50 protein-coding genes (1 of these 50 only partly in view) are annotated in these 56,995 nt (G+C 67.3%); 24 read left to right on the top strand and 26 right to left on the bottom strand.

What is annotated here, in order from left to right; all coding sequences use genetic code 11:
- Positions 1–3 precede the first annotated feature (3 nt).
- The gene (locus tag ACED67_RS00505) at positions 4–936 is read left to right on the top strand and encodes a 2-hydroxyacid dehydrogenase (RefSeq protein WP_395539484.1); all 933 of its coding nucleotides are present in this window, start codon (positions 4–6) and stop codon (positions 934–936) included.
- Positions 937–1,029: 93 nt separating this feature from the next.
- The gene (locus ACED67_RS00500; RefSeq protein ID WP_395539483.1) at positions 1,030–2,427 is read left to right on the top strand and encodes an NAD(P)/FAD-dependent oxidoreductase; all 1,398 of its coding nucleotides are present in this window, start codon (positions 1,030–1,032) and stop codon (positions 2,425–2,427) included.
- Between the two features lie 49 nt (positions 2,428–2,476).
- Here the strand turns inward: ACED67_RS00500 and ACED67_RS00495 are convergent, their stop codons facing one another.
- Positions 2,477–3,520, bottom strand: a complete 1,044-nt coding sequence (locus tag ACED67_RS00495) for an AbrB family transcriptional regulator (protein WP_395539482.1) — start codon at positions 3,518–3,520, stop codon at positions 2,477–2,479.
- Between the two features lie 184 nt (positions 3,521–3,704).
- On the opposite strand from ACED67_RS00495, the gene ACED67_RS00490 reads away from it, so the two are divergent.
- Positions 3,705–4,955, top strand: a complete 1,251-nt coding sequence (locus tag ACED67_RS00490) for an alpha-D-ribose 1-methylphosphonate 5-triphosphate diphosphatase (protein ID WP_395539481.1) — start codon at positions 3,705–3,707, stop codon at positions 4,953–4,955.
- On the opposite strand, the gene ACED67_RS00485 is transcribed toward ACED67_RS00490, so the two are convergent.
- The 7 genes from ACED67_RS00485 to ACED67_RS00455 all read right to left on the bottom strand — a co-directional run bounded on the left by ACED67_RS00485 (position 4,931) and on the right by ACED67_RS00455 (position 13,688).
- On the bottom strand, positions 4,931–5,791 hold the full coding sequence (locus ACED67_RS00485) for an alpha/beta fold hydrolase (RefSeq protein ID WP_395539480.1): 861 nt from the start codon (positions 5,789–5,791) through the stop codon (positions 4,931–4,933). The two genes, ACED67_RS00490 and ACED67_RS00485, sit on opposite strands and share 25 nt — an antisense overlap.
- A gap of 109 nt (positions 5,792–5,900) precedes the next feature.
- Positions 5,901–6,554: a 3-oxoacid CoA-transferase subunit B gene (locus ACED67_RS00480; RefSeq protein ID WP_395539479.1), complete on the bottom strand. Its 654-nt coding sequence runs from the start codon at positions 6,552–6,554 to the stop codon at positions 5,901–5,903.
- 4 nt (positions 6,555–6,558) lie between these two features.
- A complete protein-coding gene (locus tag ACED67_RS00475; protein ID WP_395539477.1) occupies positions 6,559–7,212 on the bottom strand; it encodes a CoA transferase subunit A in 654 nt (217 codons plus the stop codon).
- The gene (locus ACED67_RS00470) at positions 7,209–8,417 is read right to left on the bottom strand and encodes an acetate/propionate family kinase (RefSeq protein ID WP_395539476.1); all 1,209 of its coding nucleotides are present in this window, start codon (positions 8,415–8,417) and stop codon (positions 7,209–7,211) included. Before ACED67_RS00470 ends, ACED67_RS00475 begins: the two co-directional genes overlap by 4 nt.
- A 22-nt stretch (positions 8,418–8,439) precedes the next feature.
- Positions 8,440–9,828 (bottom strand): bifunctional enoyl-CoA hydratase/phosphate acetyltransferase, encoded by a 1,389-nt coding sequence (locus tag ACED67_RS00465; RefSeq protein WP_395539475.1) that lies wholly within the window; start codon positions 9,826–9,828, stop codon positions 8,440–8,442.
- Between the two features lie 312 nt (positions 9,829–10,140).
- The gene (locus tag ACED67_RS00460; protein ID WP_395539474.1) at positions 10,141–11,640 is read right to left on the bottom strand and encodes a trimethylamine methyltransferase family protein; all 1,500 of its coding nucleotides are present in this window, start codon (positions 11,638–11,640) and stop codon (positions 10,141–10,143) included.
- The gene (locus ACED67_RS00455) at positions 11,637–13,688 is read right to left on the bottom strand and encodes an oxidoreductase (RefSeq protein ID WP_395539473.1); all 2,052 of its coding nucleotides are present in this window, start codon (positions 13,686–13,688) and stop codon (positions 11,637–11,639) included. Before ACED67_RS00455 ends, ACED67_RS00460 begins: the two co-directional genes overlap by 4 nt.
- Positions 13,689–13,800: 112 nt before the next feature.
- On the opposite strand from ACED67_RS00455, the gene ACED67_RS00450 reads away from it, so the two are divergent.
- Both ACED67_RS00450 and ACED67_RS00445 read left to right on the top strand, forming a co-directional pair.
- The gene (locus ACED67_RS00450) at positions 13,801–15,816 is read left to right on the top strand and encodes a CocE/NonD family hydrolase (protein ID WP_395539472.1); all 2,016 of its coding nucleotides are present in this window, start codon (positions 13,801–13,803) and stop codon (positions 15,814–15,816) included.
- A gap of 12 nt (positions 15,817–15,828) precedes the next feature.
- A complete protein-coding gene (locus ACED67_RS00445; RefSeq protein ID WP_395539471.1) occupies positions 15,829–16,425 on the top strand; it encodes a TetR/AcrR family transcriptional regulator in 597 nt (198 codons plus the stop codon).
- A 3-nt stretch (positions 16,426–16,428) separates the two neighbouring features.
- Here the strand turns inward: ACED67_RS00445 and ACED67_RS00440 are convergent, their stop codons facing one another.
- Genes ACED67_RS00440 through ACED67_RS00425 form a run of 4 tightly spaced genes read right to left on the bottom strand, consistent with a single transcriptional unit; the run spans position 16,429 to position 20,755 of the window.
- Positions 16,429–17,334: an energy transducer TonB family protein gene (locus ACED67_RS00440; protein ID WP_395539470.1), complete on the bottom strand. Its 906-nt coding sequence runs from the start codon at positions 17,332–17,334 to the stop codon at positions 16,429–16,431.
- On the bottom strand, positions 17,331–17,753 hold the full coding sequence (gene exbD, locus ACED67_RS00435; RefSeq protein ID WP_395539468.1) for a TonB system transport protein ExbD: 423 nt from the start codon (positions 17,751–17,753) through the stop codon (positions 17,331–17,333). Before exbD ends, ACED67_RS00440 begins: the two co-directional genes overlap by 4 nt.
- Positions 17,754–17,756: 3 nt before the next feature.
- Complete coding sequence (gene exbB, locus ACED67_RS00430) at positions 17,757–18,683, bottom strand: tonB-system energizer ExbB (RefSeq protein ID WP_395539467.1); 927 nt, start codon at positions 18,681–18,683, stop codon at positions 17,757–17,759.
- The gene (locus ACED67_RS00425; RefSeq protein WP_395539466.1) at positions 18,680–20,755 is read right to left on the bottom strand and encodes a TonB-dependent receptor domain-containing protein; all 2,076 of its coding nucleotides are present in this window, start codon (positions 20,753–20,755) and stop codon (positions 18,680–18,682) included. The genes exbB and ACED67_RS00425 overlap by 4 nt, the downstream gene beginning before the upstream one ends.
- A gap of 254 nt (positions 20,756–21,009) precedes the next feature.
- Between ACED67_RS00425 and ACED67_RS00420 the strand changes: the two genes are divergently transcribed.
- Genes ACED67_RS00420 through ACED67_RS00405 form a run of 4 tightly spaced genes read left to right on the top strand, consistent with a single transcriptional unit; the run spans position 21,010 to position 24,775 of the window.
- On the top strand, positions 21,010–22,062 hold the full coding sequence (locus tag ACED67_RS00420; RefSeq protein ID WP_395539465.1) for a hemin-degrading factor: 1,053 nt from the start codon (positions 21,010–21,012) through the stop codon (positions 22,060–22,062).
- A 3-nt stretch (positions 22,063–22,065) separates the two neighbouring features.
- On the top strand, positions 22,066–22,932 hold the full coding sequence (locus ACED67_RS00415; RefSeq protein ID WP_395539464.1) for a heme/hemin ABC transporter substrate-binding protein: 867 nt from the start codon (positions 22,066–22,068) through the stop codon (positions 22,930–22,932).
- Positions 22,933–22,935: 3 nt separating this feature from the next.
- A complete protein-coding gene (locus ACED67_RS00410) occupies positions 22,936–24,000 on the top strand; it encodes a FecCD family ABC transporter permease (RefSeq protein ID WP_395539463.1) in 1,065 nt (354 codons plus the stop codon).
- A 1-nt stretch (position 24,001) separates the two neighbouring features.
- Entirely contained in the window at positions 24,002–24,775 is a 774-nt protein-coding gene (locus tag ACED67_RS00405; RefSeq protein ID WP_395539462.1) for a heme ABC transporter ATP-binding protein, read from the top strand.
- A gap of 92 nt (positions 24,776–24,867) precedes the next feature.
- Here ACED67_RS00405 and ACED67_RS00400 read toward each other — a convergent pair whose 3' ends face one another.
- Together ACED67_RS00400 and ACED67_RS00395 are read right to left on the bottom strand one after the other, a co-directional pair.
- On the bottom strand, positions 24,868–27,963 hold the full coding sequence (locus tag ACED67_RS00400) for an efflux RND transporter permease subunit (protein WP_395540441.1): 3,096 nt from the start codon (positions 27,961–27,963) through the stop codon (positions 24,868–24,870).
- A 299-nt stretch (positions 27,964–28,262) separates the two neighbouring features.
- Complete coding sequence (locus ACED67_RS00395) at positions 28,263–29,414, bottom strand: efflux RND transporter periplasmic adaptor subunit (RefSeq protein ID WP_395539461.1); 1,152 nt, start codon at positions 29,412–29,414, stop codon at positions 28,263–28,265.
- Between the two features lie 351 nt (positions 29,415–29,765).
- Between ACED67_RS00395 and ACED67_RS00390 the strand changes: the two genes are divergently transcribed.
- The 5 genes from ACED67_RS00390 to ACED67_RS00370 are packed head-to-tail and all read left to right on the top strand — an operon-like array spanning position 29,766 to position 34,818.
- On the top strand, positions 29,766–30,737 hold the full coding sequence (locus tag ACED67_RS00390; protein ID WP_395539460.1) for a 3-oxoacyl-[acyl-carrier-protein] synthase III C-terminal domain-containing protein: 972 nt from the start codon (positions 29,766–29,768) through the stop codon (positions 30,735–30,737).
- Positions 30,727–31,701, top strand: a complete 975-nt coding sequence (locus ACED67_RS00385) for an NAD-dependent epimerase/dehydratase family protein (protein ID WP_395539459.1) — start codon at positions 30,727–30,729, stop codon at positions 31,699–31,701. The genes ACED67_RS00390 and ACED67_RS00385 overlap by 11 nt, the downstream gene beginning before the upstream one ends.
- The gene (locus ACED67_RS00380) at positions 31,698–32,513 is read left to right on the top strand and encodes an MBL fold metallo-hydrolase (RefSeq protein WP_395539458.1); all 816 of its coding nucleotides are present in this window, start codon (positions 31,698–31,700) and stop codon (positions 32,511–32,513) included. Before ACED67_RS00385 ends, ACED67_RS00380 begins: the two co-directional genes overlap by 4 nt.
- On the top strand, positions 32,507–33,730 hold the full coding sequence (locus ACED67_RS00375) for a CoF synthetase (protein ID WP_395539457.1): 1,224 nt from the start codon (positions 32,507–32,509) through the stop codon (positions 33,728–33,730). Before ACED67_RS00380 ends, ACED67_RS00375 begins: the two co-directional genes overlap by 7 nt.
- Positions 33,727–34,818: a GNAT family N-acetyltransferase gene (locus ACED67_RS00370; RefSeq protein ID WP_395539456.1), complete on the top strand. Its 1,092-nt coding sequence runs from the start codon at positions 33,727–33,729 to the stop codon at positions 34,816–34,818. Before ACED67_RS00375 ends, ACED67_RS00370 begins: the two co-directional genes overlap by 4 nt.
- A gap of 87 nt (positions 34,819–34,905) precedes the next feature.
- Here the strand turns inward: ACED67_RS00370 and ACED67_RS00365 are convergent, their stop codons facing one another.
- The 4 genes from ACED67_RS00365 to ACED67_RS00350 all read right to left on the bottom strand — a co-directional run bounded on the left by ACED67_RS00365 (position 34,906) and on the right by ACED67_RS00350 (position 39,350).
- Positions 34,906–36,033: an ATP-grasp domain-containing protein gene (locus tag ACED67_RS00365; protein WP_395539455.1), complete on the bottom strand. Its 1,128-nt coding sequence runs from the start codon at positions 36,031–36,033 to the stop codon at positions 34,906–34,908.
- A gap of 68 nt (positions 36,034–36,101) precedes the next feature.
- A complete protein-coding gene (locus ACED67_RS00360) occupies positions 36,102–36,938 on the bottom strand; it encodes a transglutaminase family protein (RefSeq protein WP_395539454.1) in 837 nt (278 codons plus the stop codon).
- Entirely contained in the window at positions 36,938–37,888 is a 951-nt protein-coding gene (locus ACED67_RS00355) for an alpha-E domain-containing protein (protein ID WP_395539453.1), read from the bottom strand. Before ACED67_RS00355 ends, ACED67_RS00360 begins: the two co-directional genes overlap by 1 nt.
- 67 nt (positions 37,889–37,955) lie before the next feature.
- Entirely contained in the window at positions 37,956–39,350 is a 1,395-nt protein-coding gene (locus tag ACED67_RS00350) for a circularly permuted type 2 ATP-grasp protein (RefSeq protein ID WP_395540440.1), read from the bottom strand.
- A gap of 339 nt (positions 39,351–39,689) precedes the next feature.
- Between ACED67_RS00350 and ACED67_RS00345 the strand changes: the two genes are divergently transcribed.
- Both ACED67_RS00345 and ACED67_RS00340 read left to right on the top strand, forming a co-directional pair.
- Complete coding sequence (locus tag ACED67_RS00345; RefSeq protein ID WP_395539451.1) at positions 39,690–40,745, top strand: ligase-associated DNA damage response exonuclease; 1,056 nt, start codon at positions 39,690–39,692, stop codon at positions 40,743–40,745.
- Positions 40,742–42,337, top strand: a complete 1,596-nt coding sequence (locus tag ACED67_RS00340) for an ATP-dependent DNA ligase (protein WP_395539450.1) — start codon at positions 40,742–40,744, stop codon at positions 42,335–42,337. The genes ACED67_RS00345 and ACED67_RS00340 overlap by 4 nt, the downstream gene beginning before the upstream one ends.
- A gap of 1 nt (position 42,338) precedes the next feature.
- On the opposite strand, the gene ACED67_RS00335 is transcribed toward ACED67_RS00340, so the two are convergent.
- Positions 42,339–42,542, bottom strand: a complete 204-nt coding sequence (locus ACED67_RS00335; protein ID WP_395539449.1) for a hypothetical protein — start codon at positions 42,540–42,542, stop codon at positions 42,339–42,341.
- A gap of 249 nt (positions 42,543–42,791) precedes the next feature.
- On the opposite strand from ACED67_RS00335, the gene ACED67_RS00330 reads away from it, so the two are divergent.
- The 7 genes from ACED67_RS00330 to ACED67_RS00300 all read left to right on the top strand — a co-directional run bounded on the left by ACED67_RS00330 (position 42,792) and on the right by ACED67_RS00300 (position 49,877).
- Positions 42,792–44,618: a M3 family oligoendopeptidase gene (locus ACED67_RS00330; protein ID WP_395540439.1), complete on the top strand. Its 1,827-nt coding sequence runs from the start codon at positions 42,792–42,794 to the stop codon at positions 44,616–44,618.
- Positions 44,619–44,765: 147 nt separating this feature from the next.
- Positions 44,766–46,325, top strand: coding sequence for a Ppx/GppA family phosphatase (locus ACED67_RS00325; RefSeq protein ID WP_395539448.1), 1,560 nt, complete (start codon positions 44,766–44,768; stop codon positions 46,323–46,325).
- Positions 46,322–46,936, top strand: coding sequence for a VOC family protein (locus tag ACED67_RS00320; RefSeq protein ID WP_395539447.1), 615 nt, complete (start codon positions 46,322–46,324; stop codon positions 46,934–46,936). Before ACED67_RS00325 ends, ACED67_RS00320 begins: the two co-directional genes overlap by 4 nt.
- Positions 46,933–47,457, top strand: coding sequence for a GNAT family N-acetyltransferase (locus tag ACED67_RS00315; protein WP_395539446.1), 525 nt, complete (start codon positions 46,933–46,935; stop codon positions 47,455–47,457). Before ACED67_RS00320 ends, ACED67_RS00315 begins: the two co-directional genes overlap by 4 nt.
- Positions 47,458–47,556: 99 nt before the next feature.
- Positions 47,557–48,270, top strand: coding sequence for a TerB family tellurite resistance protein (locus tag ACED67_RS00310; protein WP_395539445.1), 714 nt, complete (start codon positions 47,557–47,559; stop codon positions 48,268–48,270).
- Positions 48,267–49,343, top strand: a complete 1,077-nt coding sequence (locus ACED67_RS00305) for an endonuclease/exonuclease/phosphatase family protein (RefSeq protein WP_395539444.1) — start codon at positions 48,267–48,269, stop codon at positions 49,341–49,343. Before ACED67_RS00310 ends, ACED67_RS00305 begins: the two co-directional genes overlap by 4 nt.
- A 72-nt stretch (positions 49,344–49,415) precedes the next feature.
- Entirely contained in the window at positions 49,416–49,877 is a 462-nt protein-coding gene (locus tag ACED67_RS00300; RefSeq protein ID WP_395539443.1) for an AAA+ family ATPase, read from the top strand.
- 65 nt (positions 49,878–49,942) lie between these two features.
- Here the strand turns inward: ACED67_RS00300 and scpA are convergent, their stop codons facing one another.
- Positions 49,943–52,066, bottom strand: coding sequence for a methylmalonyl-CoA mutase (gene scpA / locus ACED67_RS00295; RefSeq protein WP_395539442.1), 2,124 nt, complete (start codon positions 52,064–52,066; stop codon positions 49,943–49,945).
- Between the two features lie 34 nt (positions 52,067–52,100).
- Here scpA and ACED67_RS00290 point away from each other — a divergent pair, with 34 nt between their 5' ends.
- Positions 52,101–52,604, top strand: coding sequence for a DUF4174 domain-containing protein (locus ACED67_RS00290; RefSeq protein ID WP_395539441.1), 504 nt, complete (start codon positions 52,101–52,103; stop codon positions 52,602–52,604).
- A gap of 85 nt (positions 52,605–52,689) precedes the next feature.
- On the opposite strand, the gene ACED67_RS00285 is transcribed toward ACED67_RS00290, so the two are convergent.
- The 6 genes from ACED67_RS00285 to ACED67_RS00260 form a co-directional block, all read right to left on the bottom strand.
- Complete coding sequence (locus ACED67_RS00285) at positions 52,690–54,693, bottom strand: acetyl-CoA carboxylase biotin carboxylase subunit (protein WP_395539440.1); 2,004 nt, start codon at positions 54,691–54,693, stop codon at positions 52,690–52,692.
- A gap of 138 nt (positions 54,694–54,831) precedes the next feature.
- Complete coding sequence (locus ACED67_RS00280; protein ID WP_395539439.1) at positions 54,832–55,050, bottom strand: YMGG-like glycine zipper-containing protein; 219 nt, start codon at positions 55,048–55,050, stop codon at positions 54,832–54,834.
- A 331-nt stretch (positions 55,051–55,381) separates the two neighbouring features.
- A complete protein-coding gene (locus tag ACED67_RS00275) occupies positions 55,382–55,780 on the bottom strand; it encodes a hypothetical protein (RefSeq protein WP_395539438.1) in 399 nt (132 codons plus the stop codon).
- 126 nt (positions 55,781–55,906) lie between these two features.
- Positions 55,907–56,038: a hypothetical protein gene (locus ACED67_RS00270; protein ID WP_395539437.1), complete on the bottom strand. Its 132-nt coding sequence runs from the start codon at positions 56,036–56,038 to the stop codon at positions 55,907–55,909.
- A gap of 198 nt (positions 56,039–56,236) precedes the next feature.
- A complete protein-coding gene (locus ACED67_RS00265; RefSeq protein ID WP_395539436.1) occupies positions 56,237–56,374 on the bottom strand; it encodes a hypothetical protein in 138 nt (45 codons plus the stop codon).
- Between the two features lie 223 nt (positions 56,375–56,597).
- Positions 56,598–56,995: the 3' portion of a DUF6497 family protein gene (locus ACED67_RS00260; protein ID WP_395539435.1), read on the bottom strand. The gene runs 28 nt beyond the window's last position; 398 of the gene's 426 nt are visible here — the last part of the coding sequence; the start codon falls outside the window, past its right edge; the stop codon is at positions 56,598–56,600.

Here is a 56,995-nt window from a genome sequence, read left to right as displayed (position 1 = left end):
GCGATGACGATTGCCGTCTATCTGGGCGATGACGCGGAAACCGCGGAATGGGTGGCGCTTCTGGCGCGCCTTCTGCCCGAATTCACTGTCGAGGACATGCTGTCCCCTGCCGATCCGGCCAAGGTGGAATATGCGGCAGTCTGGGGACCGCCAGCGGGTGCCATCGCCAAGTTCACGAACCTCAAGGCCGTCGTCTCGATCGGAGCGGGCGTCGACCATGTGCTGCGCGACCCCGACCTGCCCAAGCATCTTCCAATCCTGCGCACCACCGGCCCCGACATGGTCCAGCGTCTGCGCGAATATGTGGCGCTGCATGTGCTGACCCATCACCGCGAGCTGGGCATCACCGACGACAATCAGCGCGCGGGAGTGTGGAAACAGATCGTCACGCCCTTGGCCTCGCGCCGTCGCGTGGGCGTCATGGGCCTGGGCAACATCGCGCGGACCTGCGCGCAGACCCTGGCGGCCCTAGGCTTCGACACCGCGGGATGGTCGCGTTCGGGCGGCGCGGTCGAGGGCGTGACTGTCTTTGCCGGGGCCGAAGGCCTGCCTGCCTTTCTAGCGCGGACCGAGATCCTCGTCTGCCTGCTGCCACTGACCCCCGAGACCCGCGACATCCTGGATGCCGCTCTGATGGCACAACTTCCCAAGGGTGCACGGATCATCAATGCCGGGCGCGGCGGCCATCTGGTCGAGGCCGACCTGCTGGCGGCCCTGGACAGTGGCCAGATCGGCGGCGCGACACTGGATGTGTTCCGCACCGAACCCCTGCCCGCTGGTCATCCGTTCTGGACTCATCCGAGAATCCGCGTGACTCCGCATATCGCCTCGATGATCGATGCTGAAACCGGGGCCTCGGTCATCGCTGCGAATATTCGCAGCTTCGAGGCGACCGGCACCTCGGAAGCGGTCGCCGACGCGTCGCGCGGCTACTGACACTGCGAAAATCGCTTTCCGGCGCTGGCGGGGGGCTGGCGCCTGGGGGGCGGGCCGTGATTACCTGCCCCCGCCCCCCTTTGCGAGAGAGCCATGCCCAGCCCGCAAACTCCCGACCGTATCGGTGATGTGTCCTTCTGGTATGCTGATATCGGCCTGCCCGCCCGCCGCGCCGCGCTGCCGGGCGATGTCGAGGCCGATGTCTGCATCATCGGCGCGGGCTATACCGGCCTCTGGACCGCCTGGTATTTGAAACAGGCCGAGCCTGCGCTGCGCATCGTGGTGGTCGAGAAGGAATTCGCCGGTTTCGGCGCTTCGGGGCGCAATGGCGGCTGGCTCTCGGGCGGCTTCTCCTGGAACCACCGCCGCTATGCCGAAGCCACGTCGGAAGATGCCGTACGCCGCATGGTGCGCGCGATGAACGGAACGGTGGACGAAGTGATCGCCGTGGCCGCGGCGCAGGGAATCGACGCGGACATCCGGCGCACCGACGAGCTTCTGGTCGCGGTGAACCCGGCCCAGGCGCAACGGATGCGGGCCGAGGTCGAGCACCGCCGCCACTGGGGCGAAGAGGCCCGGGTCCATCGCATCGGGGCCGAGGAAATGGCCGCCCGTATCCGCATTCCCGGCGCGCTGGGGGCGCTTGTCGTCACCAATGTCGCCCGCGTCCAGCCTGCGAAACTGGTGCGTGGCCTGGCCGCCGCCTGCGAACGCGCCGGGATCGCCATCTATGAAGGCACGACCGTGACGGGGCTTGAGAAAGGCCGCGCCACGACCGACCGGGGTGTCGTGACCGCGCCCTCCGTCCTGCGCTGCACCGAAGGGTTCACGGCGGGCTTGCCGGGTATGAAACGTGAATGGTTGCCGCTCAATTCGGCCCAGGTCGCGACCGAGCCGCTTCCACCCGAGATCTGGGACGAGATTGGCTGGCAGGGCCATGAGATCGTGGGCGATTTCGCCAATGGATATTGCTATTGCCAGCGCACGCGCGAAGGGCGCATCACCGTGGGCGCACGGGGTGTGCCCTATCTTTTCGGCTCGAACCTCGATTCTAACGGCGCGCCCGATGCCGAGACGATCCGCCGCCTCACCGCGATCCTGCACCGCCATTTCCCTGCCGCGGCCCGGTATCGTATCGCCCATGCCTGGTGCGGTGTGCTGGGTGTGCCACGGGACTGGTGCGCGACGGTGGGCTATGATCCGGCGCAGGGCTGGGGCTGGGCGGGCGGCTATGTCGGCACCGGCGTCTCGACCTCGAACTTGGCGGGCCGCACGCTGGCCGACCTGGCGCTGGGGCGGCAAACCGATCTGACCACCCTGCCCTGGGTCAACCGTCGGGTGCGCAACTGGGAGCCCGAGCCCTTCCGCTGGTTGGGCGTCCACGGCATGTATGCGCTGCTGAATGCCGCCGACCGGGCCGAGGCCAGGCCGGGCACCACCGCGCCCTCGCGGCTGGCCGGTTGGGGCAATAAGCTGACCGGCCGCTATTGAGCGGGACCCGGTCCACCGGCTGATCGCGCCTGGACGACGCGGGGGGCGTTCAGGCGGCGGGCGGGTCGTCCCGCGACAGAAGGCGATGCAAGAGCGGCGCCGCCACGATCACCGCCAGGATGCGGATAACGTGATGCAGCACCACAAAGGCCGCATCGGCCTGGATTGCCAGCGCAACAAGCCCCATTTCCGTCAGCCCGCCCGGAGCCAGCGCCAGCAGCGCCTGTTCCATCCCCACGCCGGTCGCCGCCTGCATGGCAAGACCGCCCGCCAGGGCCAGGGCAAGAGCCAGAATCGTTGCTCCCATGCTGAGCACTCCGGCGCGGCCCAGCGCAGCCGCCCCGATTCCCGCGAAGCGGCAGCCGAGAACGGTGCCGAGGATCACCTGTGCGGTATTGACGACAAGCCCGGGCGGCGCGCTTTCGGTCACGCCGCCCAGATGCAACGCGCCGGACAGGATCAGGGGGCCAAGGAAGGTCGGCGCCGGGAAACGCAACTTCCGTCCCATGAGACTGCCGAAAACGGCCGCTGCCAGCATCAGCGCCAGATCCGCATAATCCGGCCATTCCGCGCCGGCCCGCGCCGCGCCGCTGATCTGCGCGCCCTGCACCATCCGAAACCACACGGCGATCATCGCGATCACGGTCACGATGCGCAGGCTTTGTGCCAGGATCACCTGCTCGACGCGGGCGCCGCGCGCCTCGCCGATCTCGACCATCTCGTTCAGGCCGCCCGGCATTCCGGCGAAATAGGCGGTGGTCCAGTCGAAGCGGCCGAGATGGCGATAGAAGGGCACGACGATCATGCCGACCACCGCCAGATAGACCAGCATGATCGCAAGGGTCATGCCCCATTGTCCGGCGCCGACCAGCACATCAGGCGTGAATCGCGATCCAAGCAGCACGCCGATCACGGCAACCGTGGCCGGGCGCAGCCGCTTTGGGCCCTTGACCGGCAGGCCCCCGACCGCTGCCGCCATGGTGGCGAACAGCGCGCCCAGCATCCAAGGCAGCGGCAGTGCCAGCCAATGGAACAAGGCACCGCCGGCAACCCCGATGATCAGCCCGAAGACAATGCGCAGGAACGGAGACAAATGCGGGACAGTCCTAGCTTGCGGGCCCGACCGGGCACCGGGTTCAGCGGCGCGACCTTCGGCAAAGCGGCGCCGATTGTCGAGACAGCGTGATCGCTCTTGCCATCTGGCTGTGACCTAAGCGCTATAGTCGCGCCGGGTGCGGCCGCAAAATCGACGTCCCGCCACAAGAAAGGCCCTGCCGATGAATGCCTTGCCGCCCACTGCCCCGACCCGGACCGAAGATGCCCTGCTGATCGAGGGTGCCGAGGTCCTGATGCCAGGAGGGCTGGCGCGGGTCTCTGTCCGACTCGAGGGCGGGATGATCACAGGCATCGACGTCGCCGCCGATGGCGCGCGTCGGGTTTCAGCGCCGGGCATGCTGCTGGCCCCCGCCCTGGTCGATATTCACGGCGATGCCTTCGAGCGCCAGTTGATGCCGCGCCCCGGCGTGCTGCTGCCCGTCGAGGCGGCGCTTCTGGAAACCGATCGACAGCTTGCGGCGAACGGCATCGCGACCGCCTATCACGCCCTGACGCTGAGCTGGGAGCCTGGGCTGCGCTCGGTCCAGATGGGCTGGGATGTGCTTGGCACGCTGTCCCGCATCGCGCCGCGCCTGACGGTCGAGAATCGGTTGCAACTGCGCTGGGAGAGCTTCTGCTTCGAGGCCGTTCCGCTGATCGAGGCGGCGCTGGCCGGGCTTCTGACGCCGTCGGTCGCCTTCAACGATCATACATCGATGATCCTGCTAGACCCCAGTGTCGCCCTACAGGACCGCCCCTTTGAGCATGCGCCGGATTTTCCGGTGACGTCTTTCGACAATCCGGTCTTCCTGGCCAAGATGGAGCTGCGCGCCAAGCGGTCGCAGATGGAAACTGCGGCCTGCGTCGATCTGATCCGCGAGATCTGGTCACGCCGCCCGCACGTGCCGCCCATGATCGCCGAGGTCGCGGCGCTGGGTCGAAAGGCCGGAGCCGCGATGCTGAGCCATGACGACACCCGGGCCGAGACCCGTGATTTCTACCGCGCGCTTGGTGCCCGGATCAGCGAGTTTCCGATGAACCTCGCCACGGCGCGGGCCGCGCGCGCGGCCGGGGACAGCATCGTCTTCGGCGCCCCCAACGCGGCGCGGGGCGGCAGCCATCTGGGGTCTCCCGGCGCGGCGGCGATGATCGCCGAAGGGCTCTGCGACATCCTCGCTTCGGATTACTATTACCCGGCGATGCTCTCTGCCGTGGCCCGCCTGACGGCCGACAAGGTCGCCCCGCTCGAGCGGCTTTGGCCGCTGATCGCCGCCAACCCGGCCCGCGCGCTGGGGCTGATGGACCGCGGCGAGATTGCGGTGGGGCAAAGGGCGGACCTTGTGCTGGTCGACTGGCCCGAAGGGCAGGCCCCGGCGGTGCGCCAGACGCTGGTCGCGGGCCGGATGGCCTATGGTGCGGTGGCGGCGGGCTGAGACGCCGCGAAGGCCCGCACGGCATCCAGCCAAGCGGCAATGGTGCGCAGCGACTGTGGCTCGTCGAGGAACGGCACATGGCCGCGATCCGGTACATCGACGCGGATCAGATCCGGGCGACGGCGGGCCATTCCTGTCGCGGCCTCTGCCGACAGCACGTCGGAATTGGCGGCCCGGATCAGCGCCAGCGGCAGACCCGCGCAGGCATCGAACAGCGGCCAGGCATCGGCGGTGGGGGCGGCCAGCGCCGCATCGAAGCTTTGCCGCAGCGCCGGATCATAGGGCAGGCCAAGCCGACCCTCCAGCTGGACATATCGCCGGGCCGCCTCTTCCGCCCAGCGTTCGGTAGGCACCTTCAGGAAGCCGGGGCTGGCGGCGAGACGGTCTGCGGCCTGTTCCAAAGTGGCGACCGGGGGGACGACGCCGACATAATCGCCGATCCTTTGCAGACCGGCGCGCTCCAGCACCGGGCCGCAATCGACCAGACACAACCCGGTCAGGCGCGCCTTGGCAAAGGCCGCCATGACCATGCCCAGAAGCCCGCCGCGCGAAGTGCCGACAACCGCCACACGGTCAAGACCCAGATGGTCAAGGAGCGCGAGCGCATCGCGCGCCTCCTGCGCCACGGTATAGCTGTGCCAATCGGCCCAGGCAGAGGCTCCGCGCCCCCGGCTGTCAAGCCGGATCAGGCGGATGTCAGCGGGCAGGTGACAGGCAAGATACTCGAAGTCCCGCCCGTCGCGCGTCATGCCGGCCAGTGCCAGAACGGGCAGGCCCGCGCCTTCGTCGCGATAGGCCAGACGGGTGCCGTCTTCCGCAAGAAACGCTTTCCTCATCCGCCGGCCTCCCCGCCGCGATTGCGCCCTTGGTGTCGTGTTTCCTCCGGGCATCGCGGCAGAGTACTTTGGCCAGACTGAAGCGGGCAAGGCCGCATCACCAGACGCGTCAGTCAACGCGCATTTCGGGAACCTCGGAGGGCACGATCAGCCGCGCTTCGGTCGCAGCCAGGATCTCGTCCACGCTGACGCCCGGCGCGCGCTCGGCCAGGGACAATCCCTCGGGGCCGGGGCGCAGGACCGCAAGATCGGTCACGACAAGATCGACCCGGCGCAGCGCGGTCAAGGGCAGCACGCAGCGCGGCACGATCTTCGACTGCCCTTTGGCCGCGTGCTGCATGGCGACGATCACACAGGCCGCCCCCGTCACAAGGTCCATCGCGCCGCCCATGCCCGGCACCATCTTGCCCGGCACTTTCCAATTCGCCAGATGCCCTTCTTCATCGACCTGAAGCCCGCCCAGCACGGTCATGTCGAGATGCCCACCCCGGATCAGGCCAAAACTCATGGCGCTGTCGATCGAGACGGCGCCCGGAACGGCGGTGACGAAGCCGCCCCCTGCATCGGTAAGGTGGCGATCCTCCATTCCCTCGGGCGGGCGGGCGCCAAGCCCGATCACGCCATTCTCGGCCTGAAAGAACACGCCGCGTTCGGCGGGCACGAAATTCGCCACCATCGAAGGCAGGCCGATCCCCAGATTGACCAGCATCCCCGGCTTGATCTCGCGCGCGACACGGCGGGCGATCAGTTCCTTGGCATCCATGGCGCTACCCTTTGCGGATCAGAAGATGGTCGACCAGCACGCCCGGCGTCTTGACCGCATCGGGCGCGATCACCCCCACCGGGACGATGCTGTCGGGCTCTGCAATCACCTTGCGCCCGGCCATAGCCATGATCGGATTGAAATTGTGGGCGGTCAGCATGTAGCTCAGATTGCCGATGTAATCGGCGGTATGCGCCGCGATCAGTGCGAAATCGGCAGTGAGCGGGGTTTCCAGCAGAAAGCGCTTTCCCTGAACCTCTACCACCTGCTTGCCCGCTTCGACCTCGGTGCCCAACCCGGTTGGCGTCAGAACCCCGCCCAACCCCACGCCACCCGCGCGGATGCGCTCGACCAGCGTGCCCTGCGGGACCAGCTCGCAACCGATCTCTCCGGCGATCATCTTGGCCTGCATCTCGGGGTTCAGGCCGATATGCGAAGCGATGACATGCGCCACGCACCCCGCCGAGATCAGCTTGCCAATCCCCTTTCCCGGCATGGCCGTGTCATTGGCGATCACCGTCAGCCCGCGCGCGCCCTGCGCGACCAGAGCGTCGATCAGGCGTTCGGGCGTGCCCACGGCCATGAAGCCGCCGATCATCAGGCTGGCACCATCCGGGATCATCGCCGCAGCCGCCTCGGGTTTCAACACGCCCTTCATGCCGCCGTCCTTTCACCGCCGCCGGCCAGCGCGCGCGTGGCCCTTGCAATCACCAGTTCTTCATTCGTCGGCACGACCAGCACATCCGTCGCCGCCCCCGCCGCCGAGACCACCCTGGCATGGGCTTCATTGGCCAGCGTATCGATCTCGATTCCCAGCCAGCCCATGCCGGCGCAGACCTTGGCCCGCACGAGGGCAGAGTTCTCGCCGATGCCGCCCGAGAAGACCAGGGCGTCGATGCCGCCCAAGGCCGCCGCCATCGAGCCGATCTCGAGCCGGATCCGGGCCGTGAAATACTCGATGGCCTGCGCCGCCTCTGGCGCCGGGCTGGCCTCGAGCGTGCGCATGTCGTTCGAGAGGCCGGAAAGGCCCAAAAGTCCCGACTGCTTGTAGAGAAGGTCCGAGATGTCCTGCGGGCTCATGCCCTGCTGGTCCATCAAGAACAGCATCACCCCTGGGTCGAGCTGCCCCGGCCTTGTGCCCATTGGCAGCCCATCCAGCGGCGAGAAGCCCATGGTCGAGGCGATCGAACGCCCGGCCAGCAGGCCGCAAAGCGAGGCGCCATTCCCCAGGTGGGCGATCACGACGCGGCCCTGCGCCAGCGCGGGCGCGCTGCGGGCCAGTTCACCGGCGATATAGTCGTAGGACAGGCCGTGAAACCCATAGCGGCGCACGCCCAGGTCATACAGCTGGCGCGGCAGGCCATAGGTGTCGTTCACCCAGGGATGGCTGCGGTGGAAGGCCGTGTCGAAACAGGCGACCTGCGGCGCTTCGGGGAAGGCTTCGATGGCTGCACGGATGCCCGCCAGATTGTGCGGCTGATGCAGCGGCGCGAAGGGCGACAGGGTTGCCAGATCGTCCAGCAGCGCCGCGTCCACAAGCGCATGAGTCGCGCGCTCCGGGCCGCCATGCACGACACGGTGCCCGACCGCCCCCACGCCAATGCCCGGAAAGGCCGCGTGCAGGCTGTCGAGGACACAGTGCAACGCCTGGGCATGGCTCGTCAGGCTTCCGGGCGCGACCGGCAGGGCCGCGCCTGCGCTGTCCTTGAGCCTCAGACTGCCTTGGAGGCCGATCCGGTCGGCCAGCCCGGTTGCAAGCGGCGCCTCGCCCGCCGGGCCGAACAGCGCAAATTTCAGCGAGGACGAGCCCGCATTCAGCGTCAGGATGCCGCCCATCTTCGCCCCCGCCGTCCGACCTGTCATGCCCGGCCCTCCCCAGCCCATTTCATGCCTTGGTAGCGCCCAGCACATGGAAGTGATGGATGGCAGCGACAGCACAAGAGGCCAGACGCGACATGCTGCTGTCCGAACGCGAGTTCAGGATCACCGGCACTTTCGCCCCCAGAACAAGGCCCGCGCCTTCGGCATGGCTGATGAAGGCAAGTTGCTTGGCCAGCATATTGCCCGCGTCGATTCCAGGCACGACAAGGATATTGGCCTGACCGGCCACCCCGCCCTTCAGCCCCTTGCTGCGGGCGGCCGCCAGATCCACGGCATTGTCCATCGCCAGCGGTCCCTCGACCAGCCCGCCCCTAATCTGCCCCCGATCGGCCATCTTCGACAGAAGCGCCGCGTCGATCGAGGACTGGATCGCCGGGTTCACCGTCTCGACCGCCGAAAGGACGCCAACCTTCGGCTCCATTCCCAGCGACAGGGCAAGGTCGATGGCGTTCTGGCAGATATCCACCTTGGTCGCGAGATCGGGGGCGATGTTGATCGCCGCATCCGTGACCATCACCGGATGCGGCTGGCCCGGCACATCCATCACGAAGACATGGGTGAAGCGGCGCCCGATGCGCAGACCCTTGTCGCGGTCGACCATGGGTTTCAGCAGGTCGTCCGTGTGCAGATGCCCCTTCATCACCGCCTGCGCCCGGCCCTCATGCACCAGCGCACAGGCCAAGGCGGCGGCTTCGGCATGGGTGGCGGCCTCGACAATCTCGATCCCGGTCAGGTCGGCGCCCAGAGCGGCCGCGGCGGCACGGATTGCCGCGGCGTGGCCGACAAGGATCGGCGTGATGATCGATTCCTTCATCGCCAGCAGCGCGCCGTCCAGAGAATTGGCCTCTTCCGGGCAGACCACTGCCGTCACCAGCGCGGGCAAGGGCCGGGCGGTTTCAAGGAAAGCGTCGAAATGGCGGTGGCGCTGGACGATCAGACCAGGCACCTCGATATCGTCGCGGTCGAATTTGAAGGTGGGGGCGATGACGACCGCCTCACCCGACAGGACGAGCGCCGCATCGGCGACACGGCGGATCTCGGTCGCCAATGTCACCTCGCCATTTGGCGCCTTAGACAGCACGGTGACCCTGGTGATCAGCTCATCCCCTTCGCGGACATGCTGATGAAACTCCAGCCCCTGACGGCGATACAATGTGCCGGGTCCGGGCAGGCGCGAGCCAAGGACCGCCGACAAAAGCGAAGCCACAAACATGCCCGGGGCGATGCCGTCGGGATGGCCATCCCCATCACCATCCTCATTCGGCAAATGCATCGGATTGAAATTGCCCGAAACAGACGCGAAACCGTAAAGATCGTCCTGCGTGATCAGGCGGCGCAATTCGGCGGTGTCGCCCGGCTGCAATTCGTCGAAGGTCCGGTTGACCAGCCTCATTTGGCGCACTCCGTGACGGCGGGCTTGCTTGCCGGCCACAGCGGCGGTGCCGGGATCAAAGGCGCGCAAGACACAGATATATCGGGTGAATGCGGCATGATCTTTTCCTTTGCCATGGCTGCTGCCCTGAAGGCCCCGGTGAAAGTGGCAGTCGCATCCCCGGGATGGGGCAGCAGGCCCAGAACCTGATGGAAAGGCCGGATCGGCGCAATGGGGTAAGGCGAGAATTTCGCAAGGACACCCGGCACATATGGACGCCATGCAGAGGTCCTTTGCGCCATTCGGGCGGCGCGTCACCGCGCGCCCGCCCGTTCAGTTCATCGGGGCCCCGCCCTCTTCCTTGCGGCGGGCGACATAGGCATCCAACGCCTCGGCCCGGCCGGGGTCGAGCGCGGGTTCCTCATATTGCGTCAGAAGCTCTTTCCAGATCGCGTTCGCCCGCGCGGGGGCTTCGGTGGCACCCGCCTGCAGCCATTGCGGGTAATTGTCCCAATTCGACAGCATCGGCGCATAGAAGGCGCTTTCATACCGCTCCATCGTATGAGCCGCACCGAAGAAGTGACCGCCGGGGCCGACCTCGGCCATGGCCTCAAGTGCCAGCGCTTCGGGGCGGCAATCGAGCGGCGCAAGAAAGGCCTGCATCATCTGAAGCATCTCGGCATCGAGGATGAGCTTTTCGAAACTGGCGGTCAGGCCGCCATGCATCCATCCCGCCGCATGCTCGATCAGATGCGCCCCGCCCATCACCGCGCCCCAAAGCGCCATCTGGGATTCATAGGCCGCCTGGGCATCGACCGCATTGGCGGCTGTGACGTTCGAGGACCGGAACGGCACGGCGATATGGCGGGCCAATTGCCCCGAGGCAGCGGCGGCCTTGGCATATTCCGGGGTGCCGAAAGCGGGCGCGCCCGAGCGCATGTCGACATTGCTGGTGAACCCGCCATACATCACCGGCACGCCGGGCCGCACGATCTGGGTGAGCACGATCCCCGCCAGCGCCTCGGCATGTTGCTGCACCAGAGCCCCGGCGAGCGTGACCGGCGACATGGCGCCTGCCAGGGTAAAGGGCGTGATGACATTGACCTGGCCATGTTCGGCCATGGCGATCAGCCCCTCGGCCATCGGAATGTCCAGTTGCCGGGGGGAATTGGTGTTGATGATCCCCAGAAGCGTTGGCGGCAGGCGGTCGGGCGTGGTTCCGGCGGCGATGGCCGCCATCTCCAGCCCGTCCATCGTGCGCGCATGACCCAGGGTCTGGGTCTGCCAGTTCTTGTCCAGAAGGCCGATCTGGGCGCGGTAAATGTCCAGGTGGCGGGTGTTTGCCGGAAGATCCATCGGCTCGAACGGACAGCCGCCCTCATGCTGGATCACGTTCAGCACCTGCACCAGCCGCAGGTAATCACACATCTCGGCAAAGCTTCCGTCGCGCCGGCCCCGATCAAGGTCCATCACATAGGCCGGACCGCCGACAGAAGCGAAGACGCAATGCCCGCCACCCAGCCGAAGGGATTTGGCTGGGTCACGGGCCGTCAGGGTGAATTGGGCCGGCACTGTCGCAAGCCTTTCGCCGATCATGGCGGGGTCGAGATGAACCATATCCTCCCGGACCGTGGCGCCTGCCGCCCTGAACCGGGCGCGGGCGCCTTCATGCAGCACCCGCATGCCCAGACGGAGCAGCACCTCAAGCGCGGCGGCATGGATCGCCGCCACCTGATCGTCGGAGATCACCTTCAGCGGATCATACAGCCGGGGCACCTGACCAAAGGGAAGCTGCCGGATGCCGCCCGGCGCGCGACGCGGCCGCCGGGTCATTGCGCCACCTGCGGCAAGGCGGCCGGGCCGGGATCGCGCCGGATCATGACATTGGAAAGACCTAGACCCTCGGCGGTGCGATGGCCCTGCCAGACGGCATGGGCTATGGCCCCCGGGGCATTGGCGTCTCCGGTCAGATGGACGCTAAGACCGCGCTGCACAAGCTCTTGATACAGCGCGCTGCGCCCCAGCCGCAGCCCAACGATCACCAGCGAGCCTGCGGTCAGGCTGGACGGCTCGCCGCTCATCATCTGCGCCAGATCCACCTTGTTCCCGTCAAAGCCAGTGACGCGCTGAAGGGTACGGTAACCGATGCCCCGGAGGGCAAGTGCCGCGTGGATATGGCCCTGTTCATTGGTCAGAAAGCTCCAGGCCGAAGCCGCGCCGGCGCTGGTGACATAGGTCACGGGCAGACCCTTCGCCGCAAGGTCTTCGGCAATCGCGCTGCCAAGATAATAGTTGTCGAAATCGAAAACGGTGACCGGACCTTCTGGCTGCGCGCCCGCCGCCAGATCGTCGGGCGTATAGACGCGCGGCCCGTCCGCCGCGCCTTCGGGCAATTCGCTGGCGCCCAACAGGGCCTTTGTCCACTGAGCCCCGGTCGCGACCACCACATGATCCGCGCCAAACTCGACCACATCATCCACCGACAGATCCGATCCGGCATAGAGCGAGACATTCGCCATTTTCCGAAGCTGGCCAAGGCGATAGTCCGCCACCCTGCCCCATTGCCTCAACCCTGGCAGCGCCGTTTCAAATCGTAGCCGCCCGCCGAACGTATCGGCTTTCTCGGCAAGCGCCACGCGAAAGCCGCGCCGTGCCGCCGTCAGTGCCGCCTCAAGGCCGGCAGGCCCGCCGCCCACCACAAGAACCTGCCCTTCGCCGGATGCGCGCGGGCGTTCCGGGTGCCAGCCGCGCCGCCATTCCTCGCCGGCCGTCGGGTTCTGCGTGCAGCGCACCCAGACCCCGTCATGCCAGGAGGAAATGCAGATGTTGCAGCCAATGCACTCACGGATGTCCTCTTCGCGCCCTTCGTCGATCTTCTGCGGCAGGAAAGGGTCGGCGATGGAAGGCCGCGCACCCCCGATGAGGTCCAGAACGCCGTCGCGCAGCATCTGCACCATCGTGTCGGGACTGGTGAAACGACCGACACCGACGACCGGCTTGTCGGTGATCTGTTTCATGAAATCGACCACAGGCCGGTGGCTGCCCTCGGGCACAAAGCGGCTCGGGCCGCAATCCGTGCCGGAATAGTCCATCTTTACATCAAAAAGATCGGGGGCATCCTTCAGAAGCCCGATCACCTCATGCGCTTCGCTTTCGGCCGAATCGGACCGGCGCGCGCGCAATTCCTGCATCGACACGCGCAGCGCTACGGCACAGCGGCCATGGGTCGCCTCGCGCACGGCGTCGATCAGCTCTTCCACCAGCCGCACCCGGTTGCGAACCGAGCCGCCATAGGCATCGGTGCGGTGATTATAATCCGAAAGCAGGAACTGATAGGGCAGATAGCCCATGCCGGCGTAGACATAGAGAATGTCGAACCCCGCCGCCTCGGCCCGCAGTGCCGCCTCGGAATGCCAGCGGATCAGCTCGCGGATATCGCCCGCATCCATCACCCGTGGCCGAGCGGCGGACATGAAGGGCACATGCGTCGCCATCCAGGGCACGCCCGAGGGCGACAAGGGCGGCAGACGGGTGGTGCGGTTCACCGCAGCCGCCCCGCCATGCCACAGCTCGATCCCCGCCAGAGCGCCGTGGGCATGGACCGCTTCGGTCATCACCCGGTGCGCGGCGATATCGGCGCGATCCCAGATCGTCGCGCAGGGAAAGGGGCTGTCGTCGGAAGAAGGGTCGACCGAAGCCGCCCCCGTGCACACGACGCCCCAGCCGCCCTCGGCCTTCATCCCCCGGAAGGCCGCCCGCACCTGCGGCGCGGCATTCGTCATACCGCTGGCATGGGGCACTTGAAAGAAGCGGTTCTTCGCCGTCTTCGGGCCGATCTTTACGGGTTCGAACAGGATGTCGTAGCGGGGATCGCGCGGCATGGCTTCCTCTTGCTGAACAGTCGTACAATAGTGTACTCGGAACATCGGTCAAGCCTCGCTGATTGCCGGCTGGCCGTTGTTGTCTGAAGGTTCAGCAAGAGGAGACACCACCGTGCCGATCGAGCGGACTGTATTCACCCACCAGATCAAGGTGATCGAAGACATCAAGATCCCGATGCCCGACGGCACCCTGCTTGCGGCGAAACTCTGGCTGCCCGAGGGTTCGGGGCCGGTGCCTGCGATTCTGGAATATCTGCCCTATCGCAAACGCGACGGAACGCGCGGCCGCGATCACCAATGGCACGCCTATTTCGCCGGTCATGGCTATGCCTCGATGCGGTTGGACATTCGCGGCACGGGCGACAGCGAAGGGCTGATCGACGACGAATATACCGTGACCGAGCAGTTGGACGGCATTGCCGCGATCGAATGGATTGCGGCGCAGGGCTGGTGCGACGGCCAGGTCGCGATGATCGGAATATCCTGGGGCGGGTTCAACGGCTTGCAGATCGCTGCACGGCAGCCTCCGGCACTGAAGACGATCATCACCGTGGGGTCGACCGATGATCGCTATGCAACCGATGTGCACTATATCGGCGGCTGCCTGTCGAAGGACAATTTCGACTGGTCGCAGACCATGTTCGCAAGCCAGGACCTGCCCCCCGACCCCGAGATCGTCGGCCCGCAATGGCGCGAGATGTGGCAGGCGCGGATGCGGGCCAATACGCCCTGGATCCTGCCCTGGCTGGCCCATCAGCGCCGTGACGACTATTGGAAGCAGGGGTCAGTCTGTGAAGATTTCGGCGCCATCAAGATACCGGTCTACGCCGTTTCGGGTTGGGCCGACAATTATTCCGAAGCTGTGCCGAGGCTGGTCGCGGGGCTCAAATCCCCAGTGCGCGGGCTGATCGGACCCTGGGCGCATTCCTACCCGCAGGATGCCAGCGTCGCACCGGAAATCGGTTGGCTGCAAGAGGTTATCCGCTGGTGCGACCATTGGATGAAGGGCCGGGAAACCGGAATCATGGACGAGCCCGCCCTGCGGGTCTGGATGCAGGACAGCGTGGCACCGCAAACCTGCTACACCGAGCGCCCCGGCCGCTGGGTGGCCGAGGACTGCTGGCCCAGCCCGAGGATCGCCTGGCAGAGCCACTATCTTTCCAACGGAAATACCCTGTCGCCGCAGCCCGGCACGGGCGAGGCCGCAATCTGCTCTCCGCTTTGGGTTGGCCTGGCCGCGGGCGAAGTCGGCCGTTATGGCGACAACGCCGATTGGCCGCCCGACCAGCGCGAGGATGATGGCGGCTCGCTGGTCTTCACATTGCCGCCGCTTGCCGCCCGCACCGAGATCATGGGCGCGCCGCAGCTTCGCCTGCGCTTCCGGTCGGACAAGCCGCAGGCCTTGGTCGCGGTGCGCCTGAATGACGTGGCCCCCGATGGCGCCTCGACCCGCGTGGCGCTGGGTCTTCTCAACCTTTGCCACCATCGGGGCCACGGCGCGCCCCAGGCGCTGGTGCCGGAGGAATGGACCGAGGCCGTGGTCGACCTGGACGACATCGCCCATGCCTTTCCCCCGGGCCATCGCATCGCCCTGTCACTTTCCACGAGCTATTGGCCCATCGCCTGGCCCAGCCCCGCGCTTGCGACGCTGACGCTTGATCTGGCCGGATGTCGGCTGGAGCTGCCCGTGCGCCCGCGGCGCGAGGCTGATGCCGCGTTGCGCCCCTTCGATCCGCCCGAAGCGGCCCCGCCCCTGCCCCGGATCGACCATCCGGCGGAGGCAAACGTGCGCCGGCGGGTCTTGCGAGACCTGCTGACCGGCGAAAGCGTGGTGGATTTCCCGCGCTGGACCTACGCGACCGAAATGCCCGATATCGCGACCACCGTGCGCAGCCATGCCATGGCGCGCTACCGGATCACCGGCAACGATCCGCTCTCGGCCCGCTGCGAGACCGAAGCCATGTGCGAGATCATCCGCAAGGATGGCCGCTTCCGTCATGAAAGCCACGGCACGCTGTCCTGCGATGCCACGCATTTCCATGTCGAGATGCATCTGACTGTCAGCGAGAATGGTGAAAGCCTTTACCGCAGAAGCTGGAAGGAAAGCATTGCGCGGGATCATATCTGACGGCATATCAAGATGATGACTGAGGCTCCGCGTTTCCGCCGCTTCACGCCCGAAGTCCGTTCGGCCATGCTTGTGCAGGCGGGGATCGCCTGTTTGGCCCGCGGCGGGCTGTCGGCCTTCACCATCGACAATATCGCACGGGAAGCCGGGGTCAGCCGCGGACTGATCTCGCATCATTTCGGTGGCAAGGACGGGCTTTTGACCGCGGTTCATGCCGAGGCCTATCGCGGCTTCATTGATATTCTTGCGCCCGACGGCGGGGACCCATCGCTGCGCGACGTGCTGGATCGGGCCTTTTCGGAAGCCCTGTTCAACCGGGACACGCTGAAGATCTGGCTGGCACTCTGGGGGGAGATATCGGTCAATCCGGCGCTGCGCGAAGAACATCGCCGATGCTATGATGCCTATCTTGACCATGTCGAACGTGCGATCGCCCAGCATGCCGCACATGCCGGATGCAACCTTGACGCAAAGGCGCTCGCGCGGCCGGTTGTGGCGGTGATCGACGGGCTGTGGCTCGAGGCGCAGATCGACCCCGAGCGGCTTTCGCCCGGAAAGGCCAGAGCGGCAGCGCTGGCTCTGCTCGAGCAGGCGCTCGGGCCGATATAAGCGCTATTTTCCGACGAATTCGAACGAGAACCGCGTCTCGGCTCCGGCGGGCGGCGGTGCGAAGGGGGCCGAGCGGCGGATATGGTCCAAGGCCACCTGATCCAGCGCCGGGCTGCCCGAAGAGCGGATGATCTTTGCCAGAACCAGCCCGCCTGAAGCAGAGATCTGGAAGCCCACGACCGCCGTGCCCCGGGCTCCGGCCTTCTGCTTCTTGGTCTTGCGGATCTTCTTCATCACTTCGGCGCCATAGCTTGCGGCCGCGACTTTGCCGCCGCCAACGCCCTTCGCCGTCTGCTTCTGTACCGGCGCGGCTTCGACCGAGGCGGCGCTGCGCTCTTTCGCAGCCTCGGTGGGTTTTGCCATTTTAGCGGGCTTGGCCTTGGCCGCTTCCGTCTTCGCGGCCGGCTTTTCAACCGGCTTCTCCGCCCGCTTTTGCGGCCTTGCCTTGGGTTTGACGGATATCACGGGCTCCGGTTCGGCTTCGGCCTCGGCGAGCGCTGCCGCTTCGGGCCGCGCCGAGGCGCTTTCCATCTCGGGTGCGGCTTCGGCCTGCGCCCCAACAGGCGCCTGCGGGGCGTCGGGCCGCGCGGGGGCATCTACAGCGCCGGGCAGCTCGGGCGCCTTGTCCTGCACCGGCGCCTCTGCGGCGTCGGGCGCTTCGGGCGCGGCCTCGGGGGCGGATTCCGACAGGGCCCCCAGTGCGGGCGCGGGCGGCATCAGGATCGGGATCGCCCTGTCAGCCGCGCCCGCCTCGCCGCCGGGGGCCGCCTGCATTGCAAGGGCGGCCAGGCCCGACAGGCCCAATGCCACCACAGCCGCCGATGCGGACCAGCCCAGGGTCGCGCCACGTTTGCGAGGCGTCGCGACCAGCGTCAGTTCCGGGCGAAACGGACAGCGTGCGGCGCTCATGGTGCCCCCCCGTCAAGGCCGACCAGCGCGACTTTCAGATACCCCGCCGCGCGCAGGGCGTTCAGCACCTCCATCAGGCGGCCATAGGCGATGCTCTGGTCGGCGCGCAGGAAGATCGGCGTCTCGTGCTGCCCGCCCGTCGCGGCATCCAGCGCCGCAGGCAGCGCCTCGGGCGCAAGCCGGGCGTCGCCAAGGATCAGATCACCCTCGACTGCGACGGTCAGCCAGACCGGGTCCTGCGGCCGGTCCTGGGGCGGCGCGGTCGAAACGGGCAGATCGACCGGCGTGTCGACCGTGGACAAGGGGGCCGCCACCATGAACACGATCAGCAAGACCAGCATCACGTCGATGAAGGGCGTGACGTTGATCTCCGACATTTCTTCCGGCGCATCCTCGCCGCCACCGACGCTGAAGGCCATGGCTCAGCCCCCCACCGCACGCGGCAGCGACATGGCCCGCGTGGCAGGCTTGGCCGCAAGGCGGTCCAGCGCCCGGCTTTGCAGCACAAGCACCATGGTTGACAGGTCGGTCAGCCGGTGGCGATAGTTGGCCAGACGGCGCGACAGCAGGTTGTAGATCAGGACCGCCGGGATGGCCGCGGCAAGGCCGATGGCGGTAGCCAGCAACGCCTCCGCAATGCCGGGGGCGACGACCGCCAGGTTGGTGGTCTTGGTCTCGGCAATGGCAAGAAAGCTGTTCATGATGCCGAAGACCGTGCCGAATAGCCCGACAAAGGGGGCAATCGCGCCAATCGACGCCAGAACCCCCGTGCCCGCGCGCAGCGAAAGCGCCGCCCCAGCCTCGATCCGCGCCAAAGCGGCGGTGCTGCGCGACTGGGTCCCGGGCAGAAGCGCCACATCCTCTTCCGAAAGGCGCAATTCCTCGGCAGCCGCCCGGGTCATCGCGGCGGCGGGGCCGCGTTCGCCCGCCAAAGCCTGGGCCGCATCCGCAAGGTCGGTGGCCGCGCCCAGCGCCCTGGCCGCCCGCCGCAGCCGCGCGAAGGCCAAGGCGAATTCGGCGAGTTTCTGGACAAGGATGGTCAGCGCCACGAAGGCCGCCAATGCCAAGATCGCCATGACCGCCTGCACCACCGGATGCGCGACCAGCACGATCTCGACCAGCGGATGATGGGCCGGGGCCGATGCAGCCCCCGGCATCAAGGAACCTTCCTCTGACGCGACCGAGGGAAGCGACACGCCAGAGGAAGGCCCGGCTTCGGCCAGAGGCGCCAGCGCCGGGGCCTCGGCCATGATCGCAGGAGGCGGTGCCGCCCCCTCCTGCGCCGTGGCGGGCAGGGTCAGCGGCACCAGCCCGAGGGCCAGCGCCAGATATCCTGCCCGGACGCTCACCAGGTGAATCCTTTGGAAATGGTCAGCTTGGCGTTCCGCCCCGTCGCATTGTCGAGTGCGAGATTGTTGCGATAGGTCTTGTCGAAGACATTCTCGATCGCAAAGTTCACCTCGATCCCGGCCAGCGCGCCCTGATCCGGCTTCCAGGCCACGAAAAGGTCATGCGTGTCATAGGCCTCGCCCGAGGTGGTGGCCGATGAGGTGGTGATCTTGTCGAAATAGGCCGCGCGCCAGCCCAGGGTCAGGTTCTGGTCGGGGAATTTCGCCCCCAGCGTCAGCGCGACATTCTCGGCCGGGGTGTCGGCCAGTGTCAGGCCGGTCGACAGGTCCTTCGATTTGACATGGCTCCAGGCCAGGCTGCCGAACCAGCGTTCCGCGTCATAGGCGGCTTCAAGCTCGGCCCCCCAGATCTCGGCATCGCGGATATTGCGATAATAGGGCGTGCCCGCGGTGCTGTCGCGCGCGATCAGGTTGGACAGGTCATTGTGGAAGGCGGTGGCCTTGAACTGCAGGCTGTCGCCCGGCGACAGGACGTCGCCCTTCTGGAAGGTGAAGCCCAGCTCGATCGAATCCGCCTCTTCCTTGTCAAGGTTCAGGCTGGGCGGCTCGTCGCCGTCAAAGCTGTACAACTCGTCCAGCGTCGGCATCCGTTCCGTACGTGCGACCGAGCCGAAGAGGCCCCAATTGTCTGTCAGCTTGTACAGCACCGCCAGCTTGGGCGAGATGGCAGTATCTTCCGTGGCCGTCGCCCCCGCCGCGACCGAGGCGGCCGACGGCGTCCGATCGCCGAAATCGACCCGCAGGCCGGGGATGATCGTCAGCTTCTCGTTCAGGGTGAATTCGCCCTGCACGTAAAGCCCCAGCTTGCGATCGGTGCCCTGCGGGTGGAAGCTCAGATCGCCGAGGGTGGAGGTCGCGGTGCGCTCCTGTTCCGACAGCTGGACACCAAAGGTCAGGTAATTCTCCCAGGCGCCGGTCGACAGGTCGGCCACGTTCTCGACCTTCAGCGTGGTCGTGGTGTAGGCCGCGTCATTGTCGCACAGGATCTGGAAGGTGCCCGGCGCGCACATCGCGCCCAGAGAGAAATTGCGCAGTCGGGTCGCGGTGTCGGTATAGGACAGCTGCACCGTCAGGTTCAGGAAGGGGCTGTCGGGAAAGGCGTTGTTATAGGTCAGCGTAACCGTGTCATCGATGGCATGTACATCCGCCGTGCCGAAGAAGGACGCCGCCGAACCGCCGGTCTGCGCGACCTGTGTGTCGTCCAGATCGCTGTCGGTGCGCGACAGGGCCAGGGTCAGGCTCTGGTCATTGTCATTGCCGAAGGTCAGCTTGCCCTTCACAAGGCCCGACCAGCTTGAATGTTCCGTACCCAGAATATCGGTGCCCGAGCCATCCTGCATGATCCCGCCGGACGACCGGTTCAGCGCCGCCAGGAATTCGACATTGCCCTTGCGGGTGGCGTAGATCACGCCTTCCTTGTCGCTTTCGCCGTTGCTGTCATACCCCAGCTTGACGCGCAGCGACGCGCCGTCGCCCTCGCCCAGAAAATCGCTGGCCTCCTTGGTGGTGAAAGCGACCACACCGCCAATGGCCCCCGAACCGTAAAGCGTGCTCGACGCCGGGCCGCGCAGAATCTCGACCCGTTTGTACAGGTCCAGATCGCCAAAGAAGCTGCCCATCCGGTATCTCTCGAAGAACTTGGGCGCGCCATCGACCACGACCTTGATGCGTTCCTCGCTGGCATTCTGTTCGGTGTTGCCGATGCCGCGGATGTTGAAGGCCATGCCCAGCGCCCGCGCCGAAGCTCCCGCCGCCTGAACACCCGGCACGGTTTTCAGAAGGTCCGAGATGTTCGACGGCTGAAGCTGGTCCAGATCCTCCTGCTCCAGCGCCGTCACCGCCTGAGGCGTGTCGATGGCCACTTTCGCGGTGCCGCTGCCCAGGATGATCCGTCCCAGCATGGTGAAAAATCCCTCGCCCTGCTCTTGCGCCAGCGCGGGCTGGCTACAAAGGACAAGGGCCGTGGCGGCGGTGGTGAAAAGCCCGGAGCGGGCGGGGCGGCAGGCAGACATGGGCGTCCCTTCGGTCGATTGCTTTTATGGAAGGGCTGGCCCGGGCCTTCACGGCGCTGCGGAGCTGGCATGCAGATATCGGTAGATTCCGACTTGATCTGTCAGGAAAGGACTCCTAGAAAAGCCGAGTGTAACTGTCAAGTATCCGAAACGGGTGGCTGACAGATCAATGCGCCCCAGCCATGGCCGCCGCCCGATCCGGGCCGCCATCCGCCAGACATGCGCCCCAGATGCATGATGCGAAAGGATAAACCATGGCCGATGGTCCCATAAACGATACCCCGCTTTCCCCCTCGGCACTCCGCGCCCGGCGCGCCGAGGCCCCAAAGACCCGCGCCCGCGATTTCGCCGCCGCGCAGGGCATCACCGAAGCCGATCTGGTCGCCGCCCATGTCGGTCATGGCGCCACAGTGATCGATGCGACGCCCGACAGGCTGTTCCCGCTGATCAAGGATCTGGGCGATGTGCTGGCGCTGACGCGCAACGAAAGCTGCGTCCATGAACGCCGCGGCCAGTACAGCGACTACCGTGGCGGGCCGCATGCCAGCATGGTGCTCGATCCCGAAATCGACATGCGCATCTTTCCCGCACATTGGGTGCATGGCTTCGCTCTGGCCGAGACGGGTGCGGATGGCACGGTGAAGCGCAGTCTGCAGGTCTTCGATGCCGCTGGCGATGCGATCCACAAGGTCCATCTCAAGCCCGAAAGCGACGTGGCCGCCTTTGACCGCCTGGTCGAAGCCCTGCGCCTTGACGCCCAGCCGCAAGCGCTGGCTCTGGAACCGCGCAAGCCGGTCGAACCCGCTCGCGAAGACCACACCCGGGCGCAGGCCCTGCGCGCCGACTGGGACCGGATGACCGATACGCATCAGTTCCTGAAACTGGTGAAGACGCATAAGATGAACCGTCTGGGTGCCAACCGCGTCGCCGGTGCCCCCTATGCGCAGCGGCTGGACCCCAAGGCGGTGAACGCGGCGCTGGTGCAGGCCGCTGAGGACCGCGTGCCGGTCATGATCTTCGTCGGCAATCAGGGCTGCATCCAGATCCATGGTGGGCTGATCGACAAGGTCGTCCCGATGGGACCGTGGATCAACGTCATGGACCCGCGCTTCAACCTGCACCTGCGCGGTGACCACATCGCCGAGGTCTGGCTGGTCAACAAGCCCACCCGCACCGGCGCCGCGATCTCGGTCGAGGCTTTCGACGCGGAAGGCGGGCTGATCCTGCAGATCTTCGGCTATCGCAAGGACACGGCACCCGACGCCTGGAACGCGCTGACTCTGACCCTGCCCAAGTCGGAGGCCTGATTCATGGCCCGCTTGACCTATGCCCGGCTTCAGGCCGGCCTGATCGGCTGTCTGGGCCTTGGCCTTGCCGCCAGCGCCTTTGCCGAACCGCTCCAACGCGTCATCACGCTGGGCGGCTCGGTGACCGAGATCGCCGTGGCGCTTGGGGCCGAAGCGCGGCTTGTCGCCCGCGACACGACCTCAAACTATCCGGACAGCATCCTCGCCCTGCCCGATGTCGGCTATATCCGCGCGCTCTCGCCCGAGGGCGTGCTGGCGCAAGACCCAGGGCTGGTCGTGGCCGAGGGCGATGCCGGACCGCCCGAAGCGGTAGAGGTGCTGAAAGCGGCGGGCGTGCCCTTCGCCCTGGTGCCCGAGGCCACCACGCCCGAGGGCGTGACTGCAAAGATCACCGCCGTCGCGGCGGCGCTGGATCTTGCGCCCGAAGGCGAGAAGCTGGCGGCACAGGTTGAGGCCGATCTGGCCAAGGCTCGCACCCGCGCCGAAGCGGTGACCGGGAAGAAGCGCGTTCTCTTCATCCTCTCGCTGCAAGGTGGGCGGATCATGGCGGGCGGCGAAGGAACCGAGGCCGAGGGCATCATCGCGCTGTCGGGCGGCGCGAACGCGGCCACGGGCTTTTCCGGCTACAAGCAGATGACCGACGAAGCGGTTATCGCCGCCGCGCCCGATGTGGTGCTGATGATGGACCGCGAGGGCGATCTTGCCGTCGCCGATGCCGATCTCTGGGCGCATCCGGCGCTGGCGCTGACGTCGGCCGGTCGGTCGCAGAAGGTGATCCGCATGGACGGTATGCTGCTTCTGGGTTTTGGCCCGCGCACGCCGCAGGCCGCCGCCGCGCTGTATGACGCGCTTTACCCGGCGGCGGGCTGAGGCATGGTCGCCCTGCCGCTTGCCGCGCCACGGGGATTTCGGGGCCGCCCCCCGGCCCGCTGGATCACCCTTGGCCTTCTTCTCCTCCTGATGGGAACGGCGCTCACTTCTCTGGGCACCGGCGCTGCGGGTCTGACCCTGGCCGATCTGGCCCGCGCGGTCCGGGACGGCGGGCTGGACCATCGCGCGCAGGTGATTCTGTGGGACATCCGCCTGCCGCGGCTGGCGATGGGGGCTTTGGTGGGCGCGTCGCTGGCCCTGTCGGGCGCGCTGCTGCAGGGCCTTTTCCGCAATCCCCTGGCCGATCCCGGCATCGTCGGCGTCGGCGCCGGGGCAAGCCTTGGCGCCGTGCTGGCCATCGTGCTGGGCGGGCTCTTGCCCCCGGGGCTTGCCGCCTTTGCGGGCCTCCACCTTGTGCCCCTCGCCGCCTTCATCGGCGGGCTGGCCGTGACGCTGTTGCTCTACCAACTTGCGACGCGGGGCGGGCAGACCTCGGTCGCGGTCCTGCTGCTTGCGGGCATCGCGCTGGCCGCCTTTGCCGGGGCCGCGACCGGGATCCTGATCTATCTCGCCGATGACCGGCAGTTGCGCGACGTGACCTTCTGGTCGATGGGGTCCCTGGCCGGGGCCAGCTGGGCCAAGATCGCCAGCGCCCTGCCGCTGATCCTGCCCGCGCTTCTGGCCGCGCCCTTCCTTGCCCGCGGGCTGAACGCGCTGGCGCTGGGTGAGGCACAGGCGCTGCATCTGGGCATCCGCGTGCAGGCGTTGAAACGGCTCGCCGTCTTCGTCACCGCCGCCGCGACCGGGGCCGCGGTGGCGATCTCGGGCGGGATCGGCTTTGTCGGCATCGTGGTGCCGCATCTGCTGCGCCTGACCTGCGGCCCCGATCATCGCGCCCTGCTGCCGCAATCGGCGCTTCTGGGCGCCGCGCTCCTGATCGGGGCCGACATGATCGCCCGATCCATCGTCGCCCCCGCCGAATTGCCCATCGGCATCGTCACCGCATGCCTTGGTGCGCCGGTCTTCCTCTGGATCCTGCTTGGCCGCCGCGGCCTGTCGGGGCTTTGACATGCTGTCGGTTCACGACCTTTCGGTCACGCTGTCCCGCCGCCCTCTGCTGCGCGGTCTGACCTTCTCTGCCCACCCCGGCCAGATCACCGCAATCATCGGCCCGAACGGCTCCGGCAAGACCACGCTTTTGCGCGCCCTGACCGGGGAGTTGCCCGCCACCGGCAGGCTGGCGCTCAACGGCCATGACATCCCCCGCACCGCGCCGCGCATCCTGGCCCGGTTCCGCGCCGTTCTGGCGCAATCGACCAGCGTGGCCTTCCCCTTCACGGCAGGCGAGATCGTCCGTTTCGGCCTGGACGCCGGTTCCGGCCCCGCCGATCCCGGCCTACCCGCCCGCCTTCTGGCCGAGGTCGACCTCGCGGGCGCGATGGACCGGCCCTATCACCAGCTGTCGGGCGGCGAACAATCGCGGGTCCAGCTGGCCCGCACCCTGGCCCAGGCCCGCCAACCTGTCACCCCCGACGGCCCCGGCTGGCTGTTTCTGGACGAGCCGGTGGCCGCGCTGGACATTGCGCATCAGCTCATGGTCATGCGTCTTGCCCGCAGCTTCGCCGATGCGGGCGGCGGCGTGGTCATGGTGCTGCATGACCTGAACCTCACCGCCATGGCGGCGGACAAGGTGCTCTTGCTGAAATCCGGCGCGCTTCTGGCGAAGGGCAGCGCCGAGGAGGTGCTGACCGACGGTCTTCTGTCGCAGGCCTATGGCTGCCGCATCCGCATCGCCACCCCGCCACAGACCGGCCCCTGGCTTCTGCCGCAAAGCGCAGCCTGACGTCGCACCTCGGCTTCACCAAGGGACAAATACTCTCGGGGGCGGGAAGCGAAGCGCCCCCGGCGGCCTGCCCAAAGGCCGCCCGTCAAAGGCTATTCCGCCGGTACGGCCCGCACCTTCGCCGCCGCCCGCATCTCGGCCGCCAGCAGGTCCTGCTCATGCGCCCGCGAGCGCGACAGGCCCGCCAGCAGAAGATAGGCAACCGGCGTGATGTACAGCGTGGCAAAGGTCGCGAGGCCCAGACCGCCAACGATGATCCAGCCCAGCACCCCCCGCGCCTCGGCCCCCGCGCCCTGCGCCAGAACCAGCGGCACCCCGCCCAGCACGGTCGCGATCATCGTCATCATCACCGGACGCAGCCGCAGGATCGAGGCACGCTCGATCGCCTGGCGCACGCTCGCGCCCTGCTCGCGCAGTTGATCGGCGAATTCCACGATCAAGATGCCATTCTTCGCCATGATCCCAACCAGCAGCACCAGCCCGATCTGGCTATAGACATTGAGGCTGCCCCCGGTCGCCAGAAGCGCGTAGACCGCGCAGGCCAGGCCCAAAGGCACGGTCGCCATCACGATCACCGCCGAGACGAAGCTTTCGAACTGCGCCGACAGGACCAGGAACACCACCGCCAGCGCGATGCCGAAGGTGACCAGCAGCCCCGACGAGGTTTCGCCCAATGTCGCCGCCTCGGCCAGGGGCGCGATGCGCATCCCCTCGCCCAGCACATCTGCCGCCATTGCCTGAACTTCGGTCAGGGCATCCCCCAGCGCGATCTCCGGCGTCAGCCCGGCGGTGATCGGCACCGCCCGCATCTGGCTTTCGCGCTGCAATTCCGGCGCGACGGCCCGTTCGCTCAGTGTCACGAAGCTCGACATCGGGATCATCTGCCCGTCACGCCCGGGAATGAAGATGCGCTCCAGATCGCCGGGGTCATTCACCGGATCGGCGGTCGATATCAGGCGGATGTCGAAACTGTCATCATCCAGAAACAGCGTGCCCACCGTGCGGCCATCCAGAACCGCCTGCAAGGCCTCGGCCAGCCCGTCGATCCCCACTCCCAGATCTTCGGCCTTGGACCGGTCGACCTCGATGAAAAGCTGCGGCTGCGTCGTGTCATAGCCCAGCCGCACCTGACCCAGACGCGGATCCTCCTCCATCTTCGCGACCAGCGCCTGTGCAGCCTGGGACAGCGCGCCGTAGTCATCGCCCAAAAGCGCGAAGGACAGGCCCTGCCCGGCGCCGCGGATGCCCAGCGAATTTGGCTGGATCGCAAAGGCGCGCACGCCGATCACGCCGCGCAGGCCCTTTTGCAGCTCGGCCACGATCTCTTGCTGGCTGCGGGTTCGGTCGGCCCAGTCGGCCAGAGTCACGACCAGAAAGCCGCGATTGTCGGAACTGCCCTGCCCGGTGATCGAGAAGATGCTGACCACCTCGCCCGAACGGCGCAAGGGCTCGACCAGGGCCTCGACCTCGCGCATCTTGCCATCGGTGAAATCCAGCGACACGCCCTGCGGCGCCTGCACCGACAACAGGATCTGCGCGCGGTCTTCGGCCGGCGTCACCTCTTGCCGCAGCGTGCCGAAACTTGCCACCGCCAGCGCGGCGAACAAGGCCGCCACCGCCACGGCGACCAAGGGTGCGTTCAGGCAGGCGCGCAGCGTCCAGGCATAGGCCCCGGCCAGTATATCACCCAGCACGGTCATCGGGCCGCGCTTCTCGACATGTGGCCGCAGCATCCGTGCCGCCAGAACGGGGCACAGCGTCAGCGCCGTGACAGAAGACAGCAGGACCGCAATGGCGAGCGTGAAGCCGAACTCCCGGAACAGCCCACCGGTCTGGCCGGGCAGGAAGGACAGCGGGATGAAGACGGCCGCAAGGGTGGTGGTGGTGGCAAGGACGGCGAAGAACACCTGTTCGGTTCCCATCACCGCCGCCGCGCGCGCCCCCATCCCCTCGGACCGCCGCCGCACGATGTTTTCCAAGACCACGATGGCATCATCCACCACGATGCCCGTCGCCAGAACCAGCGCCAGCAGCGTCAGGATGTTGATGGAAAATCCCACCAGCCAGATCGCCGCCAACGTGCCGACCAGCGCCACGGGCATGGCGATCACCGGGATCAGCGTCGCCCGCGCATCGCGCAGGAACAGATAGATCACCGCCGTCACGATCAGCACGGAAAGGACCAGCGCGATTTCCACCTCATGGATGGCGCCATTGATGAAATCGGCGCTGTCCGAGGTGATGAACATCCGCACATCGGGCGGCAAGATAGGCTGCAGATCCGCTACCACCTGACGCACCGCCGCCGATATCTGCAAGGTGTTGCCATTGGCTTGGCGGATAATGCCCAGCCCGATCCCGGTCTCGCCATTCGCGCGCAGGATGCTGGCGCCCGGCTCCGGCCCCAGCGTCACCTGCGCCACATCGCCCAGTTTCACATCGCCCGCGACCGTCAGCGCCTCGATCTGCGGCGCGCTGCTGATCGCGGCCGTGGTGCGCACCATCAGGCTTTGCCGGTCGGAAGACAGCGCGCCTGCCGGCGCATCGAAACTGGCATTGCGCAGCGCCGTGCGCAGATCGGCCAGTGTCAGCCCGCGCGCGGCAAGCTGCATCAGGTCGACATCGACCCGGAAAACCAGCCCGCGATTGCCGAAGATCTGCACATCGGCCACGCCCGGCGCGCCCAGCAGGCGGCTTTCCACCTGATCCTCGACCAACTGCGTCAGTTCCTCGGCGCTGCGGCGCGACGAGGTGAGCGCGATACGCAGGATGGCGTCGCTATCGGCATCGGCCTTGACCACACGCGGGGCCTCGGCATCGTCGGGCAGACTGTTCTGCACCCGGTTCACGGCCTCGCGCAGATCGGTCGCGGCAACATCAAGATCGACGCCGTCGCGGAACTCGACCGTCACCCGGCTGGTGCCGAAGCGCGATGAGGAGGAGATGCCCTTCACCCCGGGCACCCGCCCCGCCGCGCCCTCGATCACCGAGGTGACTTCGCGGTCGATGGTTTCCGGCGCCGCGCCGGAATAGGCGGTCGAGATGGTGACGACGGGCCGGTCCACATCGGGCAGCTCGCGCACATCGGCCCCCAGAAAGCCGCCGATCCCGGCAATGACGATCAAGGCGTTCAGCACGAAGGCCAGGATGGGGCGGCGGATGAACAGAGCGGTGCGCCCGGCGGGCATGGCCAGGGTTTCCGGTGGAAGCTCGGGCGGCAGGTCGGGCGGCGCCTCGGTGGGGCCGGGCGGAATTTCCTGCGGCCCTGTCGGCGGGGTCTCTGCGGGCGGCGCGGGGGGCAGGTCGGGACCTGGCGTTTCTGGCCCATCGGGCGGCGACGGCACTTCGTCCGGTGCGGGGCCGGGCGCCTCGGGCGGCGCGGACGGCGCCTCGCCCGGCGGCGCGGGCGGCACTTCAGACGGGCCGGGCGGCACACCCTGCGGCAACTCGGGCTTCGGCTCTTGCGGCGGCGTGTCTTCCTTCCCGCTCATCCCGCTGCCCTCTCGGCCTCGGCCAGCGTCACCGCGGCACCGGGCCGCAGCGTCTGGACCCCTTCGGTCACCACCAGATCGCCCGGCTCCAGCGCGGCCTCGACAAGCACCGCCTTCTCATTCCGTTGCAGGATGCGGATCGGCAGACGCGCCGCCTTGCCCTCGCGCACGATCCAGACATAGGCGCCCTCGGCCCCCCATTGGATCGCCAGAGGGTCGACCGCCGGATACTCCGCCCCGGTGAATTCCAGCGCGATGCGGAAGGCCATCCCCGCGCGCAGGGCGTCGCCGTCATTGCCGATCTGAGCCTGCACGCGCAGGGTGCGGCTAGTCTCGTCGACCCGGTTGTCGACCGCGGTGATCTTGCCATCCAGCACCCTCCCGGGGGTCGAGACCGGCGCGGCGGTCAGGGGATCGCCCGGCTTCACCAGCGTCGCCACCCGTTCCGGCACCCGGAAATCGACGATCAGGCTCGAGCGATCCTCGATCCGCGTGACGACAGTGGAAGAGGTGACCAGATCGCCGTCCTGAATATCGATCAGCCCGACGAAACCCGCGATGGGCGCGACCAGACGATGATCGGCCAGATCGCGTTCCGCCGTCGCCAGCGCCAGTTCCGCCGTGCGCCGTGCCAGTTCCGCTTCCTGCCGTTGCAGGTCCGTCGTCGCGCCAGACCCCGCCAGCCGTTCCAGCCGCGTCAAGGTGGCCTGCGCATCCTCATAGACCAGCTTCGCCCGCTCCACCGCCAGCTCGGCCTGCTCGGCATCCAACTCGGCGATCACCTCACCCGACTTGACCGCCTGCCCCGGCACCGCGCGCAGCACCATGACCCTGCCCGCGACCTCGGGCGAGACCACCACCGCCTGCACGCCCCGCGCCGAGCCGATGGCGGTGACGACATCCCGCAGAATCTCATGCGCGGCCGGGGCCGCCACGACCAATGCGCCGCCCTGACCACCACCCTGCCCCCCGCCAGGGCCGCCAGCCGCCGCTTCGGCCGGAGGAACGACGATGCCCGCATCCTGCAAGGGTGTCAGCAGCCCGGCCCTGGCCAGCCAGGGATGGGTGCCCGGCACGAAACGGGCCGCCAGGGGCACCGCCACGGCCCCCAACAGAAGGACAAGGGCGATTTGCGAAAGAGGCCTCATGCGGCGGTCGGTCCTTCCTGTCGAAGAGGGCTCCGGGCAAGGCCGGTCCTCACATGTTCTGGGCGGGCCCGCACAGGCCCCGCCGCCATGATACGCCGCATCCGTGAAACTCCGTCGCGGAAAATCGCGCCCGGATCAGGCGGTTCTGCTCCGAGGCGCGCGCGGCGCCCCGGGCATGATAGGCCAAAGCGGCCGGGGCGCGGAAGCCGCCGCCAGTGCCGCTCGCATCGTCGTGACTGGGGCCGGACCCGTTCTTCGCACAGGGTGGGCAGAACCAGACCTTCCGCCCCTGCCGCCTTGCGAGCATTTTCGCAGAAGGCTAGCCTTTGCGGGCCCGGTGGAGGGGAAAAGATGATCCTTGCAGCGGCCCATGCTCTGCCCGCGCGCCGCGTGCCCTCGACCGAGATCGACCGGCGCTGCGGCCTGCCCGAGGGCCGGACCGAGGCTGCCACCGGCATCGCCGCCCGATTCCATGTGGAAGGCGAAAGCCAGATCGACCTTGCGGTTGCCGCCGCCCGCGCGGCATTGGATCGCGCCGGGATCGCGCCAGCCGAGATCGACCTTGTGCTTGGCGCCAATGCCGTGCCCTATCAGCCACTGCCCGCCACGGCCCCGCTTGTGATGCGCGGTCTGGGCATCGCCGACGGGCAGGCCGCGGCCTATGACCTGAACGCCACCTGCCTGTCCTTCCTTCCCGCCTTCGACCATGCCGCAACCCAGATCGCTCTGGGCCGCGCCCGCCATGCCCTTGTCTTCTCGTCCGAAATCGCCTCGCGCGCGCTGAATTTCGCGGGCGATCCCTTCGTCGCCGCCCATTTCGGCGATGGTGCAGCGGCAGTGGTCCTTGGTCCCGGCACGGGCCGCATCGCCGCCTGCCGGATGCGCAGCTATCCGTCGGGCTATGAGGCCTGCGGTCTGCGGTCGGGTGGCACGGCGATCGATCTGCGCGCCGACCCCGAGGGCTTCGCCGCCGGGGCGTGGTTTCATATGGAGGGCGAGGCCCTGTTCCGCCTGACCGCCCGCCATTTCCGCGCCTTCCTGCAAGATCTTCTGGAGGAGGCTGGCTGGACATTGGCCGGGATCGACCTGATCATCCCCCATCAGGCAAGCCCCCGCGCCCTGTCGCGCATGGCACGCGCGCTGGACGTTCCGATCGGGCGCATGATCGACATATCTCTCGATTTCGGCAATCAGGTTGCCGCCTCGATCCCGACCGCGCTTGCCGTCGCCCATGACCGCGGCCTGCTTGGCCCGGGACGCCGTGTTCTTTTGCTGGGCACGGCGGCGGGCGTCACCTTCGGAGGGCTGGCGCTTGAGACCTGAGCGCCTTCTCGTCACCGGCGCGACCGGCCATCTGGGCGGCGAAGTGCTGGCCCAGGCGCGCGAGGCGGGCATTTCCGCCCTCGGCCTTGGCCGCAATGCCGCCCGCATCGACCAGCTGCAGCGGCGCGGCTTTGCCGTCATGGGCCATGACCTGACCGATCCCCTGCCCGGCGCGGCGCGAGATGTCGACGCCGTCATCCACTGCGCCGCCCTTTCGGCCCCCTTCGGCCCGGCGCGCGCCTTCCTGGCCGCCAATGTGACCGCCACGCAAAGCCTGCTCGACGCTTTTCCACGGCTAGACCGTTTCGTCCTGGTCTCCTCGCCCACGGTCTATTTCGCTTTCGCCGATGATGTGATGCGACGCGAGGACGGCCCGCTGCCGCCGCCCGTCAATGCCTATGCCGCGACCAAACGTCAGGCCGAGCGTCTTGTCCTGTCCCGGCCCGAGCTGCGCCCCATTATCCTGCGTCCGCGCGGCATCTATGGCGCGGGCGACAGCGCCCTCCTGCCACGCCTGTTGCGCGCGGCGCGGCGCGGCCCGCTGCCGCTCCTGCGCAAGGGGGTGGCAGAGATCGACCTGACCCATGTCGCCGATGCGGCTCGGGCCTGTCTGGCTGCCCTTGTCGCACCGGCCAGCGCTGTGGGCGGGATCTACAACATTTCCGGCGGCGAGGTTCTGCCCGTCACCGAGATTGTCGCGCAGGCCTGCGCGCGTGCGGCTGTGCCGCTGTCCTGGCGGCCCCTGCCCCTGCGACCTGCGCTTGCGCTGGCCGGGGCGGCCGAGTTCCTGGCCCGGCTTGGCGGCGGGGCGGAACCACCGGTCACCCGCTACGGCTTGGGCCTTTTCGCCTATCGCCAGAGCCTCGATCTCTCCGCGGCGGCCGCCCGCCTCGACTGGCGGCCCGAGATTCCCTTCAGCCGCGGCCTTCTGACCGCGCTGCCACCACCGGGCGACGCGCCGTGAACCCATGTTTCGCCAATTCCGCGCTTGTGCATGTCAACGCGGCCTATCTGCGGCGCGGCGCGCAGGGCCGTCTGGCCCTGCCGGTGCGCTATGGTCTGATCGACAGCCCGCTTGGCCCCGCCCTGATCGACACCGGCTATGACCATGCCCTATTTTCGGATTCCGAGCTTGGACGTCGCCGCAGCCTGCCCTTGCGCGCCTATGCTGGCGTCTTCGCGCCCGAAATCCTGGCTGCGGGCCAGACCGGCGCCTTCCTTTCCCGCCAAGGCCTGCGCCCGGACGATATCGGCCTGATCATCCTGACCCATTTCCACGCCGACCATATCGGCGCCCTGCATCGCTTTCCCAAAGCAAGGATCATGGCTTCCGGCAGCGGCCTCGCCGCGCTGCTGGCCCTGTCGCCGCTGCGCCGCCTGCGCCATGCCGCCTTCACCGAATTCCTGCCGCCCGATCTCCCGCAGCGCCTGACCGGGTTCGAGACGCGGCCCCTGCGCGCGTCGGCCCCCGCCCTGCCGAAGGGCCATGATCTCTTCGGCGATGGCCGTGTGCTCGCGATCCCGCTGCCGGGCCATGCCCTTGGCCATCACGGAATCTTCTGGCCCGCGACCGGCCTTCTCTACGCCGCCGACACGCATTGGCTGCACGATGCACCGCCGCCGCCCTTTCCCGGCCGCCTCGTGGCACCCGACCCTCGGGGCTTCGCCGCCAGCCTCGCCGCCGTCCAAAGCCACGCCGCAAGCGGCGCGCCCGTCATCTACTGCCACGCGCCCGCGCCCACGCCTTGGGACGAGCCCTGGAAGGCGCCATGCTGATCCTGACCGAAGCGCTGCCAAGTTTCCTTCTGGTCCGCCGCCTGTCGCGCCTGTCTCGGGCGCAGCTTCTGCACTGGCAGGTCCGCGCGCTGGATCGCTGGCTTGCCCGCGATCTTCCGCGCGCGCCCTTCTACCAGCGACTTGCGGGCCAGCCGCTTTCCGCCTTGCCCCTGACCGACAAGGCCACGCTGATGGCCGATTTCTCCGCCTTCAACACGCGCGGCATCAGCGCCGGACGCGCCCGCGCCATCATCGAGGCGGGCATGGTGCAGGGCGATCTGATCGCCGGGGCCTCGACCGGAACATCCGGCAATCGCGGCCTCTACCTTGCGACACGGGCTGAAAGTCACCGCTGGCTGGGGGCGATCCTGGCGCATGCCCTGCCCGACATGATCGTCCGCCCGCAACGCGTCGCGCTGATCCTGCCCCGATCGGCGGGCATCTATGGCGCAGCACAGGGGCGTTGGCTGCAGCTTCAGCATTTCGACCTGACCGAAGGCCCCGCCGCCTGGCGCGCCCGGCTTGGGGGCTTCGCCCCCACTGTCCTCGTTGCCACGCCCAAGATCCTGCGCCATCTGGCAGAAGAGGGCTTTCGCCTTTCCCCCAACCGGGTCTTTTCCGCAGCCGAGACGCTCGACCCCAATGATCGCGCCCCGATCGAAGCCCGCTTCGGCGCGCCCCTGCGCCAGATCTACATGGCGACCGAGGGGCTTCTCGCCGTCTCCTGCGCCCAGGGCACCCTGCATCTTTGCGAGGATTCGCTGCATTTCGAATTCGAGCCGGTGGACGATCTCGTCACCCCCCGCATCACCGCTTTTCGCCGCCAGACCCAGATCATGGCGCGCTATGCGATGAATGATCTGCTGCGCCTTGGCACCTGTTCCTGTGGCCTGCCCTTTCAAGCCATCACGGAAGTGGCGGGGCGCACCGATGACATCTTCCAGCTGCGCGGCCAGCCCGTCACGCCGGATATCCTGCGCAATGCCGTGCTGACCGCCCATCCCGGCATCACCGATTTCCGCCTGGTCCAGAGCGGCCCCCGGAAAGTCACCCTCACCCTGCCCCCGAACGTGCCCGGAGCGGCACAGGCGCTGGCCGCCGTCGCCGCGCTGCTTTATCGCTTCGACCCCGAGGTCGATGTCACGCTGGACAGCCGGCCTCTGCCGCTCGACACCACGCGCAAATTGCGCCGGGTGGAACGGATCTGGAAACCATGAGCTGGAACGAGGCCCCCCGCCTTGCCGGCCTGGCCCGTCTGGCGCAGGGCCGGACCGAGGCGATTGCGCGGAACATGCGGGCCTCTTTCGCGGTGGAAGAGATCGGCGGCAGGCACTGGCCCCTGACGATCACCGAGGGCGGGCCGACATGCTATCTGGTCGATGGCGTCACCGCCTATCTCGACTATGCGCTGGAAGAGACCCGCAATCTTGCCGCCCATCCCGCACTGCGCACCGCAATGCGGGGTCTGATCCATGCAGCTGGGCCGCTGGTGCGCGCCACCGGCCTTGACCGCCAGGTGCAGGTCAACAACTGGCTTTTCTCGACCTGTCCCGTGCCGCCCCTTTCTTCCCCCACAGCAAGGGCGCTGGCCAGCACGCTCGCCCCCCGCCACTCGCATCATGCCCTGGTGATCCGATCCTTGAACGAGGTGGACGATGCCACCTCTCTCGCGGCGCTCAAGGCCTTGGGCTGGGTGCTACTGCCCGCCAGACAGATCTGGCGGATCGACCCGCAACAGGCCGAGGCCGCGCGCTGGCGCGACCTCATGGCCGATGCCCGGCTGACCGCCCGCAGCCCTTTTCCCCTTGTTCAGGCCGATGGCTTTGCTGCCGAAGATTTCATCCGTGCCGCCGATCTTTACGACCAGCTTTACCGCCGGAAATATCCCGCGCTGAACCCGGCCTACACAGCCGCCTTCCTGCAAGGCGCAGCGCGAGCCGGGTTGATCGATCTGGCCGGCTGGCGCGGGCCGGAGGGAAATCTGATCGCGATCTCGGGCCTGTTCCGCAACGGCGCCACCCTGACCCAGCCGATCCTCGGCTATGATCTGTTCCGCCCACAACGCGACGGCCTCTACCGCCTCGCCGTGATGCGCGCCCATCTCGCGGCCCGAGACCAGGGTCTGCTCTTGAATGCCTCGGCCGGGGCGGCGCGGTTCAAGCGCCTGCGCGGCGCCACGCCCGCCATCGAATACACCGCCGTCTTCGCCGCCCACCTGCCCGGCAAACAACGCGCCGCCCTGGCGACGTTGCGTTCTTTGCTCAAAACGACCGCTGTGCCGCTCATGCGGCGGATGCGCCTCTGACCCGCCTCCATCCTCTGCCCGCAAAGATCCTGCGGCGAGCTCCCAAGGGGGACAAGGCCCCTCCGGGACGCACTGCTGGACAAGGCACTAGCCGTCCCAGGCGATATCCTCGACCGAGGCCCGCGTGAGCGACACCCGCTGCCGCAGCGCGCGCCGGGCAAAGGCCACAAAGACCCCAAGCTGCGCCCGGCCCGGCCCCGGATCGCCGGACCAGTCGAGAAAGCCCGTGGCCCGCCGCGCATCGCGCCACAGCCGCAGCGGGTTGCCGCGACCCAGCCCATAGGCCCAAAGCGCCAGCTTCATCGCCTGCGGGCCGGTCGCATCGGGGGCAAGACAGCCCTCACGCCCCCGCATCGCTGCGCGGAACGCCGTGGGATCGCGGAAGAAATGCAGTCCTGTCACCGGGCGCGGATTGCATTCGATGGCGACATGCACCCCATCCGCCCGCCGGATCGTGTCAAAGGACAGAAACCCCTCCCAGCCCAACGCCTCCGACACCGCTTCCGCCAAGGCCCGCACTCCGCCGGCCTCAACCGGTTCGCACCAGATCCCGGCCCCGTGCCGCCCCGTCCGCCAGCCCGCCCGATAGGCGCAAAGCGCACGCACCCGCCCGCCACGCGTCAGCGCAAGGACAGAAATCTCTTCACCCGCCACGAAGTCCTGCGCCACCCAGGGCCGTGCGGGCGTGGGCGCGATGTCGATCCGCGACGGCGTCACCCGCACCGCATCGCCAAAGCGCGAGAAGCAGGGTTTCAGCACCAGACCGCGCGGATCAAGCCCGACCAGATCACCCGGCCCTTCCAGCCGCCATGTCACCGGATGCGGCAGGCCCAACTGCGCCAGCAGCTCGGCAAACCGCCCCTTGTCATGAACGGCCAGAAGCGACGCCAGGGGCGGCGCGAGAAGCGGCACATCAAGCTGCCCGGCGTCCCACAGCGCGGCCAGGTGAAAGACTTCTTCACACGTCGGCAGGATCATCCCCAGCCCGCGGTCGCGGCAGATCGCGCGAAGCCGCGCCGCCGCCGCCACGGGCGCGTGGCGCGGCGAGGGGATCTGGTGGAAGCGCGCAGAGTGGCGGCTTGCCCCGGCCAGCGTGGGCGCGATGCAATCGGCGGTCTCGACATGAAAACCGCTGCCCCCCAGAAGACGCACCAGATGCACAGCAACCGGCGCACGGGCGCCCGTGACCAGAAGCCGCTCGGGAAGATCCGCCACTGCTGTTCCTCCTGCCGGGCGCGGCAGACCTTCACGCCCGCCCGCCGAGATGGCAAGGCAGGGTTCCCCTATTGCGACTGGCCCTGCGCCTGTTGCGCACCCGCCACGACCTGCACCTCCACATCCAGCGCCTCGGGCGCCACCGCGACCTGCCCGCGCGCGATGCCGCGAATGGGGGCCGCATCCTGCGCGTCAAAGCCGCTGCCAAGGCGGATATAGCGTTCGTCCGGGCAGCATTCATTCGCGGGATCGAAGCCCACCCAACCAAGGCCCGAGATATGGATCTCGGCCCAGGCATGCGCCGCCTCATGCGGCGTGCCATCCTTGGCGGTGAACAGATAGCCCGAGACATAGCGCGCCGGTAGCCCCCGGGCGCGTGCGCAAGCGATCAGCACATGGGCATGGTCCTGACAGACGCCCTCACCCAGCGCCAGTGCTTCGGCAGCGGTCGTCGCGGCATGGGTCACACCGGGCTTGTAGGCCACGGCCCTGGACACCGCCGCCGACAACTTATGCGCCAGCGCAAGGGGACCGTCCGCCTCGATCGCATCGGCGAGCGCTTGCAAAGTTCCCTCGATCTCGGTCGCCTGGGTCTCGATCAGGTAGCAGGCCGGCGTAACCGTCTCACGCAGACCTTTCAGCACCCCCGCCGTATCGTTGGTCTCGACCGTGCCGCGGACCGTGACCGTCACCTCCTCGACCGGCCCCGGAACCGACCAGGCCTGCATCCGGTCGCCTGCCCCGTCGCGGAAAGTGCCGCCCTTGATCCCACCCGACACGTCGACCGCCCAGCTTATCACCTTCTGCCCGTCGAAATCGGCGGGGGTCAGACGATGGCTTTGCTGCACGCCGCGCACCGGCGCCTCATAGCGGTACCGGGTCACATGATCGACGCTCAACCGCATCAGCGTGTCTCCCCGCTCAGATAGACATCATGGATCGCGCCGCCCAACGCCGCCGCATCGCCAATGAAGCGCGACAGATATTCGTGCAATCCTTCGTCGAATATCCGCTCGACGCTCTCGCTTTCCAGATCGGCCAGCATGGCCCGCGCACGCCCCTGCGCCCCGGTTTCGCGGCCATAGGCCTTGGCCAGCCGCCCCAGATGGTTGGCGATCCCCGCGACACAGGTGATCAGCGAGCGCGGGCATTGCGGATTCAGGATCAGGAATTCGGCGATCTTCGCCGCCGTGACTTCGCCGCCATAGGCCCAGTGAAAGGCCCGCTGCGCCCCCATGGCACGCAGAAGCGTGGTCCATTGGTAATTGTCCAGGCCCGAGCCCACGAATTCGACCCGCGGCAGAAGGACATAGTATTTCACGTCCATCAGGCGGGCGGTATTGTCGGCCCGTTCCAGATAATAGCCGATGTTCAGGAAGTTGTAGCCGTCATTCCTGAGAAGCGTGGCGTCGATCGCGCCGCGCACCATGGCCGCCTTCTGCATCACCCAATCGGTCAGTTCCGACAGTTCCAGTGACGACCTTTCCCGCCGTTCCAGCACGCGCAATTCCTGGAAAGCCGAATTCAGCGCATCCCAGACCTGTGCGGTCAGCGCGGTGCGCACGATCCGGCCGTTTTCCCGCGCGGCGGTAAGACAGGAGGCGACGGAGGACGGGTTGTCGCGGTCGAAGAACAGCCAGCTTTCCAGATTGCGCTGCACCGGGTCGCCGTATTTCTTGGCGAAGCCCTCCGCCATGCCCGAGGCCTGGAGCAGGGAATCCCATTCGCTGCGATAGCCATGAGCCGAGGGCATCAGAGAAATCCGGCTGCCCACCTCCAGCAGCCGCGCCGAAGTATCCGCCCGCTCCATATAGCGCGCGATCCAGTAAAGATTGTCCGCCGTCCGGCTCAGCACCACCCGTCTCCTTCCGTCCCTGGCCGCGCCGCGCCCGATCTTTCGCCGAAAAATCGCGCCATCGCCTTCACTCCGCCAGAACCCAGGTGTCCTTGACGCCCCCGCCCTGCGACGAGTTCACCACCAGCGACCCTTCGGTCAGCGCGACCCGTGTCAGCCCGCCCGGCACCAGTTCCACCCGCTCGCCCACCAGGCAGTAGGGCCGCAGGTCGACATGGCGCGGCGCCACTCCTTCGGCGACAAAGGACGGCACGGTCGACAGCGCGAGCGTCGGTTGGGCGATGTAATTGCCGGGATCTGCCTCGATCTTGGCGCGGAAGGCCTCGACCTGGGCCTTGGAGGCCTTCGGCCCGACCAGCATGCCGTAGCCGCCCGAGCCATGGACTTCCTTGACCACCAGCTCGGCCAGATTGTCGAGTACGTATTTCAGGTCATCCGCCTTGCCGCATTGCCAGGTCGGCACATTGTTCAGCAGGGGCTCCTCGCCCAGATAGAAGCGCACCATCTCGGGCACGAACGTATAGACCGCCTTGTCATCGGCGACGCCCGCGCCAGGGGCCGAACAGATCGACACCCCGCCCGAGCGGTAGACATCCATCAGCCCCGGAATCCCCAGCATGCTGTCGGGGCGGAAGCACAGCGGGTCGATATAGGCGTCATCGATGCGGCGGTAGATCACGTCCACCCGCTTCGGCCCCTCGGTCGTGCGCATATAGACGTATTCGCCCTCGACAAAGAGATCCTGCCCCTCGACCAGCTCAACCCCCATCAGATCGGCCAGGAAGGAATGCTCGTAATAGGCCGAATTGAAATGCCCCGGTGTCAGGATCACCACCACCGGCTCGCCCTTGCATTTGGCGGGGGCAACGCTTGCCAGGGTGCGGCGCAGTTTCTCGGGATAGCTGTCCACCGGCTCGATGCGGTTTTCCCGGAACAGTTCGGGGAACATCCGCATCATGATCTCGCGGTTTTCCAGCATGTAGCTGACGCCACTGGGCGTGCGGCAATTGTCTTCCAGCACGAAGAATTCGTCCGGGCCGGTGCGCACGATGTCGATGCCGACGATATGGCTATAGACCCCCTTGGGCGGCACGAAACCGACACAGGCCTTTTCATAGGCCGCGTTCTGATAGACCAGCCGGGCCGGAATCCGCCCCGCCCGCACGATCTCGCCCCGCCCGTAGACATCGACCAGAAAGGCGTTCAGCGCCCGCGCCCGCTGCTTGATGCCCTTTTCCAGCCTGGCCCATTCATTCGCCGAAAAGACCCGCGGGAACATGTCGAAAGGGATCAGCCTGTCGGGATCGCCGCCCTCGCCATAGACGGCGAAGGTAATGCCGATGCGGCGGAACAGGGTCTCGGCCTCGGCCTGTTTCAATGTCCGCAGGTCCACCGGCATCGCGCCAACCCAGTCCTGCAGGCGGGCATAGGGCGCGCGCACCCCCGTGCCCTTGCCGTTCATCTCGTCGAAATAGGCGGTCACCCGTCACCCCCTGATACCTTGGATCCAGTCAATCCAACCGCACCGCCGTCGTAAAGCCCCTTCTGCGAAGCCCCGCATCACGGATGGGCGCTTGCTCAATCTTTGGGCAGTTCCACATGCGGCCACACGTCGGCCCCGTGGCAACATTTGCCGCGAAGTGTCTGTCAAAAAACGCGAAATCGCCCTCGCCCGGCTTGCCCTGCCTCATCCTCCGCGCGCCGCCCGCAGCGTCGCCGTCCGAGTGCTTTCGGCGCAAGCCCGCCGCCGGCCACGCCGCCCCTTGCCGCAGCGCCTGCAAATCCACAGGTTTTCCGCAGCATGGCCGATCTTCTGACCCTCACGCCGCAGGGGCTTTACTGCCCGCCCGGCGATTTCCACATCGACCCCTGGCGCCCGGTTGCCCGCGCGCTGATCACCCATGGCCATTCCGACCATGCCCGCGCCGGCCATGCCGCCTATCTCACCACGCCGCAGGCGCTGCCCGTGATCCGCCACCGCCTAGGTCCCCTGCTGGCCGAGACCCTGCCCTATGGCGAGAGCCTCGCGATCAACGACGTCACGGTCTCGTTCCACCCGGCGGGCCATGTGCCGGGTTCCGCCCAGATCCGCGTCGAGCACAGAGGCGAGGTCTGGGTCGTTTCGGGCGATTACAAGACCGAGGCCGATGGGCTGGCCGAAGCCTTCTCCCCCATTCCCTGCCACGCCTTCATCACCGAATGCACCTTCGGCCTGCCAGTCTTCCGCTGGCAGCCGCAGGCAAGGACCATTGCCGAAATCGCTGCCTGGTGGGCGGCCAATGCTGCCGCGGGCAAGGTCTCGCTGCTGGCCGCCTACAGCTTCGGCAAGGCCCAGCGCCTCTTGGCGGCGCTTCCGCCCCTTGGTCCGATCCTGACCCATGGCGCGGTCGAGGAAATCAACCGCATCCTGCGTGGCCAAGGCTATGCCCTGCCCGAAACCACTCGCGTCACGCCCGAGACCACCGCGAAAACCCATCCCGGCGCGCTGGTCATCGCGCCGCCCTCGGCACTGGCCACGCCCTGGGCGCGCCGTTTCGAGCCCGCCGAAGAGGCCATGGCTTCGGGCTGGATGGCAGTGCGCGGCATCCGCCGTCGGCGCGGATTGGGGCAGGGATTCGCGCTGTCGGACCATGCCGATTGGGACGGGCTGAATGCCGCGATCCGCGCCACCGGGGCGAGCCGGGTTCTGGCGACCCATGGCTATACCCATGCCTTCGCCCGCTGGCTGACCGATCAGGGCTATCAGGCAAGCCCCCTGGAAACCGAATTCGGCACCGAGGCCGAAGACGCCCCCGCCGCCCCTGTGCTGGAAACCGACGCATCTCGGGCTGACGGCCAGACTGAGGCCGCGCCATGAACCGCTTCGCCGCCCTCTTCGCCGCGCTGGATGCCACCACCTCGACCGCCGCCAAGACGGCGGCTCTGGCCGAGTATTTCCGCACCGCACCCGAAGCCGACCGAGTCTGGACCGTGGCGCTTCTTTCGGGCCGCCGCCCCAAACGCGCCGCCACCTCGACCGAGCTGCGCCAATGGGCCGCCGAAGAGGCCGCGCTGCCCGACTGGCTGTTCGAGGAAAGCTACACGCTGGTCGGCGATCTGGCCGAGACCATCGCCCTGATCCTGCCCCCCGCCAGCCTCGCCCAGACCCCCAGCCTGACCGAAACCCTTTCCGCGTTCTCCCGCCTGCCGGGCCAGCCGGTCGAGGCCCGCCGCGCCGCCATCCTGGCCGCCTGGCGCAGCCTGCCGCAGGCAGAACGCTTCCTCTTCACCAAGCTTTTGACCGGCGGCTTCCGCATGGGGGTCAGCCGAGGGTTGATGACCCGGGCGCTGGCCCAGGCCACGGGCGCGGCTGAAACCGCCGTGGCGCAAAGCCTGATGGGCGATTGGGACCCGGCCACCACCAGCTTCGCCACCTTGACCGAGGCCCCCGACGCGCAAGGCGCCCAGCCCTATCCTTTCGCGCTGGCCTCACCGCTTGAGGCCGAACCACAGACGCTGGGCGAGGCCTCCGACTGGCTGGCCGAATGGAAATGGGATGGCATCCGGGGCCAGCTCATCGCCCGCCCGCGCGCCTTCGCGCTGTGGTCGCGCGGCGAGGAACTGATCACCGACCGCTTCCCCGAATTCGCTCCGCTGGCCGATTTCCTGCCCATGGGCACCGTGATCGACGGCGAGATCCTGGCCTGGGATGCCGAAGCCACCCGGCCCCTGCCCTTTGCGGCCCTGCAAAAGCGCATCACCCGCAAGACCGTGCCCAAGACGCTGCTGCGCGCGGCCCCGGCCCGGCTGCTCGCCTATGACCTGCTCGAGGAAGGCGGCGAAGACCTCCGCCCGCTGCCCCTGGCCACAAGGCGCGACAGGCTGGACCGGCTGCTCCATGCCCTGCCGCCCGGGCTGCCCCTTGCCGCCTCCCCCCTGCTGACCGCGCCGGACTGGCCGGGCCTGGTGGCCTTGCGCGAAACCGCCCGCGACCTTCTGGCCGAAGGGCTGATGCTGAAACGCGCCTCAAGCCCCTATTTCACTGGCCGCAAGCGGGGCGACTGGTGGAAATGGAAGCTCGACCCCTACACGGTCGACGCGGTGATGCTTTACGCCCAGGCCGGCCATGGCCGCCGCGCCGCGCTCTTCACCGATTTCACCTTTGCCGTCCGCGACGGCAATGCGCTGGTGCCCTTCGCCAAGGCCTATTCCGGCCTGACCGATGCCGAGTTCGCCGAGATCACCCGCTGGGTCCAGGCCCATACGCTGGAACGCTTCGGCCCGGTGCGCCGGGTGCCGCCGGAGCTGGTGTTCGAGCTGGGCTTCGAGGGCATCCAGGCCAGCCCGCGCCACAAATCCGGGATTGCCCTGCGCTTTCCCCGGATGCTGCGTTGGCGCCGCGACAAGCCGGTCTCGGAAATCGACACGCTCGACAGCCTCAAGGCGCTTCTGGCGGCGCAGACCGGTTAGGTCAGGTCTGCTCGCCCCCGGCGCGGGGCAGTCCGCAAGACCAGCGCGCGACCTTCCATTGCGGATGCTCGCCCGCCCATTGCGCCAACAGGGGCTGCGCCGTCATCATGCAGATCATCGGCGAAATATCATCGAACAAGAGACTTTTCTTCTCGCAGGCCGACGGATCGGCCGACAGGCAGGCAATGAAGGCAAGCTCGATCATGGTACCCCTCGCGTGGTTCGGGACCTTCCTGCCGCAATGATGCTGCAGCGCAGCGCAATGCGCACGATCTTCCGGCTTCGACGCGCCGCCCGCCCGGGACAGACGCGAACCGCCGCCCATTCTACCAGCAATCGCCAAGAAATGATGCACGGACCGCACCGCTTGCACAGGCCCCCCTCGCGCGCCTAGATAGGCCCGACCCAGACGACCCGTCCCTGATGAAAGGTCCGCCCCATGCCGCTTCCGGCCCTGTCCCTGCCGCTGCCCCGCCCGGTCTTCGACGCCAATCCGTCCAGCGGCGGCTTGGGCAACCTGCCCGACTGGGACCTGCGTGACCTTTACCCCTCGCCGGATGCGCCGGAATTCGCCCGCGACATGGATTGGCTGGAAAAAGCCTGCGCCAGCTTCGCCGCCGCCTATGAGGGCAAGCTTGCCACGCTGGACGCGGCAGGGCTTTTGAAAGCCGTGCGGGACTATGAACAGATCGACATCACCGCCGGGCGCCTGATGTCCTATGCCGGTCTGCGCTATTACCAGAACACCATGGACAGCGACCGCGCCAAGTTCATGGCCGATGCCGAGGGCAATGTGACCGAATTCACCACGCCCCTGGTGTTCTGGAGCCTTGAGTTCAACCGTCTCGACGACGACCACCTTGCCCGCCTTCTTTCCGCCAATGCCGATCTCGCCCGCTACAAGCCGGTTTTCGACCGTCTGCGCGCCATGCGGCCGCATCAATTGTCGGACGAGCTGGAAAAGTTCCTGCACGACACTTCGGTCGTCGGGGCCTCGGCCTGGAACAAGCTGTTCGACGAGACGATGGCCGGGCTGATGTTCAAGGTCGCGGGCGAAGAGGAAGAACTGAACCTCGAAGCCACGCTGAACCTTCTGACCGACCCTGTGCGCGCCAAGCGCGAGGCGGCGGCCCGGGCCCTGGCGGATGTGTTCAACCGCAACATCAAGCTCTTCGCCCGCGTCCACAACACCCTTGCGAAAGAGAAGGAGATCACCGACCGCTGGCGCAAGATGCCCAGCCCGCAGACCGGGCGGCACCTGTCGAACCATGTCGCGCCCGAAGTGGTCGAGGCCCTGCGCAATGCCGTGGTCGCGGCCTATCCCAAACTGTCGCACCGCTACTACCGGCTGAAGGCCAAGTGGATGGGCCTCGAAAAACTCCAGGTCTGGGACCGCAACGCCCCCCTGCCGATCGAAACGCCGAAAACCGTCGGCTGGGCCGAGGCGCAGGCGACCGTGATGCAGGCCTACGGCGCCTTCGCGCCGCAAATGGCCGATCTGGCCAAGCCGTTCTTCGAACGGGGCTGGATCGACGCGGGCGTAAAGCCCGGCAAGGCCCCCGGCGCCTTCGCCCATCCGACCGTCACCACCGTGCATCCCTATGTGATGCTGAACTATCTGGGCAAGCCGCGCGACGTGATGACGCTGGCGCATGAGCTGGGCCATGGCGTCCATCAGGTTCTGGCCGCCGCGCAGGGCGAACTTCTGTCTTCCACGCCCCTGACCCTGGCCGAAACCGCCTCTGTCTTTGGCGAGATGCTGACCTTCCGCACCCTTCTTGACAGTGCCAAGACCCCGGCCGAGCGAAAGACCCTGCTGGCGGGCAAGGTCGAGGACATGATCAACACGGTCGTCCGCCAGATCGCCTTCTACGATTTCGAATGCAAGCTGCACGCCGCCCGCGCCGAGGGCGAGCTGACCCCGGACGACATTAATGCCCTGTGGATGAGCGTTCAGGCGCAAAGCCTTGGCGACGCTTTCGAATTCATGGACGGGTATGAGACCTTCTGGGCCTATATCCCGCATTTCGTCCATTCGCCGTTCTACGTCTATGCCTATGCCTTCGGCGACGGCCTCGTGAACGCGCTTTACGCCGCCTATGCCGATGGCCTGCCGGGCTTCCAGGACAAGTATTTCGACATGCTCAAGGCGGGCGGGTCCAAGCACCACAAGGAATTGCTGGCGCCGTTCGGTCTTGACGCCTCGGATCCGAAATTCTGGGACAAGGGCCTGTCGATGATCGCGGGCTTCATCGACGAGCTTGAGGCGATGGAAGACTGAACCCCCGGATTTTCGTCGAGAATCCGCAACCGATCCTTCAGCGAAGGATCGTCGCCGCACAGGACCACAGGCTTTCGCCGCGTCCGATCTTGACCCGCCCCGTCCGGGGCGGCAGTCTTTCGCCGCAAGGTTCCGGGGGGATTCTGCATGTCTGCCAACGGTCCGACCACCGCCCATGACGAAGAAGACTGGGAGCCCTTCGGCCGCCCGCTCTTCGGCGACCCGTCCGCCCGCGCCCTGTCTCGGGTCGGCGTGGTCGATGTCGGCTCGAACTCGGTGCGGATGGTCGTCTTCGACGGTGCCGCCCGCAGCCCGGCCTATTTTTACAACGAAAAGATCATGGCCGGCCTGGGCAAGGGCCTGGCCGAGACCGGCCATCTGAACCCCGAGGGGCGCAAGCGCGCCCTGTCCGCGCTGAAACGCTTCGCCCTCGTGGCGCGCGGCATGGATATCGCACCTCTGACCGCCGTCGCCACCGCGGCCACGCGCGAGGCGCTGGACGGCCCCGCCTTCCAGGATGAGGTCACCCGTGAGACCGGTCTCAAGCTCCATGTCATCGATGGCGACGAAGAGGCCCGGCTGTCGGCCCAGGGCGTGCTTCTGGGCTGGCCCGATGCCAAGGGTGTGGTCTGCGACATCGGCGGCAACTCGATGGAACTGGCCCGCATCGGCGATGGCCGCGTCGGCAAACGCATCTCCATGCCGCTTGGCCCCTTCCGCCTGCAACAGCTTGAAGGCGGGCCGAAAAAGCGCCAGGCCCATATCGAGCGCATCCTGCGCGAAGCACAGGATGTGATCCGCGCGCAGGGCGAGCGGATCTACCTCGTCGGCGGCTCCTGGCGCGTGATCGCCCGGCTCGACATGGAGCGGCGCAACTACCCCCTTCTGGTCCTGCACGAATATCGCATGACACCCGAAGGGCTTCTCGACACGCTCGACTGGATTGCCGCCTCCGACCTCGCGCTGCTGCGCGCCCGCACCGGCACTTCGGCGGAACGGATGGAACTGGTCCCCCTGGCCTGCGAAGTGCTCCGCGAGCTCGTCGCCCTGCTCAAGCCTTCGGAAATCGACGTCTCGGCCTATGGCATCCGCGAGGGGCTGCTTTACGAACAGATGCCCGAGAAGCTGCGCGCCCGCGATCCGCTGATCGAGGCCGCCCGCGTCACCGAACAGACCCAGGCAAGGATGCCCGGCTTCGGCAAGAAGCTGTTCGATTTCCTGGCGCCTCTGTTCAAGGACGCCCCCAAGGACCGGCTGCGCCTGATCAAGGCCGCCTGCCTGTTGCATGACACCACCTGGCGCGCCCACCCCGACTATCGCGCCGAGGCCTGCTTCGACAATGCCACCCGCGCCAATCTCGGCGGGCTTGACCACCCGGGCCGGGTCTTCCTTGGTCTTGCCCTGCTGCACCGCTACAAGAACAGCCGCACTGGCAGCCGGATGGAGCCGATCTTCCGGCTGCTCTCGGACGAAGACATCCGCCAGGCCGAGGTTCTGGGCAAGGCGATGCGCTTTGGCGCCATGTTCGCCGTGGGCGACCCGGCCCAGGCCGGGCGGCTGACCTGGCAGGCCAAGAAGCGCGTGCTGGGGCTGGAACTGACCGAGGACGGCGCCGGCCTCTTCGGCGAAGTGGCGCAGGCCCGCTTCACCGCGTTGGCCGTGGCGCTCAAGGCGCAGCCCCGGGTCACGCTGGCCGAACCGGCATGACGCTGCGGCTTGACCATATCGCCGTCTCAGCCACCGCGCTGGCCGAAGGCGTCGCGGCGGTGGAAGCCGCGCTTGGGGTGTCCATGGCAGGCGGCGGTGACCACCCGCTGATGGGCACGCATAACCGGCTCCTGTCGCTGGGCGACCTTTATCTCGAGGTCATCGCCATCAACCCGGCCGCCCCCGCGCCGGGCCGCCCGCGCTGGTTCGACCTTGACCATTTTGCCGGCCCGCCGCGCCTGACCAACTGGATCGCCGCCTGCGACGATCTCGACGCCGCGCTTGCCACCGCGCCGCCCGGCACCGGCACGCCCCTCTCGCTGGCGCGCGGCGACTATCGCTGGCAGATGGCCGTGCCCGACAGCGGTCGCCTGCCCTATGACAACCTCTTCCCGGCCCTGATCCGCTGGCAAGGCGCGCTCCACCCCGCCGCCGCCCTGCCCGACAGCGGCTGCCGTCTCGCCCGCCTGACTGTCAGCCATCCCCAGGCCCCCGCCCTGCGCACCGCTCTGGGCGCGCTGGCCGAAGACCCGAGGCTGCGCTTCGCCACCGGCCCCGCTGGCCTTTCTGCCCTGATCGACACACCGCAAGGACCACGCGCGCTGCCATGACACTGCCCAGCCCGTTGGCGCCCGCTTCAAGCCTGTCCCTGCGCCCGGCGACCAAAGCCGACGCCCCGGCCCTCGCCGCGCTGTGGAACCCCTGGATCACCGGCACGGCGATCACCTTCAACCCCGATCCCAAGACCCCCGAAGACATGGCCACCCTGATCGCCGCGCGCCAATCGGCGGGCCAGGCTTTCTTCGTCGCGGAATCCGGCGGCAACCTGCTTGGCTTCGCCACCTATGCGCAGTTCCGCGGCGGCGCGGGCTATGCCCGCACGATGGAACATTCCGTCATCCTCGCCCCTGAAGCCCGCGGCAGGGGCGCGGGCCGCACGCTGATGCAGGCGGTCGAAGACCATGCCCGCGCGGGCGGCGCGCATCAGATGATCGCGGGCGTCTCGGGCGAAAACCCCGAGGGCCGCGCCTTTCACGAAGCGCTCGGCTACCGTCTCATCGCCACCGTCCCCGAGGCGGGCCACAAGTTCGGCCGCTACATGGATCTCTGGCTCTTGCAGAAATACCTCTGACCCGCCGCACAGGCCGCGCTGACGCTGGCGTGATTGTGCTGAAATGCACCTTGCTTCCACCGTGACAGATGCCGCGCCGCCGCATATCCTGCCCGCATCATGTCGATCTGGACCCGCATCGCCGCCGCCCTTTCCGCCCTCACCAAGGGCGAACCCCTGTCAGTCGTGTTCGATCGCCTGATGGGCGCACCTGTGCCGGAACAATCGGTGGGCTTCACCATCGCCGTCCTGGCGCTTGGCGCCAAGATGGCCAAGGCCGATGGCGAAGTCACGCGCGACGAGGTCACCGCCTTCCGGCGCATCTTCATGCTGCCCCCCGAGGAAGAGGCCCATGCCGCCCGCGTCTTCAACCTGGCCCGGCAGGACGTGGCGGGATTCGACGCCTATGCCACCAAGATCGCCCGCCTCTTCAACCCCGAAGGCCGCAAGATCTGCGCCGACAGCCATTCCGTGCTGATCGACATCCTGGAGGGCCTCTTCACCGTCGCCCTGGCCGATGGCACCTATCACGACCATGAGGATGCCTTCCTCGCCCATGTCGCGGGCATCTTCGGTCTGGACGAACCCTGTTTCCGCGCCGTCCGCGCCCGTCTGGTCGAAGGCGCGCCGCGTGATCCCTATGACGTGCTGGGCATCCCCCACAATGCCACGACCGATGAGGCCCGGGCCGCCTGGCGCGCCCTGGTCAAGGACAGCCATCCCGACCGGATGATCGCCCGCGGCGTCCCGCCCGAGGCGCTGCAACTCGCCGAGCGTCGGCTGATGCTGGTGAATGCCGCCTGGAAGGAAATCGAAACCCGGCAGGCGGCATGACCGGGGTCGCGCCCAACCGCCCGCTGCGGCTGGCCAGCTACAACACCGAATGGTTCAACGCACTGTTCGACGATCGCGGCCGCCCTTACGACGACGACGCCCTCTCGGCCCGCTACCAGACCAGCCGCGCCCAGCAGCTTGGCGCGCTTGGCATCGTCTTCACCGCGCTCGACGCCGATGGCGTGATGGTGATCGAGGCACCCGACAGCAATTCCCGCCGCTCGACCGTGACCGCGCTGGAGAATTTCGCCGCCATGTTCGGCCTGCGCGCAAGGCGTTGCATCCATGGCTTTTCCTCCGAGACCGAACAGGAAATCGCCTTTCTCTACGATCCCGACCGCCTGTCCGCCGAACACGCGCCCGAGGGCCTGCCGGCCACCACGGCGGGCCTGCTCTCCGGCCCCGGCACGCCGCGCTTCGACACCGCCTTCCGCTACGATCTCGACACGGACATCGCGCCCGAGGTCATCCGCTTCTCGAAACCGCCGCTGGAACTTCTGGTCACGCCGCAGGGCGGCGCGGCCCTGCGCCTGATCGGCGTTCATGCCAAATCCAAGGCCCCGCATGGCGCCACCAGCCCCGATCAGCTCATGCGGCTGTCGATCGAGAACCGCCGCAAGCAGCTTGCCCAATGCATCTGGATCCGCGCCCGGGTCGAGGATCACCTCAGCCGGGGCGACAGCCTCATGGTCATGGGCGATTTCAACGATGGCCCCGGCCTTGACGAATTCGAGCGCCTCTTCGGCCGCTCCGGTGTCGAGATCGTGCTGGGCGCCGAGGCCCCGCCCGATCGCCGCCTGACCGATCCCCATGCCGCGATGGCGCTGCAAAGCCGGGTCTCGATGCAGCCCACCTCGGCCCGCTTCTGGCACGGGCCGAAAAAGCGTTGGTTCGAGGCGCTCCTGGATTTCATCATGGTCTCGCCCGACCTTGCCGCCCGCGCCCCCGACTGGCGCATCTGGCACCCGTTCAACGATCCCGGCTGCGCCGCCGTGCCGGAACTGCGCGAGGCGCTGCTGCAAGCTTCGGACCATTTCCCCGTCAGCATCGACCTGCCGATCCCGCCTGCGTGACCCGCGCGTGATTTGCGCCCGTCACATCCTGCCCCCATATTGGGATCGAATTCCGTGACGACAGGAGGCCCCATGGCCCGGATCGCCCTTACCACCGCCCTTGCTATGGCCGCCACCTTCGGCGTCACGCTGCCCGCGCCGCTTCCCGTGCGCGCCCAGACCGTCATCCCCGATCCTGCACCTGATGCCGTCCCCGAGGATGAGGACAGCTCGCTCTTCGAAGAGGGCGCAAAGCTCATGCTGCGCGGGCTGATGAAGGAAATGGAACCCGCGCTCGACGACATGGGCGCGGCGATGGACACGCTTGGCCCGGCGATGAAGGAGTTGACGCCCTGGGTCAAGGAAATGGCCGCGCTGATGGGCAATGTGCGCAATTACGAGGCGCCGGTCCGGCTCGACAATGGCGACATCCTGATCCGACGCAAGGCCGATGCCCCGCCGATGCCCGACCTGCCCGGCGCGGAACCGGAGATCGCGCCGCCCGTTCCGCCCGGCATCACCCGCCCCGGCCCGAACGGCGAAATCGACCTCTGATCCGGCCTTTCGCCTTGGCCGAGATGCCCGGGGCATAGGGGGGGCCAAGCCCCCCCCGCGCCGCCTCAGCCCGCGATGCGGATCAGGTCAAGGATTTCCTTCGCCGCCGCCGGAATATTGGTCCCCGGCCCGAAGATCGCCTTCACCCCGGCCGCCTTCAGGAAATCGTAATCCTGCTGCGGGATGACGCCACCGCAGATCACCAGAATCTCCCCGGCGCCTTTTTCGCGCAAGGCCTCGATCAGCTTCGGCGCCAGCGTCTTGTGCCCCGCCGCCTGGGACGAGATGCCGATGACATGCACGTCATTGTCCACCGCATCCTGCGCCGCTTCCTCGGGCGTCTGGAACAGCGGCCCCACATCGACGTCAAAGCCGATATCGGCAAAGGCCGTGGCAATCACCTTCGCGCCCCGGTCATGGCCATCCTGCCCCATCTTCACCACCAGCATGCGCGGGCGACGTCCCTCGGCCTCGGCAAAGGCCTCGACATCCTTCTGGATCTGGGCAAAGCCCGCATCGCCCTCATAGGCTGCGCCATAGACCCCGGCCAGCGTCTTCACTTCCGCCCTGTGGCGGCCAAAGATCTTTTCCATCGCGTCCGAGATCTCCCCAACCGTGGCCCTTGCCCGCGCGGCTTCGACCGCCGCCTCCAGAAGATTTCCGCCCTGTTCGGCACGCCGCGTCACTTCGGCCAGCGCCGCCTGGCAGGCCACCTCGTCGCGGGCCGCCCGGGTCGCCTGCAGTCGGGCGATCTGGCCGTCCCGAACCTTGACGTTGTCAATATCCAGGATCTCGATCGGGTCCTGCTTGGCCAGACGGTATTTGTTGACGCCGACGATCACTTCGGTGCCGCGGTCGATCATCGCCTGACGGCGCGCCGCCGCCTCTTCGATCCGCAGTTTCGGCATGCCGCTGGCGACGGCTTTGGTCATGCCCCCCATCGCCTCGACCTCCTCGATCAGCGCCCAGGCCTTTTCCGCCAGTTCCGCCGTCAGGCTTTCGACGTAATAGGATCCCGCCAGCGGGTCGATGACATGGGTGATCCCGGTCTCTTCCTGAAGGATCAACTGGGTGTTCCGCGCGATGCGGGCCGAGAATTCCGTCGGCAGGGCAATCGCCTCGTCCAGCGCGTTGGTGTGCAGCGACTGGGTACCGCCCAAGGCCGCCGCCATCGCCTCATAAGCGGTACGGATGACGTTGTTATAGGGGTCCTGCTCCTGCAGGCTGACGCCCGAAGTCTGGCAATGGGTCCGCAGCATCAGGCTGCCCGGCTTCTGCGGCTTGAATTCCTGCATGATCCGCGTCCACAGCATCCGCGCCGCACGCAGCTTCGCCGCCTCCATGAAGAAGTTCATGCCAATGGCGAAGAAGAACGACAGGCGCCCGGCGAAATCATCGACATTCATGCCTCGCGCGATCGCCGCCCGCACATATTCCCGCCCATCGGCCAGCGTATAGGCCAGCTCCTGCACCAGGTTCGCCCCCGCCTCCTGCATGTGATAGCCGGAGATCGAGATCGAGTTGAACTTGGGCATCTCTTTCGAAGTATATTCGATGATGTCGGCGATGATCCGCATGCTGGGTTCGGGCGGGAAGATATAGGTGTTCCGCACCATGAACTCTTTCAGGATGTCGTTCTGGATCGTGCCCGACAGGTCGGCCCGCGACACGCCCTGTTCCTCGCCCGTGACGATGAAATTCGCCAGGATCGGGATCACCGCGCCATTCATCGTCATGGAGACGCTGATCTTTTCCAGCGGGATACCGTCGAAGAGGATCTTCATGTCCTCGACGGAATCGATCGCAACGCCCGCCTTGCCCACATCGCCCACCACGCGCGGATGGTCGCTGTCATAGCCCCGATGCGTCGCCAGGTCGAAGGCGACCGACACACCCTGCTGCCCCGCCGCCAAAGCCTTGCAATAAAAGGCGTTCGATTCCTCGGCCGTGGAAAACCCCGCATATTGCCGGATCGTCCAGGGACGCCCGGCATACATCGTCGCCCGCACCCCGCGGGTGAAGGGCGCGACGCCCGGCAGCTCGCCCATCTGCGGCAGGCCCTGCACATCCTCGGCGGTATAAAGCGGCTTGACCGCGATCCCCTCCAGCGTGTCCCAGGTCAGGCTGTCGGGTGATGCCCCCTTCAGCTCTTTCGACGCCAGCTTCTCCCAGGTGGTCTTGTCCGTCATCTTTCCCTCACATCCCCTTGGGCGGCATGGGCCAATGCCGTCCCTGCTTGGGCTTTGCCGCGGACTGCCCTATATGAGGGACATGGAGTTCCGCCTGCACCGCCGACCGTTTCTGTTCCTCACGGCGCTTGCGCCGTTCGCTCGTGTTGCCGGGGCCGAAGAGCCCCCCGATTTCGTTCCCATTCCCGCCGCAGAGGTGGTCGAGGCCGACTATCTCTTCCTGCGTCGCCCGGTGATCGTCTTTGCCGACAACCCGCGGGATCCCAATTACATCCGCCAGATGGAACTTCTCTCCCGCTCCTATGACGATCTCGCCGCGCGCGACGTGATCCTGATCACCGATACCGACCCGGCCACCCCCTCGGCGCTGCGCCTGAAACTGCGCCCACGCGGCTTCTCGCTCGTGGTGATGGACAAGGACTGGAAGCCCTCGATCCGCAAACCCCTGCCCTGGGAAGGGCGCGAGATCGTCAATTCCATCGACAAGATGCCCATCGCCCGCGCCGAAGCGCTGGAGAAGAACCCGGCCGGGCGGTAGCGCGGAGGTTCGGACCCCTCCGCACCGCCGGCCCCATAGGCTCCGGCCCGATTTCTGCGAAGAAATCGGCGCGGCGCTTGCCCGGTCATTCGAACTCCAGGATCACATCGTCCACCTTCAGGCTGGCACCCGCCGTGGCCTTGATCGCCTTCACGACGCCGCGCTTCTCGGCCTTGAGGATGTTCTCCATCTTCATCGCCTCGACCGTGGCCAGGGCCTGACCTTCCTGCACCTCCTGCCCCTCCTCGACCGAAATCTTCACCACCAGACCCGGCATCGGGCAAAGCAGGTATTTCGACGTATCCGGCGCGGCCTTTTCCAGCATATGCGCCGCCAGCGCTTTTTGCCGCGGCGACTGGACATGGACCTTCAGATCCGCCCCGCGCAGCCGCATCCGAAAGCCCATGGGGATCTTGCCGACCTTGATCGCCATCTCCGCGCCATCGACGCACAGCACCGCCAGCGGCTCCCCCGGCACCCAATCGCTTTCCACCCGCAGCGCCTGGCCATCCGCGAAGGTCACGGTCGATCCATCGGGATCGGCCTGCACCGTCACCGGAAAGGCCGTGCCCTGCAGGCTGACCACCCAATCATCGCCGACACGGCGGGTGTGATTGTCCATCGTGCCCGAAATCCGCGTGCGCCGGATTTCCGCCACCCGGTTCATCGCCGCCGCCGCCGCCGCCACCCGGCGCAGCCCCGCCTCGTCCAGCACCGCGCCCTGGAAGCCGTCAGGATATTCCTCGGCGATGAAAGCCGTGGTGATGTTTCCACTGGTAAAACGCGGATGATCCATCACCGCCCCGACGAAAGGCAGGTTGTGGCCAATGCCCTCGACCTCGAACGTGTCCAGCGCCAGCCGCATCTCCTCGATCGCGGCGGCGCGGTCCTTGCCCCAGGTGCACAGCTTGGCGATCATCGGGTCGTAGAACATGCTGATCTCGCCGCCCTCGAAGACGCCGGTATCATTGCGCACGATGCCGCCGCGCGGCGTCGCACCCTCCACCGGCGGGCGGTATCGGGTCAGGCGGCCGATCGAGGGCAGGAAGTTGCGATAGGGATCTTCGGCGTAAAGCCGGCTTTCCATCGCCCAGCCGTTGATCTTGAGGTCCTTCTGCGCGAAGGGCAGCTTCTCGCCATAGGCGACGCGGATCATCTGTTCCACCAGATCGACGCCGGTGATCAGCTCGGTCACCGGATGTTCGACCTGCAAGCGGGTGTTCATCTCGAGGAAATAGAAGTTCCGGCTGCCATCGACGATGAATTCCACCGTCCCGGCACTGGTATAGCCCACGGCTTTCGCCAGCGCGCAGGCCTGTTCGCCCATCGCCTTGCGCGTCGCCTCGTCCAGGAAGGGCGAGGGCGCCTCTTCGATGACCTTCTGGTTGCGGCGCTGGATCGAACATTCGCGCTCATGCAGATAGACGCAATTGCCATGCTTGTCGGCCAGGACCTGGATCTCGATATGGCGCGGCTGCGTCACGAATTTCTCGATGAAGATCCGGTCATCGCCAAAGGAGGCCGCCGCCTCGTTCTTCGACGACTGGAACCCCTCGCGCGCCTCGGCCTCGTTCCAGGCGATCCGCATCCCCTTGCCGCCGCCGCCGGCGGAAGCCTTGATCATCACCGGATAGCCGATCTCGCCCGAGATCTTCGCCGCCTCATCGGCATCGGCGATCAGGCCCATATAGCCCGGAACCGTGGAAACCCCGGCCTCCTGCGCCAGCTTCTTCGAGGTGATCTTGTCGCCCATCGCCTCGATCGCCGGGCTGGGCGGCCCGATGAAAACCACGCCTTCCGCCTCCAGCGCGGCGGCGAAATCGCGGCGCTCGGACAGGAAGCCATAGCCCGGATGCACCGCTTCCGCCCCGGTCTGGCGGATCGCCGCCATGATCTTGTCAATGACAATATACGACTGCGCCGCCGGGGACGGGCCGATATGCACAGCCTCGTCGGCCATCTTGACATGCAGCGCATTGCGGTCGGCATCGGAATAGACCGCCACCGTCTTGATGCCCATCTTGCGCGCGGTCTTGATGACGCGACAGGCGATCTCGCCCCGGTTGGCGATCAGGATCTTCTTGAACATGGCTCCCCCTTGAAGTCTCGGCCCGGGCCAGCGGGCAAATGCGAAACGGGGCCGCCCAGGCATTCCGCCCGGACGACCCCGTCAATGTCAGGTGAAGGCCGGCCCGCGGCGCGGGCGGCCGAAATCAGATCACGGTGCTCAGTAGCCCGAGCGGCAGGGCGGCAGGCCCAGCTCGATGCCGCAGGTCGCAGCGCCGGCGAGACCGCCGATGACCGCGCCTGTAAGCACGTTATTTTCGGTCGCATCGGCGAGAAGCGCGCCCGTTGCGGCACCGGCCAACCCGCGCGAGGCAGGGTCCTGCATGCATCCGGCCAGCGGAGCGGTGAGAAGGGCGAAGAGGATAAGCGACTTGCGCATGTGTTACTGCCTCGGTTTGTGGTTGTTATTGCGGTCGATTCTACCGCAAACCACAGCGTTTCAAAAGGGTTCCCTTTACCGATCACAAAATCGGCATCATCTTGCCCATCCGCAGGCGCCTGCCGCGAAAGAGGCGGCCCGGCCATGAGGGGGCCGGACCGCGACAGGGAAGAAAAGCAATCAGGAACAGGCTGCGGTGCCAGGCAGGGCCGTCCGGCGACCGCAAGATCAGACTGAACCGCGCCACAAGCCCGCGCAACGGGCAAAAGGCCCGCAGCAAAAGCCTCGGCAATCGGACGCCGGAACAGAGGAGACGGCGGCGGGAACATGCCTAGTCCTCGTCCTCTTCGTCATCCCAGTCATAGCCGGGCGCCCCTTCGGGCGGATCGAAGACATTGGGAAACGAGGCCCGCGCCCGCGCGACATCGATCTTCAGAAGCGCGTCGTAAGAGGCCGGATCGAACGGATCCTCGGCCGGCACGACCTCGCGGCCAAACAGCCAGGACAGCCGCCCGGCATCCAGATTGCCGCGCTCAAAGACCTCTTCGCCGAAATAGGACCACAGCGCCGCCAGGAAGGCCTCGTCGGCCTTGCGGTCCAGCCCCTTGCGGTCCTTGAACCGCTCGCGCCGGATGATCTTGGTCGCGCCTTCCTTGTGGTTGGCGCGGCGGATGGTGAATTGATAATCGGTGCTCGGGAGACGTCCCGGAAACCCGCGGTGCTTCAGCATGTCCTGCCCTCCTCGGGGCCTGACCGCCGGAACCGCGCCGGGCATGGCAGGGGGCGATGGCTCACCGCCCCCGCAAACCGCAGGACGGGTGCCGGCAGATCGTGCTGCCGGACCCGTCCGGCAGGATTACTTGTACTTGCCGGTGTAGGTCGGCTCGACGGTGACCGCAGCGTCATCGACGACCACGGCTTCTTCCTTCTTGGCGCAGGCAGCCAGCGTGGCGACGGCCACGAGAGCGACGATGGCGATGTTCCGCATGATATACTCCGTTCAGAATCTGTGCAGGTGGCCGCACCATATTGATGCGCACCGCCAAGGGCAAACAGCTTCGTGAAGGGATCGGCAGGCTTTTGCAGCGCGGCCGGAAATGAGCCCGAAAAAGAGCCCGGAAATGCCAAGGGGGCGGGCCGCGCGGCCGCAAGCGACCGACAGGCCCGCCCCCCGGTCTTGCTGGTCTTACTTGTACTTGCCGGTGTAGGTCGGCTCGACCGTGACGGGCTCGTCCACATAGACGACTTCGGCTTCCTTCTTGGCGCAGGCGGCCAGTGCAGCGGCGCAGGCCAGAACCAGAACGATCTGTTTGCTCTTCGACATCCTCGACTCCATCTTTCTTGGGGGGTCGCGCCGGACCAAACCGTCCGCGGCCCCCATTTTCCGAATTCGACCGCGTTTTCGCGGCCTTCCGAGACAATAGCCCAGAAATCACGCCATTGACATTGTGCCCGGCGCGGCGCGCCCGCCAGAATGCGCCCCTGTGACTCGCTTACATCAGCGACCCGCGAAATCCCGGCAAGATCAACAAGATGTAGTGGCATCTTCAAAACATCTCCCAAATGCAGGCATCGCCTTTCGGGGCATAGGCCTCGAAAAACTGCACCGCTTCGGGGGCTGCCTCGCCAAAGGGCACGGCGCGGTCGGACAGCGAGATGATGATCTGGCTTGGTGCCGGCACATTGTCCCGGACGCGCGGCAGGGCATAATCCTGGCACAGCGCCAGCATGTCATCCGCCCAGGCATCGGCCTCTCCGGCCTTCAGATCGGGGACGATAAAGCGGAACCGCGCCGCCGCGCCCTCGACCCCCGGCGCATTCATGATCACATCCAGAAGCGTCACCGCGCGGCCCGATGGCACAGCCACCGCCTCGCCCCCGGCGGCAGCGCCGGGCGCGTCCTCGTCACAGCTCGCCCCCGCCAGCAGCAGGGTGCAGGCGCAGG

Source organism: Neotabrizicola paludis, assembly GCF_044142105.1.
Classification (GTDB): Bacteria; Pseudomonadota; Alphaproteobacteria; order Rhodobacterales; family Rhodobacteraceae; genus Pseudogemmobacter.
Note: the sequence above shows the minus strand (reverse complement) of the source record. Positions and strands in the feature narration are given on the sequence as shown.

Excerpts from the sequence above, each read along its gene's own strand:
- ACED67_RS00290 (WP_395539441.1), top strand. The coding sequence starts at position 52,101 with ATGCCGTCCCTGCTTGGGCTTTGCCGCGGACTGCCCTATATGAGGGAC.
- ACED67_RS00395 (WP_395539461.1), bottom strand. The coding sequence starts at position 29,414 with ATGAGGCCTCTTTCGCAAATCGCCCTTGTCCTTCTGTTGGGGGCCGTG.
- ACED67_RS00275 (WP_395539438.1), bottom strand. The coding sequence starts at position 55,780 with ATGCTGAAGCACCGCGGGTTTCCGGGACGTCTCCCGAGCACCGATTAT.
- ACED67_RS00285 (WP_395539440.1), bottom strand. The coding sequence starts at position 54,693 with ATGTTCAAGAAGATCCTGATCGCCAACCGGGGCGAGATCGCCTGTCGC.
- ACED67_RS00270 (WP_395539437.1), bottom strand. The coding sequence starts at position 56,038 with ATGCGGAACATCGCCATCGTCGCTCTCGTGGCCGTCGCCACGCTGGCT.
- ACED67_RS00315 (WP_395539446.1), top strand. The coding sequence starts at position 46,933 with ATGACACTGCCCAGCCCGTTGGCGCCCGCTTCAAGCCTGTCCCTGCGC.
- ACED67_RS00500 (WP_395539483.1), top strand. The coding sequence starts at position 1,030 with ATGCCCAGCCCGCAAACTCCCGACCGTATCGGTGATGTGTCCTTCTGG.
- ACED67_RS00445 (WP_395539471.1), top strand. The coding sequence starts at position 15,829 with ATGATGACTGAGGCTCCGCGTTTCCGCCGCTTCACGCCCGAAGTCCGT.
- ACED67_RS00400 (WP_395540441.1), bottom strand. The coding sequence starts at position 27,963 with ATGCCCGCCGGGCGCACCGCTCTGTTCATCCGCCGCCCCATCCTGGCC.
- ACED67_RS00310 (WP_395539445.1), top strand. The coding sequence starts at position 47,557 with ATGTCGATCTGGACCCGCATCGCCGCCGCCCTTTCCGCCCTCACCAAG.
- ACED67_RS00345 (WP_395539451.1), top strand. The coding sequence starts at position 39,690 with ATGGCCGATCTTCTGACCCTCACGCCGCAGGGGCTTTACTGCCCGCCC.
- ACED67_RS00455 (WP_395539473.1), bottom strand. The coding sequence starts at position 13,688 with ATGCCGCGCGATCCCCGCTACGACATCCTGTTCGAACCCGTAAAGATC.
- exbD (WP_395539468.1), bottom strand. The coding sequence starts at position 17,753 with ATGGCCTTCAGCGTCGGTGGCGGCGAGGATGCGCCGGAAGAAATGTCG.
- ACED67_RS00410 (WP_395539463.1), top strand. The coding sequence starts at position 22,936 with ATGGTCGCCCTGCCGCTTGCCGCGCCACGGGGATTTCGGGGCCGCCCC.
- ACED67_RS00390 (WP_395539460.1), top strand. The coding sequence starts at position 29,766 with ATGATCCTTGCAGCGGCCCATGCTCTGCCCGCGCGCCGCGTGCCCTCG.
- ACED67_RS00470 (WP_395539476.1), bottom strand. The coding sequence starts at position 8,417 with ATGACAGGTCGGACGGCGGGGGCGAAGATGGGCGGCATCCTGACGCTG.
- ACED67_RS00490 (WP_395539481.1), top strand. The coding sequence starts at position 3,705 with ATGAATGCCTTGCCGCCCACTGCCCCGACCCGGACCGAAGATGCCCTG.
- ACED67_RS00320 (WP_395539447.1), top strand. The coding sequence starts at position 46,322 with ATGACGCTGCGGCTTGACCATATCGCCGTCTCAGCCACCGCGCTGGCC.
- ACED67_RS00415 (WP_395539464.1), top strand. The coding sequence starts at position 22,066 with ATGGCCCGCTTGACCTATGCCCGGCTTCAGGCCGGCCTGATCGGCTGT.
- ACED67_RS00360 (WP_395539454.1), bottom strand. The coding sequence starts at position 36,938 with ATGCGGTTGAGCGTCGATCATGTGACCCGGTACCGCTATGAGGCGCCG.
- ACED67_RS00350 (WP_395540440.1), bottom strand. The coding sequence starts at position 39,350 with ATGAACGGCAAGGGCACGGGGGTGCGCGCGCCCTATGCCCGCCTGCAG.
- ACED67_RS00300 (WP_395539443.1), top strand. The coding sequence starts at position 49,416 with ATGGCCCGGATCGCCCTTACCACCGCCCTTGCTATGGCCGCCACCTTC.
- ACED67_RS00375 (WP_395539457.1), top strand. The coding sequence starts at position 32,507 with ATGCTGATCCTGACCGAAGCGCTGCCAAGTTTCCTTCTGGTCCGCCGC.
- ACED67_RS00325 (WP_395539448.1), top strand. The coding sequence starts at position 44,766 with ATGTCTGCCAACGGTCCGACCACCGCCCATGACGAAGAAGACTGGGAG.
- ACED67_RS00505 (WP_395539484.1), top strand. The coding sequence starts at position 4 with ATGACGATTGCCGTCTATCTGGGCGATGACGCGGAAACCGCGGAATGG.
- ACED67_RS00340 (WP_395539450.1), top strand. The coding sequence starts at position 40,742 with ATGAACCGCTTCGCCGCCCTCTTCGCCGCGCTGGATGCCACCACCTCG.
- ACED67_RS00305 (WP_395539444.1), top strand. The coding sequence starts at position 48,267 with ATGACCGGGGTCGCGCCCAACCGCCCGCTGCGGCTGGCCAGCTACAAC.
- ACED67_RS00405 (WP_395539462.1), top strand. The coding sequence starts at position 24,002 with ATGCTGTCGGTTCACGACCTTTCGGTCACGCTGTCCCGCCGCCCTCTG.
- ACED67_RS00475 (WP_395539477.1), bottom strand. The coding sequence starts at position 7,212 with ATGAAGGGCGTGTTGAAACCCGAGGCGGCTGCGGCGATGATCCCGGAT.
- ACED67_RS00460 (WP_395539474.1), bottom strand. The coding sequence starts at position 11,640 with ATGACCCGGCGGCCGCGTCGCGCGCCGGGCGGCATCCGGCAGCTTCCC.
- ACED67_RS00280 (WP_395539439.1), bottom strand. The coding sequence starts at position 55,050 with ATGCGCAAGTCGCTTATCCTCTTCGCCCTTCTCACCGCTCCGCTGGCC.
- ACED67_RS00420 (WP_395539465.1), top strand. The coding sequence starts at position 21,010 with ATGGCCGATGGTCCCATAAACGATACCCCGCTTTCCCCCTCGGCACTC.
- scpA (WP_395539442.1), bottom strand. The coding sequence starts at position 52,066 with ATGACGGACAAGACCACCTGGGAGAAGCTGGCGTCGAAAGAGCTGAAG.
- ACED67_RS00370 (WP_395539456.1), top strand. The coding sequence starts at position 33,727 with ATGAGCTGGAACGAGGCCCCCCGCCTTGCCGGCCTGGCCCGTCTGGCG.
- ACED67_RS00440 (WP_395539470.1), bottom strand. The coding sequence starts at position 17,334 with ATGAGCGCCGCACGCTGTCCGTTTCGCCCGGAACTGACGCTGGTCGCG.
- ACED67_RS00265 (WP_395539436.1), bottom strand. The coding sequence starts at position 56,374 with ATGTCGAAGAGCAAACAGATCGTTCTGGTTCTGGCCTGCGCCGCTGCA.
- ACED67_RS00465 (WP_395539475.1), bottom strand. The coding sequence starts at position 9,828 with ATGAGGCTGGTCAACCGGACCTTCGACGAATTGCAGCCGGGCGACACC.
- ACED67_RS00425 (WP_395539466.1), bottom strand. The coding sequence starts at position 20,755 with ATGTCTGCCTGCCGCCCCGCCCGCTCCGGGCTTTTCACCACCGCCGCC.
- ACED67_RS00335 (WP_395539449.1), bottom strand. The coding sequence starts at position 42,542 with ATGATCGAGCTTGCCTTCATTGCCTGCCTGTCGGCCGATCCGTCGGCC.
- ACED67_RS00485 (WP_395539480.1), bottom strand. The coding sequence starts at position 5,791 with ATGAGGAAAGCGTTTCTTGCGGAAGACGGCACCCGTCTGGCCTATCGC.
- ACED67_RS00480 (WP_395539479.1), bottom strand. The coding sequence starts at position 6,554 with ATGGATGCCAAGGAACTGATCGCCCGCCGTGTCGCGCGCGAGATCAAG.